Source organism: Butyrivibrio sp. AE3009 (assembly GCF_000420845.1).
Taxonomy (GTDB): Bacteria; Bacillota; Clostridia; order Lachnospirales; family Lachnospiraceae; genus Butyrivibrio.
Map to the genome: position 1 here is coordinate 1 of NZ_ATVS01000008.1, position 57,671 is coordinate 57,671.

Genomic DNA, 57,671 nt, shown 5'->3' on the forward strand with positions numbered 1-57,671 from the left:
CCTATGATATTCATACTGATACTCCAGATAATGCTGTTTTAGTATGCGTATATAACACATTTCAGCCTTTACCAGCTAGATTTTGTTCCTGAAAGGCATATTAAGATGCGACTTCACAGGTGTTTCATATGATTATCAAAATATTGATACCATAAAAGAGCCGGAAAACACGCAGATTATACGTGAACAGCATCAGACGTGTATGAATTAGCTTAATATGCAGGAGAAGTGCACTTGCAGAGGGAAAATTATGATCTATGAGTGTCAGGTTGTCACAATTTCGTCAACTTTAAGCCTCTGGGAGCACGCAGGGAAAAGGACTGTTTGATCCTGCGTGTTAGCTTCTGATTTTCTAAGCACGCCAGTTTCAATTGAGGGCAATATTGCGTGTTTTCGCTATGTTTGACCTGCCAGATTGTTCCAAGATTCTGAGCCCAAGGTAAGAAAACAGCCACCGCGTAAGCGGCTTGCCCTTGATAGCGCAAAGAATAATTGCTACAATGCTGTCCTTGACGGAGAAAAAATAGATTGTTCCTGAGTTCCTCGCCGTCGGTGGGGACGACGCAGCAATTATTCTTTGTGCTGTCAAGGGTGTGCGTCCGGCTGCAGAAGTCTAAACTATTTCCGTGTTATACTGTGACAACTACATATTTTTCATATCCACTAAAAAAACTGCCGCGACATAAAGCACGGCAGCCTCTTTTTATTTGTTCATAAATGTCTTTACATTGATTCCATTAACCTCAATATGGTCATCCACGGCAATTACCAGACACTGTCTGCCGTCGATGATCTTGGACTCAACCAGGTCAGCACGGTCGGGCTTAACCTTGATCACAACATCGGGAGTTTCGATATCGAACTTCTTGGTGTTGGCTATGTTGGTGGCAAGAAGGTGAATGTCCTCCTCTCCCACAGTCCTCTCATAATTCTGTTCAAAATAATCGAGTCTCTCTGAAGGAACTCCGCTGTCCTGAAGAAGCTGCTTAACATCCTTCTTGGTAAGCTCCAAAGGCTCCGGATCTCCCTCGTGATCCTCTATCATGTCATTGAGATTATCATGAATATTTCTCATGATGTCATAGTCTGCATCCTCACCGATGCTGTCCTGAACCAGGGCATCGAAGATATTCTTCTGTTCGGGAGCAGGCATGGGAGCTACTCCGCCGAACATTGCCTCTACGAACTCAGGCTGGAGATCATCGGGCTTCTTGGTGAAATAGAGCATGTTGTGGATATCCATGTCTCTCTCAATGAAGGCCGGGAAAAGGAATCCCTTGGTGGGTCCCTCAACTATCCAATCCCTGAATCTCTCCTCAATGTCGTTTTTGCTCTCATTGTAACCAAGTCCTGCCTTGGAAAGCTTAACAGGGCAGATGCTGCAGAGAATGTAATCATAGATCTTCTCGGAAGCATCCTCCATTGTCATTCCGTCGGTGGATACGCCGGGGATGTCATAAATGGCATGAACAAGCAGGATAAGATAGTTCTCGCCGTTTAAATAGTTGGCTATTATCTTATCGTAGAACTCGTCAATTATCTCATCCTCTTCCAAGTGGGAATCCCTTAATGTCAAAAGAAAGTCCTGAGTACCTCCCGGCTGTTCCTGGTCAAGAGGAAACTCAAGACTAATAAGGTTCTTGCCAAATGTTCCTGCAAGGGTGTGCTGGAAAATATCCAAATACTTGTACATCTGCTCGTCCGGCAGTGATCTGAAGGCCTTCTTGAAAACCAGCCTTTTGTTCTTCTCATGATCCACAAGGCATGCGCAAATGTGGTCAATGGTGCATCTGTCAGGTGTAAACTGTTTCTTGATTTCTAGTGTTTCTGCCTTATTCATTTGTTATCATCATTTTCCTTTATTCATAAATTTTTGGCACATGTCCTCTGCGAACTGCGTCGGATATAATTGTACCATAACGGAATCGATAAGGTCAGCTATCGTCATCCTAAATGCTATTTTAACAAATTTATCGTAAGTAGTATCAAACATTTTTTCAAAAACTTTTATGCTATCCACATCAATCTGGTTAACAATAGGAGTACTGATGTCGGTGGCAACGCCAAGCATGGAAGAAAGAGATGTGGCACTGGTTCCCATCATCTGATTCATAGCTTCCGAAGCAGCGGACAGATGAAGTTCGGTGATCTCTCCGGCAGTATTTGTGCCATCGCCGCCCATCATAAGATCGGTCATGACCTTCACATCATGTTCCTTAAGAACAAGCACATTGTTGCCCTGAAGTCCCTTAACATAATGGATCTGCACGAAAATACAGGTCTTTTCATAATCATCAAGAGCTTCGCTTCTTTTTATTACTTTAACATTAGGAGTCGTGATATCAACCTTTTTATTGACCATCATACTTAGAGTGGTGGCCGAGTTTCCCATACTGATATTGGCGATTTCGCCCAAAATATCTATTTTTTCGTTGCTCAGGATAAAATCTTCCACGATAAGCCTCCTTAACGGTTTTGTTTATATGGCAGCAAAAATTTACAGGCTCTTTGCCTATATTAAATATTTTAGTTTAATTTACGCAATTACGCCATAGTTTTATTCTTTTTTAAGAATATTTCAGTTTTTGTATGAAATTCGTTGGTTTTGACTGATTACAGTGCTAATATACTGTAATGAACACAATTTTGAAGGAGTCAAAATGATCTATACAGTCACTTTCAATCCCGCCATTGATTATGTTGTCCGCATGAAGGAGGAACTCCTTCCCGGAATGACCAACCGAAGCCAATCCGAGGAGGTTTATTTCGGAGGAAAAGGAATCAATGTGTCAACGGTTCTGAGAAACCTTGGAATAGACAGCACCGCTCTCGGATTTGTCGCAGGCTTCACAGGCGCAGCCATTAAGGACAGCGTAAGAAGTAAGGGCATCTCAGAGGACTTCATCACTCTACCGCAGGGCCTTACGCGAATCAACGTCAAGATAAAAGGCCTTGAAGAAACCGAGATCAACGGCCAGGGGCCGATGATCCCTGAGGGCTGCCTAAATGAACTCTTCACCAAAATTAAGGCCCTTCGCGGCGGCGACACTCTCATCCTGGCAGGCAGCATCCCATCATCTCTTCCAAATGATATATATGAAAAAATGATTGCCCTCACCGAAGGCAAAGACATAAACGTCGTGGTGGATGCCACCGGAGATCTTCTTAAGAACGTTCTTCCATATCATCCTTTTTTGATAAAGCCCAACAATTATGAGCTCGGAGAGATGTTCGACAAAAAGCTCGATACCTTCGAAGAGCTTGAAGCACACGCCAAAAAGCTCCGTGCTATGGGTGCTGAAAATGTCCTTGTATCCATGGGAGCGGACGGCGCATTCCTTGTAACCGAAGACGGCAGAACCCTTAGGGCCGCGGCTCCAAAAGGTCAGCTTAGGAACTCCGTAGGCGCCGGAGACTCCATGGTAGCAGGTTTCATTGCAGGTTACAGTAAGAACGGAGATTACGAAGAAGCGCTAAAAATGGGCTCAGCCGCAGGATCCGCCACAGCTTTTTCCGACGATCTGGCAAGTGGTGAAGAGATCATGAAATTATATAAAACGCTTTGATCTATAAAAGATTATTTTAGAATATTGGGGAAGGAAAATACAATGTCATCAAATAAGCTTAAAGGCATCGGCGCCTCAGACGGAATAGGAATAGGAAACATTCTTGTCATCAAAGAAGCCGACCTTAACTATGACAAGTCACCGGCAGAAGATATCGACGCCGAAAAAAAGAGATTCAACAAAGCCCTCAAAAGCTTTGTAAAAAGAACAGAATCTGAAGCAAAAAAGCTAAGAAACAGCGCCGGAGATAAGGAGGCTGAGATTCTTGAAGGACATCTCCTTCTTGCGACCGACGAGTCCATGACAGGACAGATCCTTGAAATGATCGAGGGTGGATCAAGGGCTGAAGCAGCAGTTGACGGAGCCTGCAATGCATTCATCGACATGTTCTCAGGTATGGAGGATGACCTGATGCGCCAGCGTGCTGCGGACATCAAGGACGTAAGGGACGAACTTCTTAAACTCCTACTTGGCATCAAGGACACAGACCTGGGAAGCCTCCCACCAAACACCATACTTGTAGCCAGAGATATCGCCCCTTCCATGACTTCCAAATTCAAAAAGAAAAATATTGCAGGCATCATAACAGAAGTCGGAACCGCCACCTCGCACCTTGCAATCATCGCCAAAGCCATGGAGATCCCTCTTATATCATCTGTTCCCGAAGCCCTCTCCATTGTAAAGGATGGGGAACCTGCCGTAATGAACGGAAAAACAGGCATAGCAGAGCTTAGCCCTGATGAAACTACTCTGGCAGAATATCAGGAATCTCTCAGAAAGGAACTGGAACACAAAGCGGAACTTAAATCTTTTCGCCGCAAAAAGACCAAGACCCTTGGCGGCGAGAGGATACAACTTCTCTGCAACATAGGAACTCCCGCAGAGGTAGCCTCTGTCATTAAAGAAACCGGCGAAGGAATAGGACTGTTCAGAACAGAATTCCTCTTCATGAACAGACAATGTGAGCCCTGCGAAGATGAGCAGTTTGAAGCTTATAAGGAAGTAGCGGTTGCCATGAAGGGCAAGCCTGTAATCATCCGAACTCTTGATATTGGCGGAGACAAAGAGATTCCTTATCTTGATCTGGAAAAGGAAGCCAATCCCTTCCTGGGCCTTCGCGCCATAAGATACTGTCTTAAAAATGACGGCCTCTATAACAGACAGCTAAGAGCAATAATAAGAGCAAGTGCCTATGGAAATATCAAATTGATGATTCCTCTTGTAACCTGCGTTGAGGAGGTTCGAAGCGTCAAAGAGATGGTTCATGCCATACAAAAAGAATATGATGAAATCGGAGTTGCCTATAACAAAGAGCTTCCGATAGGCTGCATGATAGAAACACCCGCTGCTGCTCTAATTGCGGATATCCTTGCCAAGGAATCGGACTTTTTCTCAATAGGCACCAACGACCTGACCCAGTACATCATGTGTGCTGACAGAGGAAATAACTCCGTATCCAATCTGGGCTCCTATTTCCAACCTGCCGTTCTTCGCAGCATAAGACAAATTGCAAGATGTGGTAAAGCTGCAGGTATTCCGGTGGGAATATGCGGAGAGGCAGCCTGGAATCCCAATTTGATACCTCTTTTATTGTCCTTCGGAATTGATGAGTTTAGCGTAAGCCCCTCGAAGGTACTTCCTACCCGCGCCATGATCAGTAAGTGGGGTATTCACGCATCCCACTACGTAGAAGACGATACAATGAATCTGGAGACAGCGGAGGAAATATTAATAAAGCTCTTCGGTGAACAACTCCGTAATGACCTGGTACATGAGAAAATCAAATCTGAGCAGAAAGAATTAGACGAAACTGAATAAATGAAAACAAAAGAAACCCTTGCGAACACAATCCGCAAGGGTTTCTCATATTAACATATACATAAAATCAAACAAAATAATTCGATCAGTGTAAGCTTCTAAGCATCTCAATTGCTGTCATCGGACGAGCCTCAGGCTCTGTAGTATTGTTCTCATACTTATTAAGCAATCTGGCTCTCATCTCTTCCGGATGATTGTAAAGCTGATCCATTATTCTGTCAAAAGCCTGCTTCCACTCTCCCATATTTTCTCTCCTTATCTAGCCTTAACACTGTAGCGCCTTAATCATATATGTTCGGAGCAGATTAATCAATAACAAAACCGCCAAAAAAATGTGAAAACTCTGTGTCTTCTTGTTTTATGTTTACCAAACACCTCATTATTATGCACTTTTTAACCTGTAGCCTTTAGCCGGCACTGTAAAAACGGTCTTCTTCGGGTATCTCGATGATGACATCCATCTTCTTGATCTTCCTCTTATTGACCATAAATATAATGTCAATACCGATAAATACCATGCTGACCAAAAAGTAATATATGAAGATCTCATAAAAATCCTTGGTAAGATTATATCTTCGAAGCACTCCTTCAAGACCGGTAAAAATGTCTGCGAAGCTGACCTTCTCTCCCATTTCCGCGAAATCACTGACAAAAGCCAATGAATAGCCGATTCTGCAGGAAAGGTATGTCAAAACGGCCGCTGCAGCGCTGCAATAGATAAGTCCGAATTTGGACATCTTGCCGCTCCCCTGTTCATAACCGCAGATCAGAAGGAAGCCAACCATCGCACCGGTATACGGAGAAACCACTCCATATTTCATAAGTAATACAATTAAGGCTGCCGCAAAAATACCATATAGCAAGCTTAATCCTATTCCCTTGGCAAAATTCTCCCTGATTGAGTCATCAAGGCATCTGCGGGCTTCCACATAGGAATTGCAGGACTCATGGCAGTTATCGCACAGGTCAAACACTCTTCCGTTGATATCATAGGACTCAATGCCCTCCACCGGTTCTCCGCAGATCTCACAGACATTGATATAACCGCTTTGTCTGAAAATCGCTGCCAATGAATGCATAGTACTTATAATGTCATCCACCAGCTTCTTAGCCACAAATCGTTTCTTTAACTTAAAAGTAATTCTGTTATTCTGAAATGCCGCAGTCTTAATAGTTGAAATACTGCCAACAATATTTTCCAAAAATCTGTCCTCAGGAAGAAGTCCCCCACTTCTGACTGAAGTACTGATCAAATAATCAAAGCCTTCCATTGATATCGTGAACCGATATCCGTCCATAAAGCCGATAGTTGATATCGAATCACTGTCTGTTCTGAATCCGATGCTGTTAAACTTTTGCAAAAAGACAAGTTTAGACGAATCCAATGCGCTGACATATCCCATACTTTTTTCCTCCCATAAGCACCAAAACATTATCAATGGCGCGTTTATTCATCATATTGGATTCACACCACAATGTCAACAAATCTCACAATATTGTATGAACTGTAAGCACACATAAGGCCATAAAAAAACTGCCGCAGCATAAAAGCCGCGGCAGCAATGATCATATACTGTAAGTATTAAACAATACCCTGAGCCTTCATAGCATCTGCAACCTTAAGGAAGCCTGCAATGTTGGCACCTGCTACGTAGTTGCCTTCCATGCCGTACTTCTTGGCAGCATCGTCAATGTTGTGGTAGATGTTAACCATGATCTGCTTAAGCTTAGCATCAACCTCTTCGAAGGTCCATGACAGTCTCTCGGAGTTCTGGCTCATCTCAAGAGCTGATGTAGCAACACCGCCTGCGTTAGAAGCCTTACCGCAAACAAAGAGTACACCGTTCTTCTGAAGGTACTCTGTAGCCTCGATTGTTGTAGGCATGTTAGCACCCTCGCAAACTGCGATACATCCGTTAGCAACAAGCTGCTTAGCATCATCGATGAGGAGCTCGTTCTGAGTAGCGCAAGGAAGAGCAACATCACACTTGATTGACCATACGCCTCTGCCCTCATGATACTCTGCTGACTTTCTTGCAGCAGCGTAATCTGTAAGACGTGCTCTCTTAACTTCCTTAACTTCCTTAAGAAGTTCTACATCGATTCCTTCGGGATCATAGATCCAGCCTGTTGAATCTGAACATGTAACAACCTTAGCACCGAGCTGCTGAGCCTTCTCGATAGCATAGATAGCAACGTTACCTGCACCTGATACAACTACAGTCTTGCCGCTGATGTCGTGGCCGTTGCACTTAAGCAGCTCCTCTGTAAGGTAAAGAAGACCATAACCTGTAGCCTGTGTACGTGCAAGAGATCCGCCATAGGTAAGACCCTTACCTGTAAGAACTCCCTCGTATACGTCTCTGATTCTCTTGTACTGACCATACATGAATCCGATCTCACGTCCGCCAACACCGATATCACCGGCAGGAACGTCTGTGTCAGCTCCGATATGTCTGTAGAGCTCTGTCATGAAGCTCTGGCAGAATGCCATAACCTCTCTGTCAGACTTGCCCTTAGGATCGAAGTCTGAACCACCCTTACCACCGCCGATAGGAAGGCTTGTAAGTGAGTTCTTGAAGATCTGCTCGAAACCAAGGAACTTGATGATACCAAGGTTTACTGAAGGATGGAAACGAAGTCCTCCCTTGTAAGGTCCGATTGCTGAATTGAACTGTACACGGAAACCGTTGTTAACCTGAACCTGTCCCTTATCATCAACCCAAGGTACTCTGAAAAGGATCTGTCTCTCGGGAGTTACAAGTCTCTCAAGAAGAGCATCCTTGCGGTATTCTTCCTCATTAGCCTCGATTACAACACGAAGTGACTCAAGCACTTCCTTAACTGCCTGATGGAATTCAGGCTGAGCAGGGTTTTTCTCCACAACATAGTTGTAGATCTCATCAACGTAAGACATTTTTTCTTTCTCCTTCCTGTGCATGGCACATAAAAACTTTTTTACAGACCGATTGTCTTATTTTTAAGTATAAAAAAAGGGCGTAAGAAACTATCGGTCTCTACGCCCCGTTGCGCAGACATCACTGTCTGAATGGTATTATACACTTTGATGTTTTAAAGCGCAAGAGACTTTATTACATTAAATCAAAAAATTATTCTCCGCCCTCATCGCCACCTTCAGATGGCTGTTCATCATCATTTTCCTCGGAATCCCCGCCTTCATCACCGCTATCTTCGGACTGTTCCTGGCCTTCGCCCTCTGATTCCTGCGCAGGCTCTTCCGGCTCCTGGGGCTGTTCCTGCTGCTCTTCTCCATCGTAAACGGCAGGCTCCGGCTCAGGAAGCGTAGACCATTTGTAGAAGAATGCATGGTTACCGATCATGGTATATTCACTGATCCTGTAATAATCAGCATAATACTTGGTCATAAAGAACAAATAATCTCCCACTCTGGCTCCGTCCAGAACCTCCTGCGCAGCCCTAAGGCAGGTGGAATTAGGTCCTACGGACATGATAAGCTCAACCTTACCTGACCTGTAGGAAGCAAACTGCATATTCTGAGTGATGACGGAAACAACATCTCCGGGAAAAGCAGAACTCTTAACTCTGTTCATGATAACAGATCCAACTGCCAATTTGCCGGTATAGGACTCGCCGTCGGCCTCCGCCTGTATCGTGGCCGCCAGCCATACAAGCTCTGATTCTGATGCTGAGTAAGCTCCGGATGTATCTTCCTTCATAAGAGCAAGGCGCTCAGCGATCTGCTTAGCCAGCTCTGCCTGGGCGGCAGCGGTCTTGGCCTGAAGTGATTTCATTTTCTTATCAAGCTCAGCCAGCTTGTTATCATAGTCAGCCAGCTTGTTCTTCTCTGAGGAAAGTGTATTCTGGGTACTTGAGAGCTTGCCCTTAACCTCAGCTGTAAGTCCCGAGAGTTCCTCATGCTTCTCATCGAGCTGAGTCTGATACTGATCAAGTTCCTCTTCCTTCTCGTGAACGACTGCGGACTTGGCCTCAATATCTGCCTGAAGAGCCTTGTACTCGGCAATCTTTTTCTTATCGTATTCTATTATCGCAGTGAGATATTCATATTTGGTCAGAAATTCCTGCATTGACCCGGACTCTAAAAGAAGGCGTGCAAGCCCTGTGTTGCCACCGCTCTCATAGGTAGATTGAATTCTTTTTTTAAGTAGCTCATAGCGCTTATGTTCTTCGTCTCTTGCCTGCTGAAGCTGTTTGTCCAGCTCAACGATCTCGGAAGACACCTCCGCCATTGCGTTCTCCGCCTCTGTTATCTCTGCACTTAAGGAATCAAGCTTGGCTGAATAGCCGTTGATGGTGGATTGCAGCTGTGAACTCTGGTTCTGAAGATTACTTACGTTGCTCTGGGTCTTCTCTTTCTCACCCTGAAGAGCACTTATTGCATCCTTGGTCTCCTTGGTCTGTTTCTCAAGGTCCGAGATTGCATTCTGGGTCTCCTGCTCCTGCTGCCTCATACCATCGATGGTCTGAGAGATATCTGTATTGCCCTCATCCTCTTCGGCGCGGCAGCAAAGAGCTGTTTCCCCCATTATTAAGCTAAAAAGAAGTAACCAGATAACAATCCTCTTTTTCATATACTCCCCATGTATACGCTGTTACTCAAGAAATTCGGACTTCATGTATCCTGTCTGTCCGTTATACTCAACTTTGGACCAGCCGTTGGCATACTGCTGCTTAACATTGACCTCTGTTCCGGCATAAAGTGTTGCAAGGATGTCGGAATCGGTGCTCTCACTCTTACGAAGTCTTACGGATTCCGTAACCTTCATCTTGCCGGTCTTGGCTGTAGCAGCGGGCTTGGACTCAGTCTCTGTCTTATTCTCTGTTTTGTTCTCTGTCTTATTATCGTTATTATTGGCTGTTTCGGTATTAGTCTCAGCAGCGTCGCCATTATCACCTGCAACCTCAACTGTCTCTTCACCCACAACCTCAAAGAACTCTGTCTTAACAAAGGCATAGCCGTTGTTGTATTCAATCTTACTCCAGCCGTTGGCAAGAGCCTCAACCTGTGTAAACTCCTGACCCTTGCTGGTCTTGGCAATAACATCTGCTGTCTCGGAATCAGAGCTTCTGATATTGATGACATCTGTGGCTCTGATGGTATGAGTGGTAACAACCTGAACATCGGATGCAGATTCCTCAGAAGCATCCTCTTTAGCAGAAGAACCTTCTGCCGCAGCTGCCTCATTGTTGCTGGCTTCGGAGCTGGCGAGCGCTTCTCCTACGGAAACCTGAAGACCTGATCTCATCTGTGTAAGGAGCTCTGCAAGTACCTCATCGGAGCTTACCATCTCATTATATTTAACAGCGACCTTGTTATTAAGGTCTATAACGTCGGTCTGAACATTGATCTGTCTCAGATACTCAATTTCATTACCCTCTACAATATCTCCGTTAATATAGAGATTGCCGGTGTCATCGGTACAAATATAGAGAGTCTCAAGTCCCGGAACGGCCTTATCATAATTATAGAGCTTGACCTCATTGTAAACATAGGCAACATAGCTGCCAACAAGAGGACCGGGCTTGGTATATACAGTGATATTCTCATAGGCTTCGATATAATCCGCTGCTGCCACAGCCTTAAGAAGCTCGGTATCTTCGAGTCCCTTGTAGATCTGTGAGATAGTCTCGGAATCTCCCTCTGCGCAGGCCTGATAGTACTTGTCTATAAGGGCATTGACCTCGGGATGAGCATTCTCTTCCATCTCTACCTCGGGCACCTCATAGGTTGCCGCAAGCTCAGCACCGGAAGGCTCCTGGGATTCTTCCTGTGCTCTGTGGTTGGCACTGAGAGCAATTCCCACTGTAGCTACCACTGCAAGTACAAAGAAAATAGGCATCAAAAACTTCTTGTTATCGCCTAAAATAGCATTAATAGATCTTCTATTATTCCTCCAGGAAGTGGATGTATTCTTCTTATTTCTCATTTAAAACAAACCTCTAAATCCCAAACATATTCAAGTGAAATGCACCCGACAGGACTCGAACCTGCATTAAAGGCGTCGGAGGCCTACGTTCTATCCATTAGACTACGGGTGCATCACATACCCGAATATAATACCATATAGCCCCTATAATGTCTATGTTAATGAGTCCTTGAGGAAAGTCAATTCCCGCAGTCACAGATTTTAAGCTCACCTTCAGGATATGAATAGCTATAAAGACTGTGGCTAAGCACCTCTTCATCTCTTACCACCGACGAATTCACTTCACCAATCATACTCCTTAAATATCTGGGAGGAATACTGCAGCTCCCCGCAGGAACCACAAGCATCTCATGAACAGATGCAGGTATGATATACAGATCGCTGTCATTTATACAGGCAAGTTCATCCAGAACTCCCGGATAAAGAACAGCTCCCGCTCCCTGATATCCGGACTGCGTAGTCACAACATAAATATTCTTAAGAAGCTCGGGACTATCAAACATGTCCGGTTCCAAGTATTCGTTGATGCTCTTAACACTGGCAGGAAACGTCTTAACTGTATTCCTCATAACGCTGTCCCATAGCTCTTCCTTGGAAATCCCCCACATATCAAGGTGCTCTGTGGTGATCATGATACTGCCCTGCTCCTTGTCCTTGATGTTAAGGATACAAATGGGGATCATCACCAGATCCGCAAATGCTCTGACAGGGACACTGCGAAGCCTGTCCATGTTAGGGCCCGCCATTGCCAGCTTGTAGCTAAGATGCCCCTTAACTTCGTCAAAGTTCCTGAAAAAATCCATATCCAGGCCAAGCCCGACAGAGCTCTCCCTGTAGAGGCTTACCACCATATCGGTGATACTGTCAAAGGATTCTCCTGCCTTGTACATGTTAAAGAAATCATCAATATAAATAGAAGGAGAAATATTGCTGCCTTCTTCCCTTATGACCAAAGCATGATAAACAACTCCGTTATTCTTGACAATCTCCTGAAACTTAACACAGGCGCCGTCTCCGAGATTGTTCTCCACATTCTGTAATAATATATTCCCAAAATTAATTATATCCATATCTTCCTCCGAAAAATAGTTTTAGTGACAAAAAAAGACAATAAAGAAGCCTTGTCTGGTTTCTTTATTGTCTTACAGTTTCTTATAAATACTTCTAAAACAGTTTCTATAAAAATTTATGAAAACTTGTGTCAGATATGGTAAATGAAATGTTACAAATTATACTCTTGAGAGATACTCGCCTGTTCTGGTATCAATCTTGATAACGTCACCCTCGTTAACAAAAAGAGGAACTGCTACGTTAGCACCTGTCTCAACAGTTGCGGGCTTGGTAGCACCTGTAGCTGTATCACCCTTGAAGCCGGGCTCTGTCTCTGTGATTGTAAGTTCTACGAACATAGGAGGCTCAACTGCGAATACGTTGCCGTTGTAAGACATGATCTTACATGTCTCGTTCTCCTTAACAAACTTAAGAGAATCACCGATCTGATCTGATGTAAGACCGATCTGCTCATAAGTCTCAGTATCCATAAAGTTATAAATATCGCCATCCTGATAGAGATACTGCATATCCTTCTTGTCGATTCTTGCTGCAGGGAACTTCTCTGTAGGACGGAAGGTTGTCTCCTTAACACCGCCGTTGATGATATCCTTGAGCTTGGTTCTTACGAAAGCAGCGCCTTTACCGGGCTTAACATGCTGGAATTCAATAATCTGACATACATTGCCATCGATCTCGATGGTAACACCATTTCTGAAATCACTTGCAGAAATCATAAAAAAAATCCTCCTAATTACTTCACATCAAACAACTATCACATTTTAAACTATCATAGATGATTTTTCAACTATTTTTTTGTCATGTTATATTAAAGCCTTGTATCACAACAAATAATCGCCGAAAACCGACTCCGTCGGAGTGCTCTTATAGGCCTGTAAAAGTGACTGATAGTACGAATAATCCGATGTTCCGAGGGTTGCATTAAGAAGAGAATTCTCATTTAATTTCTCAAGGGTCTGACCTTCTATCGAGTTGGTGGTAGTGCTGCCGGTCACATCCTCATCCTCATCCGAGGTCTTAAAAAGAGAACTCTGAACCATATTTGTATAAAAATATGACGAATCCGACAGGTCTCTGAGTGCCTTATCGCTAAGGATTCCCTTATACACATCGGCATTATCCGTGTTCTGACTGTTAGCCTTCATGATAGTCTCAAGGGCATCTGCAATGCCCAGATTGCCGCCAAGTCTTGAGGCCGTTATAAGACTTGCCAGATTGGTGGCATTATTCGCAGTCGTATTACTTGCAGCCGCATTACTTGCCGAGCCCGAAACCTCACCTGCCCCGGAACCTGCAGTCTTAGCAGTTTCCTTCGTAGCCTCCGCTGCTGTCTTTGGTGCAAAATTATGGCTGTCGATATTGTTTTTAATCTCATCTCTGATATTGGGAGCCTCGACCTTAGTATCATTGACGGCCTTGCTGAAATATTTCTGGAATATTCCCTTAAGGTCCTCACCGATACTGCTGCCCCGACTATTTACACTTGAAATGGAATTGAGATATGAATTGACCGCACTTGTCAGCTCGCTAATACGAAATGCCATTTTGATACCCCCCGTAACCTACAAACAGCAACTACAAGTTATCAGATCCAGGTAACCTTAAGATTCCTGTACTCCGCCACCATGGGAGAGAGCTGGCGAAAACCTATGTTTCCTCCCGTCAGCAGATCTCCGAAGGTCATACCGTCATCATAAAAATCAAATATCTGAAGATCATTTATATAAAAAGAAACTTTAGAACCTCTTTTGACCACTCTCATGTTGTACCAGTCGGCGTTCTCCGAAGCATCCGGGATAGGATCCGCACCCTGACTGACCAGAAAGCCGCCGTAGCTCTTTATGAGATTGCAGGTATGAAAGCCTCTCTCAGAAGGCTCTTTTCTCCTGAAATAGGAAAGATGATAGGTGTTAAGATCCCCGCTGTGATACTGCTCGTACTCTCCGGTTCTCCTTAAAAGAGCTCCGTCGAAGATGCTTCCGGGACCGTTCTTTGGCTTGGCTGCAAAAAACAGCATGGCAAGACCGGGCTCTCTGATCGGCCGAAACTCCCACTCGATCATGATATCCGCAGGAAAAACCTTGGGACACCACAGAACGAAATTCGCCTTCTGCCCCTCTGAGGAAGGCCTCTTACTTGCAAGTCTCATAGCGCCGCCGGAAAAGCTGATGTCAGCCTCTCCCTCCAGCACAAAATCTTTTATATCATCTTCACAGGAAAGTGGATTGTTACAGATTATTTTTGGCATTACCTGATACCCCCAATGCACCAAGTATTAAATCCCCTCATTTCATTTTATAGGAATATGCGGCGCTATGCAATTATCTAACGCCATGATATACTGATAAGACACAGGAAACTATCCTGTTTTTCGTAACCGCAATATGCCCTTACGTAAAAGGAGTAATTTTATGGAAAAAGATATACTTGAGCAGGAACAGGCTCATCTCACCAAGACCTACAACAAACTTCTTATTATAGAAAAAGACTTGAAATCACAGATATCCTCCCTGAATGAGAAGGCAGTGGAGGACAAAAACGATATCCGCGACAATATCCGTTTCGACTACGCAGATATCGAGACCACCATGGAAACTCTGGCCGAGATTGAGGTATGGAACCGTTATATCGACACCTACAATGTAGAGAGCTCTTCTCTTGGCAAGCGCCTTGATACCGTAGAGAAGCTCCTTCAGTCTCCCTATTTTGCCAAAATATCTCTTCAGTTCGAGGGCGAGGACCAGACTGAGGACTATTATATAGGAAGAGCCGCAATTTCTGAGAACGGATACGATCAGCTGGTTGTTGACTGGCGCTCTCCCGTGGCGGAGGTGTACTACAATCAGGATAACGGCCGCACCAGCTACACCGTAGAAGACAGGGAGATCCCCGTGGACCTTAAGCTTCGAAGACAGTTCGAGATAGAAAAGAACAAGCTTATCTCCTTCTTTGACACCACCATCGCCATAGAGGATCCGCTGCTTCTTCAGTCTCTGTCCCAGACCCGCTCCGATAAGATGACAGCAATTACCGCAACCATCCAGAAGGAGCAGAACGCTGTTATTCGTTACCCCGATGTGCCGGTGCTTCTGGTTAACGGCATCGCAGGAAGTGGCAAGACTTCGGTACTTCTCCAGCGTATAGCTTACCTTTTTTATCAGAAGAGAAAGTCCCTTCGCCCGGATCAGGTGTGCCTCATAACCCCCAATCCGATCTTCAGGGACTATATCGATAACGTCCTTCCGGATCTTGGCGAGACCAATCCCGTGACTCTTACCTGGAAGGAATTCCTGGACCACGTAAATGTTCCTGTGGCCTACAGCGAATATGACTACACAGAGGATGAGGGCCTTGTAAGGATTCACGAGACTCTCTCAGCACTGTCACCGGAAATCGACGACTTTACAGACATCTTCCAGAAGGACAGACTGATTCTCTCCAAAAAAGAGGTGTTCCAAGTCATCAAACGTTTTGCCAAATTCCCGATGGGCGTAAGACTTGTGCAGACTGTAATGGATGAGCTTGAAGCCATGGCCAAGAATAAGCTTCACAACATGGATAGTGACAATGACGAGGAATCGGAAGGCTCCGCCAAATCCGGCTCTGCAGAAGATAACAGAATTGAAAATGACTTTGGCGGCGCCCTGAGCCAGATAAGACACTGCGGCTTCGTCAACGTCCTTCACGTGGCACAAAGGCTCCTTGATACTAAAAAGATCACAGCCGCCGAGTGGCTCTACACCAAGATGGAGCTCACGGGAATCTGTGACCGAAATATGCGTTATGTCATGATAGATGAAGTTCAGGATTATACAATGGCTCAGCTCATAGTACTTAGGAAATACTTCCCGGGTGCCCGCTTCATGCTGCTGGGAGATGAATACCAGGCAATCCGTGAGGGTACCGCAACCTTCTCCGGAATAAGGGAGCTGTTTAGTGAAGGCGGCAAGACCTATGCAGAGCTTCCCCTTCTTACCAGCTACAGAAGCTCACCGGAAGTAACCGAGATGTTCGCATCCATCCTTCCTGAGGAAAAAAAGCTCATGGTATCCTCTGTGAAACGCCCCGGTGAAAAGACTATAGTTAAGGCCTGCGAGTCAGACGAAGAACTCACCAATGAGCTTATTAGTCTCATGGACGAATACAGCAAAAAGAGCGGTCTCACCGCCATTATCTGCAGAAATGAAGGAAGCCTTGAGAGAATCAGCGAAAGATTAGGTGACAGATCTCCCGCGATCATCTCTGAGAACTGCTCTCTTCCAAAGAGCGGAGCATTCCTTATTGAGCTGCGATATGCCAAGGGTCTTGAATTTGACCACGTCATTCTACCCGATGCGGGAAATGACGCTTACCCCGCAGACGAGCTGGGAAGACACTGCCTGTATACGGCTATGTCCCGTGCAACACAGCACCTGGCTGTTCTGTCCAAGGGTAAACTTGCCGATATTATCAGCTGACCTTCTTTTTGTTTTTCCTATAGCTCTCATGGAGCTGTTTTCTAACGTCTCTGACATGGAGGCTGTCTTGTTCGGTTAGGGCAGCCTCTTTATTTTTGCCGTATTCTATTTTATAATACAGTCCGAAGATCTCACTTACAGATTCTCTGAATTCCTGCGGTGCTCTGTCTGCATAATCCGACAAAAAACCCCTGTCAAAGAACTCATCGGAATGTTTCCTGATATCCTTCTTAATAAGTTCAACATCTGTGCGAAGTTTCCCTCCATAGGAGGATTTCCTGTACACAGCATCTTTTACCAGCGCTGTACCCACAAGAACCAGAACATACAAAAGCAGGACGCTGAGCACCACAATCACCGCTATCCTTACAAGCGCGAATATCTCCTTGTTGTCGTCTTCCTCAGCAACTTCCTCTGCAAGATCCGGCACCAGTTCTACAATATCCGGCACAGACAGGCTGTCATAATCTTCTTCATAGGTCATTCCCTTATCGCCCTGTGGCTGTTTCATCTCCATATTCCAGGCTCTGTCCTGATAGGAGGTATATGCGCTAGTGGGTTCAAAAGGGATCCAGCCCGCATCCTTAATAAATGCCTCGGGCCAGGTATGAGCCCTTGTCCCTGACACCTCAAACTCCTCCTGTTCCTCAAAGGGATACAGGTAGTTGTAGCCCGCATCACACCTTGCCGGGATTCCAGAGAGCCTTAGCAGCATCACCATCGATGAGGCATAGTGCACGCAGTAGCCCTTACCGGCATGGAACAAGAAGTCCTCAGCCAGGGTGCTCATTCCTTCTGCTGTATTCATATCCTGAGGCTCGGAATCCGTCAGCTGAGTGCTGTAGGGGTACTGTCTCAGATACTCCTCTATCACCCTGCACTTGTCATAATCGTTATCAAGACCTTCTGTCAGAGTCTTAGCCAACTCCCGGAGCCTGTCGCTGCAACCGGTGGTATCCAGATACTCCTCGCAGTTAGCGCCATAGACTTGGTCAGAATCAGCCAGTTTCTCATACTCTTCTTTTGTCACCACCGCAGCCAGATTGAAGCTGTACATTCTTCTTGCATAGTCGCAGAGGTCCTCATATGAAATATTACTCTTTGGCGCAGAGTCTGCATTTTTAACCAGCGCGATGAAATAGGGACTTGCATAGTCCACGTCAAGATAAACCGAATTGATGGTATATCCCTTTTTGTGATCAGTATCGCTCCTGCCGGATTTAAGATTTTTTCCGTTGGTCGTAAGGTCTATGGCAAAAACAGGTGTGATCTCATCCTTAGTCCTTACATAGGCGTATTCTATGTCAAGGCCCGCCTTCTGGGAAAAGGTCTTGGCCATCTCATCGGTGACTTCCGCCCTGTACAGTAGCGTAAGAAACTCAACCGCTCTTTCCTTATCAATACCTTTTCCGCCGGTGAGGTATACCGCTTTCCTTCTCTTCATAAGCTGAAGAGTCTCCTTATCCTTGTACAGGACATAGGTCTGGCTCTTAGGCCTTAGGATAAGCTCGGTCTTGGACCTGCCTGCGATACTTCCGCCGGACTCCTTAAGACTGCTGTAGCCTGCGACATATTTATTTTTGCCAAAAACGCCGGAGGTCAAATAGTATACATTGCTGCAGGCAACCTCCACGCCGTTTGCGATCCTCTCTCCCACCTCCAGCACGGGTTTCCAGTTGATCGGAGCCTCTCTGGCAGGAATCAGGATTATGATAATAGCCATCACAGCAAAAAATGAAAAGGGAAAGGGTTCGCCGGATCTCTCCGGGATAAGATACTGAAGCCCCGACAGCATCAGCTCAAACAGACATACAAACAACGCCGTTTCAACTCTTGAATCCTCATAAAAAGGTCCGAACCCAAAACGAAGCGCCACCGCTGCCACCGTCAGAAGTAAAGTCCCTACCAGCACCACTTTTTCCCTGAAGGGAACAAAAGTCATTAATAGCCTCAAAACTGCCGCCGTGATTACCGCCATCTGCAGATAAGGCATGCTATCGATATCTCTCACAAGAAAAAACAGCACGAAGGCCGGAAGAACCGCCACCAAAGATGCGGAGACTCTTCCCGCAAAGACTTCAAAGAGACGTGACAGCCCTGTATAGAACAAAAAGAAAATGAGCACTGCAAATAAAAAGGAACTGCCACAGAACTCCCCCAGATCACTCCTAATAAGGGACATCCCTCTAAGGCACACCCCTGTCAGAGAAAATATGAACATGCAGATCTTAAGCTCATCAGAAACTAACGCAGTAATCTTCTCCCGGCTCCATGTCCTCTCTGATGAGAAGCCAGATATCCATGTCATCCCTCTTGTTACCCCCGTTCTTTACAAACTCCTGCATCTTCTCATACTCCTCATCGGCGCCGTAGAAGATCCCATCGGCAACGATATTATAGAATTCCAAAAATGAGTCATGGGAATCCACCACGGACTCCTTAATAACTCCCGCAGGATATATAAGTCTTACCGGTATCCCCTGCTGCCCGAAATGCCAGGCTGCTGACACAACAAACTCCAGGAAATAATCTCTTTTCCTCAGGTACTCGGTGTCCTGATCTCTCTCGGGAACGTTGACCGCTCCAAGAACCAGCGTCACTGTCCTCTTCTCCATTTTGTCCGGAACTCTTACCATCAGCTCAGAAAGTCTGGCTGACACCTTCCAGTTAATTGATGAAAGGCTGTCTCCGTTTCTGTAGGCTCTCATGTCGCTGCCCGGAGTCTCTTCGTATAGTCTTTTGCTCTTAAGGCCGCTGCTGTTGATGAGATTCTCAAGGTCAAGGGAGCTGTCGGCAATATCCGTTATTCTGGGACTTACGATGGCTCTGAAGGAATACTTTACCGGATACTTTACCTTCATTATCTTGAAGGGATCCTGAAAAAAAACATGCTCGACGCCTACGTTATAGGCCCCTGCGTATTTGCAGCTGATTCCGGAAGTGATCTCTTTTTTACCAAAGATACCAATAGACACCCGGTCTTCTTCGCTAAGATTCCCCATATCGCATCGGTCCTTGTACAGGCCAAACGACATCTTGTGAACCGGAAGAAATCCTGTGTTCTCCAGCATTATCCTGTAGTCATGGGTATCGCCCTTGGAGAGCTTGTGAACCTCAATCTCCTGGTACAGGGACAGACGAACGATGTTGATAAAAATGTACGCAAGGGACAGCGGAAGTATCAGCAGAAGGCCGTACAACATCACAAAGGACACCGGTCCGCCGTAAAAAGAGGCAAGCACCAGGCTCCCCGCCAGAAATACCAGATAATACAGTACTCCTTTTTTGCTGAAAGTGATCCTCATGAGACTTTTGTCCTCTCTATGATCAGTGTCACAAGATGATCTCTGGTAACGCGGTTCATCTTGGCCTCTGTTGTAAGTACCAGCCTGTGAGGGAGTGACAGGGATGCTGCCTTAGCAATGTCCTCCGGCACGCAATAATCTCTGTCGTCCATGTAGGCGATGGCCTGACTGCAGCGAAGCATTGCAAGAAGTGCTCTGGGTGAGGCGCCGCAGGCAATATCCGCACTCTTTCTGGTGGCTTCCACAATGTTAACAGCGTAGAGTCTCAATGTGTCGTTGACAGTGACTTTCTCAGACTCTTTTCTCATGCCTAGGATATCAGCGGCTGTAAGAACAGGCTCAATTTTACCATGGAGCTGCCCCTCCAGGAAACGCCCTGCCATATCCACGCTGGCCTGGGTGTCGGGATAGCCCACAGAGAGCTTCATCATGAATCTGTCCATCTGGGACTCCGGTATCGGATAGGTTCCAGCCATTTCGGATGGGTTCTGGGTTGCTATTACCATAAAGGGCTCCGGAACGGGAATCTGATTGCCGTCAATAGTAACCCTGTGCTCCTCCATTACCTCCAAAAGGGCAGACTGGGTCTTGGGCGATGTTCTGTTGAGCTCATCCGCAAGAACTATATTGTTAACTATGGGACCCGGAAGGACCTTGAAGGAAGAAGTCCCCTGATCATATACGGAAAAGCCCGTTATGTCGGAGGGGGTTGTATCCGGTGTACACTGAATTCTGGAAAAAGACAGGGACAGCGAATCTGAAAGTGCCTTGGCCAGGGACGTCTTACCAACGCCCGGCACATCTTCCAGGAGAACATGCCCGCCGGCTAGCAGTGAAACGATGAGCCTGTCTATCACCTGCTCCTTTCCTACTATTCTCTGCTGCATGCTTCCCCTTAGCTTAGCTACTTTCTCATTCATACGCTGCCCCCAAATCTGGTCAGGCCAAAACTATTGGCCGAATATTTAATCTAAATTGTCTGATAAATCCGACAATTATTATTAAATTATACTACCATTAGGCAAACTGTGCCATGTAAAGGTCATAATATGCACCTTTTTTCTGAATAAGCTGGTCATGATTACCGCTCTCCAAGATGCCTCCGTTATTAATCACGAAGATCCTGTCGGCATTCTTGATGGTTGATAAACGGTGAGCGATAACAAAGCTGGTCCTTCCTGACAAAAGAGCCTGAATGCCCTTCTGCACCAGCATCTCAGTGTGAGTGTCAATGCTGCTGGTGGCTTCGTCCAGGATAAGGATCTTGGGCATGGATATCATGGTCCTTGCAAAGGCAATAAGCTGCCTCTGTCCGATGGAAAGACCTGCGCCTCTCTCCTTAAGCTCGGTATCATAGCCCTTTTCAAGCTTGGTGATAAAATCATGTGCATTTACAGCCTTGGCTGCGGCAATCATCTCCTCCTCAGTGGCATCGGGCCTTCCGTAGAGGATGTTCTCCCTTACGGTTCCGCTGAAGATGAAGTTATCCTGGGTCATGACACCCATCTGACGACGAAGGCTCTCTATTGTCACATCAGTAAGGTCATGACCGTCAATAAGGATGCGGCCCTTCTGAATGTCATAGAACCTGCTGATAAGGTTAACAATGGTAGTCTTACCTGCGCCTGTGGGGCCAACAAGAGCGATGGTCTCACCGGGCCTTGCAGTAAAGCTGACATTCTCAAGGACCTTGGTCTCCTCTTTGGTCCCCTCATCATAGGTAAAGCCAACGTTCTCGAAGGAAACCTCACCCTTTATCTCAGGAAGCTCCGTAGCGCCTTCCTTATCCACGATCTCAGCCTCAGTGTCGAGAAGATCAAATACTCTCTCTGCCGCAGACATATTTGTCACCAGCTGGTTATAATATCCGGAAAGACCCATGATTGGTCTCCAGAACATATTTGCATAGGTCGCAAAGGCAACGATCATGCCTACACTTGCCTCTGTATATCCAAGAAATACCACTGCCACCAGATACATCACCATGCTGCTGACAGCCCAGCTCATATCGATCGCAGGTCCGAAGAGATCAGAATACATGCAGGCCTTGATATAAGCATCCCTGTGCTCATTGGCCAGGTCTCTGAAGGTACTCTTGGTCTCATTTTCCGCACTAAAGCTCTGAACCACTGAGATTCCGGCGATATCCTCATGGATATAGGCACTTAAGTTGGAGGATTTCTTTCTCACATCCTGCCAGCCCTTGTGGTTTTTTCCTCTGATCCAGAAGATAGCGGCCATCATTAATGGCATGGAGCACAGAGTACCAAGGGCCAGCTTCCAGTCCTTGACCATCATTATCACAACTACGCCAAAGACCGTCACAAAGTTGGGGATCAGATTGGTGATGGTATTGTTCATGACCTCCTTCAGGGAGTTAACATCACCGATGATCCTGGACAGGATCTTACCTGTTGGTCTTGAGTCAAAAAATGTCAGTGACAAAGTCTGGACATGTTCATAGAGCTCCTGTCTGATGTCCAATAATATTTTGTTTCCGATTCTGCTCATGAAGTAAATACGAAGCTTAACAAAGCCTGCATATACAAGACCCAGAAGGACGATGGCTCCCGCTGTTAAGAGTAGCCCCGTCACATTTCTGTTCGCCACATGAACATCTATTGCATATTCCATAAAAAGCGGGCTCACCAGATTGATAAGCACACAAACCACAAGTGATATCAATACCGGTATTATCTCTGCTATATGCGCCTTAAGATAGCCCATCATTCTGACGAAGACCTTCTTCATGTCCGTGTTCTTAATGGTCTCGTCTTCGCGAAATGAATTAGCTGCCATTACGCACTCACCTTCCTTTCTTCAAGTTGTCCGTACTGTGCCACGTAGGTGTCGTAATACAAGCCTCTTCTTGCCATCAGCTGGTCATGGGTTCCTCTCTCTGCGATCTGTCCATCCTTAAGGAAAAGAATCTCATCCGCATTTCTGACTGCTGATATTCTGTGGGCTACGATCACGCGGGTGACTCCTGTGATGGTATCAAGAGTTTTCTGTATCTCTGCCTCAGTCTCCATATCAAGGGCTGAGGTTGAATCGTCAAGAACCAGTATGGGAGCCTTTTTGGAAATAGCTCTGGCAATACTGATACGCTGCTTTTGTCCACCTGAAAGGCCCACTCCTCTTTCTCCTATTACTGTTTCGTAGGAGTTCTCCAGCTTCTCGATAAAGTCGCTGGCCTGAGCCATTTTAGCGGCACTTTCTATTTCTGTTTCTGTCATCTCATCTCTTCTTCCCATCTTGATGTTCTCAACAATGGAATCCGAGAAGAGGAATGAATCCTGCATAACTACTGCCGAGGCACTTCTTACCTGGCCAAGGTCCATGTCCTTAATCTTCACTCCGTCGATCCTGATATCACCCTCGGTGGGATCGTAGAATCTCTGAAGAAGATTGATTATCGTGGACTTGCCTGAGCCGGTCTCGCCCATGATTCCCAGGGTCTTGCCGCAGGGAAGGCTAAAGCTCACGTCCTTAAGAACCTCTTTATCTCCAAAGGATAAGGAAACATGATCAAATTCAACGCTTCCATCGATTGCGGGAAGTGTTACAGGCGCATCGCTATTAGCCAGTGTGGAGTGCTTCTCATAGATCTTTTTAATTTTCTTAAGAGAAGCAAAAGAGCTGGTGAAGCCGTTTACTATCCAGCCAATCTCCTCCATGGGCCAGGTACAGCTGCGGCTGTAGATGATGTAAGCGGTGAGGCTTCCCAGTGTCATCTTGCCGTTAACAACTGCGATTCCGCCAAGAACCGCACAGATAACGGGAAGAAGCATAGCCGAAAGCTGAAATATGGGATAATACTTGGCATCAGCCCTGGCCTCCTTCATGTTGAGGTCGTAGTAGTTCCTGTTGTGCTTCATGAACTTCTCTATTTCCATCTTTTCCCTGGAAAAGGCCTTAACAGTTCTTACCCCTGCCAGGTTCTCCTCTGCGATGGTGGTGAGGGTTGCGTTCTCCTCACTGATCTCGTCGTATACCTTGTCCAATTCCTTTTCCATCACAATAGCTATTGTTCCGCAGATAGTCATTGCAACCACAGGAACGATGGTCAGAAGCGGATCGATCTTAACCATGAAATACAGCACAAGAACCACGTTCAGCAGAACTTCCATTCCCATCATGGCTTCCATTCCAACCATCTGGAATACCTTGTCTATATCGTCCTTGACACGGGCCATAAGTTCGCCTGTGTTGGTGTCGTCAAAATAGTCAAGAGACAGCCCCTGAATATGATTAAACAGGTCCTTCCTCATCTCCGTGCCTATGGTTATACAGTTTTTGTCAAAAGTAAATTCCTTGAAATAGCCAAAGATGCTTCGTCCGATTCCGATAAGAATGATAAGGAAAAGCAACAGGCCAAATCTGTGAAAATCCCTGCTCACTATGGTTTCATTAACAATAATCTCAGTTATTTTCGGATATAGCATGTCCAGTGCAATGGCAAAGAGCATGAATATCACGGCCATGGTGTAGGTTGCCCAGTGCTTACGCACATAACTTGTAAGTGTCTTCATTGTTCCTCCTAATTAACTGCTTGTCGCATACCTTACTTCAGGTATACAGGTGTTTCCCCGGGATGTGTGAAAGCACAAAAAAACCCCGGTTATGTCTATTCTCAGACTTAACCGGGGTATAACTATCACAACAAAATATTCAGATATGGAATCCCATTCTCATGTTCATTCCATTCCAAATACAGTTTCCCGAGGTAAAGTCCTAGAAATATTATGGTTGTCATATTTTCTTGCCACATTCATCATAATTCCTTACCTCGCTTTCTTAGTATTTATCGGCTCGTAGCAAAACCGACAGGTTTATTATGCTCTATCCATGCATCATTGTCAACACAGTTTCCAAAAATTTATATTTACAATTAATAATTATCATGATATAGAATCCATTTTTTCCATCAGTTTCTCGAATTCTTCCACCGGCATCGGCTTATGGAAAAGATATCCCTGCATAGCATGGCAGCCAAGCTCATGAAGAAAATCAGCCTGTTCTTTTTCTTCTACACCCTCGGCGATTATGCCGGTATTAAGATCCCTCGCCATCATGATCACATGCTTTAGGATCGTCTGTCCCATCCTGCGGTTACCGGATCCTGTGAGGAAGCGAAGATCCAGCTTGATCCTGTCGACAGGAACCTCCTTAAGCATATTAAGAGAAGAATAACCGCTTCCGAAATCATCCATTTCAACCTGAAAACCGTATTCCCTGAGCTTGGAGGTGGTATTGATCAAAAGCTCCGCATCCTCCACATAGGCGGTTTCCGTGATCTCTATGTGAAGCTGGTCCGGAGTCAGATCATATTCCTGCACAAGATCACAGAAATACTCCGGAAGCTCTCTGTTCTTCTGAATATCAAGTCTTGATACATTAACGGATATGCATCTGTGTTTTCCCTCTTTGTTCCACCCGGCCAGATCATGGCATACCATCTTCCAGATATAACAATCAAGGTCATAGATAATTCCCGCATCCTCCAGCGCCGGAATGAACTCTGAGGGAGGAATAAAGCCAAGGTCAGGGTTGTTCCATCTGCACAACGCTTCCGCTCCGATGATCTTGCCGCTGTCGTAGGCAATCTGGGGCTGATACCAGACCCTTAGCTCCTTGGATTTCAGAGCCAGCGGAAAACGCCCAACGATATGAACAACACGCATTCCCTTCTCCCACTGTTTGGGATTATAGAATTCATAGCCGTCCTTTTTGTTCTCATGAAGCTTTCTCTCAGCGCTTCTTGCCAGGTCGATCATTCTGTCCACATCGATATTTTCATAGTCTTCCGGCATAAGCACATAGATTCCGCTGACAATTCGAACTTTCAGGTCCTTACCTCTGTTTACGAAAAAGTCCCGAACCGGTTCAAAGACCTGCTGTTCCTCTTTTTGCATCTTATCAAAGCCGCCTATTCTAAGAAGCAGGGCCAGATGGTCTCCCTCAAGTCTTCCTATGGCCTCCACATCTGACATAACCTCAAGGGATTTGTCCACCCAGAACTTAAGAAGTTCATTGGCGGCGTTTCTTCCCTGGCTGTCATTTATGTACTTGAAATCCATGATGTTGTTAAAAGACATCATATAAGGGATATCGGGATGTTCCCTAATAAGTTCTTCCACACGATTAACAAACCCCTTGTAGTTGTATACTCCGGTAAGATTGTCGTGGTACTGCATCTTACGGAATTTTGCTATCTGACTGAGGTGGTATTTATGCTGCCTTACGATGATCACAACAAGAAGTACAATTATTATGAACAAGCCAATATGCAGAATTCTATCATTCCTGATAAAATCCGTTGCCCCAAAGGATTCTGTCCTCAATATGCAGTTTATACATGCCATTGTCTTCAAGTGAACTATCATCCTCTCGCTATAGGTGCCAATTTACCTGCACCCCCGTACAATATCTCATTATAAATTGTAACATTTTAGTATAAAATACAGATAAACAATTGATTATTTATAGATAAAGTCCCTTTCAAATCAATTGCCATCCTGTATATTTGTAATATGGGAAATTATTCGAAAGAGGTCTTTAGAAAAATACTGCACAGCGTTGCGATAGCGCTTTTCATCGTCTGGTTGTATATGTACGACGACTGGAAAACGTCGGTATCGTATTTTGTAATTGCAGCTGTCATTGTATGCCCATTACTATTTCTGGCATCAAAAATCCCCGGAATGACAAGCTTTTTTAATGCCAGAAAACAGGGAGAGTTTAGTCTGAGCTATCTGGTGTTTGTGATAATGTACACAGTGGTAGCAACGATCTGCTGGGGCCTTATCGGAGAAAGGATGCTGGTTTTGGCCTGCGTATTAGCCTGGGGTCCCGGAGATGCCGCAGCTGCGCTTATCGGTAAAAAATACGGTAAGCACAAGATTGGTAGAAAGAAAACGAAATCCCTTGAAGGCACTATGGCAATGTTCATTTTTTCTTTACTCGGTGTTCTGATTGCTCTGTGTTTCTATGGTAAATACCCGCTACCCTGGGTGTTATTCATATCCCTGTTAACTGCAATTGTAACTGCCATCACCGAGCTTAAGGTCCTTAGCGGCTTCGACACTTTCTTCTGCCCTGTGGCTGCCATGGCAGTATTAGTCCCTTTTGAACTTATGTTCAGATATCTAAATATGTGATGCTTATGGAAAAAGATTTGGAACGTTCAAGAAAAAAAGAAAGTGGATATCGAACCCTTTTGACATCGGTGCTACTAAGTTCACCGGGGCCATTGATCCTGGGACTGGGCCTTACCGTTGGCAGGAGCTCAACGCAGATCTCCGATTTTGTCAGAAGAACTGCGGAACTGCTGGCTATAATTTCATCCTTCGTCGTGTTCTGTATCATCGATAAGCATAAGGATTATGATGACAAAAAGAAGGCAAGCCTTGCCCGCGGCAGCAATACTTTTGTGGGTGTGATCATGTGCATCAGTGGACTCAGCATGCTGATACTGGCCCTCACCACCGGCAGTGAAGACAAAGGAAATGTCGTTCCTGCCATGGTGATTGCTTTATCAGGAGTTATAGCCAATTCCATTTTCTGGTGGAGATACACAACTCTCTATAAGAGAAACGGAAATACTATCCTCGGCGTTCAGGGAAGGCTCTATGGCGCCAAGTCGGTGGTTGATATCTGCGTCACTCTCAGCCTTTTGGTCGTAGCTGCGCTACCGGGGTCTGCCGTTTCCAAGTATTTCGACATCTTCGGATCGGTTCTTGTTTCCCTATATATGCTGTGGAGCGGGGTAAAAACGGTGAGGCAGCAACTAAAAATGTAAGTAATCCATAGCCTCCAGATATCCGTTAAGGCCGTGACCGTAGATCTGCTTGTCGCAGGCCGGGGCTGTTACAGAAACCTTGCGGAAGTCCTCCCTGGACTGGATGTCGGATATATGGATCTCCACCTTGGTGATATCCTCAAGGCACTTAAGCGCATCATGGATAGCATAGCTGTAGTGGGTGTAGGCACCGGGATTGATGACAATCCCCTCTGTGCCGTCGCTGTAGGCAGCCTGAAGCCTGTCGATGATGGCGCCCTCATGATTGGACTGGTAGAGCTCAACTTCATCGCCGTCCTTCTCTGCCTTTTCTTTGATCATATTGCAAAGGTAATCATAGTCCTGATTGCCATATACAGCCTTCTCTCTAATGCCAAGAAAGTTTAAGTTAGGACCGTTTATCACTAAAATCTTCATGAATTCTTCCTCAAATTCTTGCGATGTCTACAAGCTGCAGTGTCTCCTCAGTACTCTCATTCTCAAGGCTGGTTACCAGTGCTCTTGCTGTATCAAGGGCTGTGATAACATTAACCCCGGTCTCAATGGCTGTACGGCGGATAAGGAAACCGTCACGGCTCTTGTCACGACCCTGAGTAGGAGTGTCGATAACAAGGTCTATCTTATGTCCCAGGATAAGGTCGATGACCGTAGGTGATTCCTGGCTGATACGGTTGATCTTACGAGCCTTGACACCGTTGTCTGTAAGAGTGTCACAGGTAGATCTTGTGGCATAGATGATGTATCCCAGCTTCTCGAATCTGCGGGCGATGTCGATGATCTCGCCCTTGTCGGAATCTTTTACGGTAATGATCATCTGCTTGTACTTGGGAAGGTTGATACCTGCGCCAAGAAAAGCCTTGTAGAGAGCCTCATTGAAGCTCTTGCTGATTCCAAGACACTCACCGGTACTCTTCATCTCAGGTCCGAGGCTGATCTCAGCGCCTCTGATCTTCTCGAAGGAGAATACAGGCATCTTGATAGCAACATACCCTGCCTCAGGCTGAAGTCCGGGTGTGTAGCCAAGGTCCTTAAGTTTCTTGCCCATCATAACCTCTGCTGCCAGATCAACGATAGGAATACCGGTTACCTTGCTGATATAAGGAACGGTTCTTGAGGATCTGGGATTGGCCTCGATGATATATACCTCATCGCCCACTGCGATGAACTGTACGTTGATAAGTCCGATTACATGAAGAGCCTTGGCTAGTCTCTTTGTATACTCGGCGATGGTCTCCTTTACCTTGTCGGAAAGGGACTGGGCAGGATATACGGAGATGGAGTCGCCGGAGTGGATTCCTGATCTCTCGATATGCTCCATGATACCTGGAATTACGATGTCCTCGCCGTCACAAACCGCATCAACCTCAGTCTCGATTCCCTGAAGATACTTATCTACAAGGATAGGGTGATCCTGAGCAATTCTGTTGATGATATTCATGAACTCTTCTATCTCTTCGTCAGAAAGGGCAATCTGCATACCCTGTCCTCCAAGAACATAGGAAGGTCTTACAAGTACGGGATAGCCCAGGCGATTAGCAACTTCCTTGGCTTCCTCTGCAGTATAAACCGTAGCACCCTGAGCACGCTTTATCTGAGTCTGTTCGAGGATCTGGTCAAAGATCTCTCTGTCCTCAGCTGCGTCTACATCCTTGGCATCGGTTCCGTAGATCTTAACGCCCATCTTCATGAGATCCTGAGTGAGCTTGATGGCTGTCTGACCACCGAACTGAACAACAGCTCCGTCGGGCTTCTCAAGTCTTACGATGTTCTCAACATCCTCGGGAGTAAGAGGCTCAAAATAGAGCTTGTCCGCAATGTCAAAGTCTGTACTTACAGTCTCGGGGTTGTTATTGATGATAATGGTCTCAAAACCGGCTTTCTTAAATGCCCAGGTTGCGTGAACTGAGCAATAGTCGAATTCGATACCCTGTCCGATGCGGATGGGGCCGGATCCAAGAACCAGGATTTTCTTCTTATCACTGCCTGCCTTAAGTCCTGCTTCATCCTCCTCATTCTCATCTCCGTATACGGAATAGTAGTAAGGAGTTTCGGCTTCAAACTCTGCAGCGCAGGTATCAACCAGCTTGTAAGCTGCCTTTATTCCATAGAAATCTCTGAGTGCCTTGATGGTCTCCACAGAAAATCTGGTAAGTCTGCTGATTACCTTGTCGGGATACTCAAGCTTCTTGGCAGCAAGAAGTGTTTCGAAACTGATGATCTTCTTGGCTTCATCGTACTCTGATACGTTCTCCTCAGATACCTTATGACGGGCGATGGTGCTCTTTTCGCCAAGTCTTAAGAGTTTGAGTTCCATCTTAACCAGTGAGTGGATCTTGTCGATGAACCAGAGATCTATCATGGTGATGTCATGGATCTCCTCATGGCTCATGCCTCTTCTCAGGGCCTCAGCAATTACCCAGATTCTCTGATCGTCAACTACCTTAAGTCTTGCTGACAGCTCTTCATCATCAAGTTCTGAGAAATCATAGCTTGTAAGGCAGTCCACATGCTGCTCCAGTGAGCGAATAGCCTTCATCATCGCACCTTCGAAATTGGTGCAGATACTCATTACTTCGCCGGTGGCCTTCATCTGTGTTGTAAGGGTTCTCTTAGCGGTAATGAATTTATCAAAGGGAAGACGAGGGAACTTAACTACGCAGTAGTCCAATGTAGGTTCAAAGCTTGCGTAGGTCTTGCCTGTAATTGCATTCTTGATCTCGTCCAGTGTATATCCAAGAGCAATCTTGGCTGCAACCTTGGCAATGGGATATCCCGTAGCCTTGGAAGCAAGGGCCGATGAACGGCTAACTCTTGGGTTAACCTCGATAACGCAGTACTCAAAGCTTGTGGGATGCAGGGCAAACTGTACGTTACAGCCGCCGGTGATCTGCAGCTCATCGATGATGTTAAGGGCTGCGCTACGAAGCATCTGATATTCTTTGTCAGAAAGAGTCTGTGAAGGAGCCACAACGATGGAGTCACCTGTATGAACACCAACAGGGTCGATATTCTCCATGTTGCAGACTGTGATGCAGTTACCTGCAGAGTCTCTCATTACCTCATACTCGATTTCCTTCCAGCCTGCGATGCAGCGCTCAACAAGAACCTCGTTGGCACGGGAAAGTCTGAGTCCATTCTCAAGAATCTCCTCACACTCAGCCTGATTGTGCGCGATACCGCCGCCGGAGCCTCCCAGTGTAAAGGCGGGACGAAGTACCACAGGGTAGCCGATCTTCTGAGCAAAAGCAACACCGTCCTGAACGTTATGCACTACCAGTGATGCTGCGCAGGGCTCACCGATCTTCTCCATGGTGTCCTTGAATTCCTGTCTATCCTCAGCCTTTCTGATGGTCTCAGCTGTGGTTCCAAGGAGCCTTACATTATGGCTCTTCAAAAAGCCTGATTCATCCAGCTCCATACCAAGGTTAAGTCCGGCCTGACCTCCCAGGGTTGGAAGGATTGAGTCGGGCTTTTCTTTTTCAATTATCTGCTCAAGGACCTTGACTGTAAGAGGCTCGATATAAACCTCATCAGCGATGTCCTTATCTGTCATGATGGTAGCGGGGTTGGAGTTAACAAGAACTACCTCTATCCCCTCTTCCTTAAGTGAACGGCAGGCCTGGGTTCCCGCATAGTCAAACTCTGCAGCCTGTCCGATTACGATAGGTCCGGAACCGATAACCAGAACCTTTTTTACATCCTTATTCTTTGGCATCAGTTCTTACCTCCCTTTTTAATCATATCTATGAATCTGTCAAATAAGTAGCTGGAATCCTGAGGTCCGGGGCATGCCTCGGGATGGAACTGAACGGTGAAAATGTTCTTTCCCACATAAGAAAGTCCCTCGTTGGTTCCGTCGTTGACATTTATAAATGCAGGCTCAGCTATTGTTTTGTCCAGCTTCTCCATATTTACCACATAGCCGTGGTTCTGTGAGGAGATATATACTCTGCCGGTCTGAAGATCCTTAACCGGGTGGTTTCCTCCCCTGTGGCCATACTTCATCTTGTAGGTGTCAGCTCCTGTAGCCAGGGCCATCAGCTGATGTCCAAGGCAGATTGCAAAAATGGTGGTGTCGCTGTCGTAGAGCTTCTTGATCTCCCTGATAACACCGGGGCAGTCCTTGGGGTCGCCGGGGCCATTGGAAAGCATGATTCCGTCGGGAGCATCCGCAAGGATCTCCTCTGCTGTAGTATTCGCAGGGTATATAGTCACATCGCAGCCTCTTGCGGCAAGAGAATCAGCAATGTTCTTCTTGGCTCCAAGATCAAGAAGAGCTACCTTAAGTCCTTTGCCGTTAAGGCTCTTAACGATGGAAGGTCTCTTCTCTCTCTTAGTCTTATCGCCTGCAAGGCATGCTTCATAATCCTCTTTGTTAAAAGAGGCGCTGCCTGATAAAGGTCCGTTCTCCTCAAGATCCTGCGTCCCTTTAAGGAACTTCTTTTCCTTGCAGGTAACCTTGCTGACAACATCACCTGTCGTGTAGGCATGGAGCTTGTCCTTAACATCCTCGAACTTAAGGTTCTCATTGGTGGTGATCATGCCGTTCATGGTGCCCTTTTCACGAAGAAGTCTTACAAGTTTTCTTGTATCGATTCCTGCAATTCCCGGAACCTCGTACTTCTCAAGGAATTCCTGAAGTGTCATATCGCAGCGGAAATTGGATGCAACATGTGACAGCTCCCTGACAATAATGCCATCAACCCAGGGTCTCTCTGATTCCATGTCATCTAAACAAACACCGTAATTTCCTATAAGAGGATATGTCATACATACCGCCTGTCCCGCATAGGACGGGTCTGTAAACACTTCTGTGTATCCGGCCATGGAGGTATTAAAAACGATCTCGCTGACAATATCCTTGTCAGCACCGATATGCTTACCCTCGAAGATCGTTCCATCCTCCAATATCAAAAATGCTTTCATAAATCTCCTCCGTTACGTAATCTTAATTACTTGAAGTACTTAACACCTGACTCGAAGATCTTAAGGTCCTGTTCTCCGAAGATGTTAACTGCTACGCCGTCGCCGCGACGCTCTGAGTGTGCCATTTTACCAAGGCATCTTCCGTCAGGAGAAAGGATACCCTCAACTGCCATGTAGGAGCCGTTGATATTCCACTCATCATCCATTGTTACATTGCCCTCAAGGTCGCAGTACTGGGTTGCGATCTGGCCATTTGCAAAGAGCTTCTTAAGAACATCTTCCGGGGCAACGAATCTTCCCTCACCGTGGGATGCGGGATTGGTGTATACTCCGCCAAGCTGTGCACCTGCAAGCCAGGGTGAATTGTTGGATACAACCTTGATGTATGCCATCTTAGAGATATGTCTTCCGATGGTGTTATAGGTAAGGGTAGGTGAATTCTCATCCTGACCCGTAATCTGTCCGTTAGGTACAAGGCCCAGCTTGATCATAGCCTGGAAGCCGTTGCAGATACCCAGGGCAAGACCATCTCTGTTATGAAGAAGGTCTTCGACGGCACCTTTGATCTCCTCGTTCTGGAAGGCGGTTGCGAAGAACTTGGCACTTCCGTCAGGCTCATCACCTGCGGAGAATCCGCCGGGGAACATGATGATCTGGGCATCATTTATAGCCTTCTTAAACTCAGCTACAGACTCTGTAATATCCTGAGCATTTCTGTTTCTGAAGATCTTGATATTTACGTTGGCTCCTGCCCTCTGGAAGGCCTGTGCACTGTCGTACTCACAGTTAGATCCCGGGAATACCGGGATAAATACTGTAGGCTTGGCAACCTTGTTCTTACATACATAGATGCTGTCTGCCTTGTAGAGACCGCTCTCGACAGGAGTCTTCTCTGCATTAACCGTTGAATGGAATACCTTCTCAAGCTTGCCCTTCCAGCTTGCAAGAGCTTCTTCCATGGTAAGTGTCATGCCTGCTGCCTCGAATGCAGCCTTATCTGTAACCTCACCGATTTCTCTGCTGCCGGTGGTCTTAAGAACCTCTGCCAGCTTATCTGCAGGAACCTCAGCGATGATGTCTGCCATATCGTTGGTAAAGAGTTCCTCAGCCTTGATAGAATCAGCGATCTTAACTCCAAGGCCGTTACCGAAGGCCATCTTGCTGACTGCAGCAGCGATTCCGTAGGCATCCTCAGCATAAGCTGATACGATAACTCCCTTTGCCATAAGCTCGTGGATCTCTCCGTAGAGTTTCATGATCTTCTCATAATCGGGAAGGTCGAACTCGTCCTTGGCAATCTTGAACTGAACCAGCTTGTTACCTGCCTTCTTAAGCTCAGGTGTAACAACATCCTTGAGGCTTGCCACATCTACAGCAAAAGATACAAGTGTAGGAGGAACATTTATCTCATTGAAGGACCCGGACATTGAATCCTTACCGCCGATGGATGCGATACCGAACTTCATCTGAGCATCGAAAGCACCGAGAAGTGCGGTGAAAGGCTGACTCCAACGTGTGGGATCCTCAGTCATTCTCTTAAAGTACTCCTGGAAGGTGAAGTGAAGCTTCCTGTAATCTCCGCCTGCCGCAACGATTCTTGCTACAGACTCTGTTACTGCGAAGGCTGCACCATGGTATGGGCTCCAGCTTGAAAGATAAGGATCAAAGCCGTAGCTCATCATTGTAACTGTATCTGTCTTACCTGATAAAACAGGGAGCTTGGCGATCATTGTCTGGGTCTCTGTAAGCTGGTACTTACCACCGTAAGGCATAACTACTGTGCCTGCACCGATGGAGGAGTCGAACATCTCAACAAGGCCCTTCTGTGAGCATACGTTAAGGTCCTCAAGTTCACCCAGCCATGCAGCCTTGGCATCACCGTCAGCCAGTGCCTTGGCAGCGCTCTCTGATGCGATCTTGTCAAAATAGTTGTCTTTCCTATCAGGGATCTCAACCTTGACCTGAGTCTCCTGATGAGCTCCGTTGGTATCAAGGAAAGCTCTCTTAATATCTACGATTTTCTTGCCTCTCCAGTTAAGGACAAGTCTTGGCTCCTCGGTAACAACCGCTACCTTAACAGCCTCCAGGTTCTCCTCTGCAGCATATGCAAGGAACTGCTCAGCATCCTTGGGTGCAACTACTACTGCCATTCTCTCCTGTGACTCGGAGATTGCAAGCTCTGTTCCGTCAAGACCTGCATACTTCTTGGGCACAAGGTCAAGGTTAATATCAAGACCGGGAGCCAGCTCACCGATTGCTACGGATACACCGCCGGCACCAAAGTCGTTACATTTCTTGATAAGTTCTGAAACCTCAGGTCTTCTGAAGAGCCTCTGAAGCTTTCTCTCTGTGGGTGCGTTACCCTTCTGAACCTCAGCTCCGCAGCTTGTAAGAGACTTGGAATCATGAGCCTTGGAGGAACCTGTTGCTCCGCCGCAGCCATCGCGTCCTGTTCTTCCTCCCAGGAGGATAATGATATCACCGGGATCTGCACTCTCTCTGATAACGTGTTCCTGAGGAGCTGCGCCCATGACAGCACCAATCTCCATTCTCTTGGCAACGTAACCGGGATGGTATACTTCCTTGACATAACCTGTAGCAAGACCGATCTGGTTACCGTAGGAGGAATAACCTGCAGCAGCGCCTCTAACCAGCTTTTTCTGTGAGAGCTTGCCCTTCATGGTCTCAGATACGGGAACTGTAGGATCGGCTGCGCCAGTTACACGCATTGCCTGATATACATAGCCTCTTCCTGACAGCGGATCTCTGATAGCTCCGCCAAGGCAGGTGGCAGCGCCACCGAAAGGCTCAATCTCTGTGGGATGGTTGTGGGTCTCATTCTTGAAGAACACAAGCCAGTTCTCAGTCTCAGGTCCCTTGCCGTAGTCAACTTCAACAGGTACAACAACTGTGCAGGCATTGTTCTCCTCAGATACTTCCATATCCGTGAGCTTGCCGTCGGCCTTGAGTTTCTTCATGCCCATGAGGGCGATATCCATAAGGGAGATGAATTTCTCCTGCTTCTTCTCCTCAGTCTTGTAGAGATCATCTCTTGCAGCAAGATAATCCTCATAGGACTTCTCAATGGGAGTTTTGTAGAAGCCGTCTTCAAATTCAATATTCTTAAGCTCTGTTCCGAAGGTGGTGTGGCGGCAGTGATCTGACCAGTAAGTATCAAGAACCCTGATCTCTGTCATAGTGGGATCTCTGTGCTCCTCACCTGCAAAGTACTGCTGAATCCACTTGAAATCATTGAAGGTCATGGCAAGGCCCAGTGACTCATAGAGGTCCTTAAGGCTCTTCTCATCCATATCCTTGAAGCCGTCGAAGACCTTGACATCCTCGGGCTCATCGTAGTGTTCAACAAGAGTTTCGGGCTTACTGTCTGACGCAATTCTGCTGTCAACCGGGTTCATGGTGTATTCCTGAATCTTCTTAAGCTCTTCATCAGATACATCGCCGATCAGCATATAGGTAACGGCTGTTCTGATGACAGGCTCCTCATCGCCCTTAATAAAGCGCACGCACTGCTCTGCGGAATCCGCTCTCTGGTCAAACTGTCCGGGAAGCGCCTCGATGCTGAATACCTTAGCTCCCTCCGGAATCTCAATATTCTCTCTGTAAAGCACATCTACAGGGGGCTCTGAGAATACTGTTCTGCAAGCCTTCTCAAAAACCTCATCGGAAACATTCTCCACGTCATAGCGGATGAACTGTCTTACTTCCTTGACGCTCTTAATCCCCAGATAACCGGAAATCTCGTGGCGCAGTTCCCTTGCCTTTCCTGCAAATGGGGCCTTTTTTTCAACATAGATTCTTCTTACAGTGCTCATAAAATCTCCTCATTCCTTTATATTTCTTGGTGCATTTTATTAAAGAAAAAGTGCTTATCCAGAATAATAAGCACTTTAATTAATAACTAACTATTTATATCATCGGGCACTAAGCCTTCCAATACGTACATTAATTCTCTGTCGATTGCTTCCTCGGAAACGCCGATGGTCTTGGATGAGATCTTGAGACCTTCCACCACGTACATAAGATTGCGAGCACAGCCAACAGGGTTCTCGCAATAGAATTCGCCGGTCTCCACGCCGTTTTCGATAAGTTTCTCAACGATGCGTACAGCTGTATCAAACTGATTTTTCAATGGATTATCTTTTGTCGACACTTTATGAACGGAAAAATATTCATAAGTCGCGACAGTGAGATTGTTCTTTTTTCTGAGGATTGCTTTCTTCTGTTCCTTAAGGAAGATAGCAAGCATATCGCCTGCGGAGGCATCTCCGGAAAGAGCTGCCACAACTGCCTCTTCGTCATCCTCATCAACTTCATCTGCAAGAACTGCCAGAAATAATTCCTGTGTACTGGAAAAATAGAGATAAAGACCCCCGCGGCTGATGTCGCAGGCGTCAACAATGTCCTTCATTGTAACATTCTTATAACCTTTTTCGGAGAAAACAACCCTTGCCTTATCAAGGATGTATTTCCTCTTCTGTGCGGATTTCTCTCCCATCTCTCCTCCACAACAAAGTTTTATGCTTGGTGAATATTACGCAAGAGGCTTGGAATCCTCATGTCCCCAAAACCTTACAAGCTCATCCATCTTCTCAACAACCTTGTACAGAACGCCGTTGCGAACCCCTTCGCTCCATACGCTGCCCTTGGTCATTCCGGATAAAATATACTTGGAAAGAATGCCTGCCAGATCATCGATGTCCGTAATCTGGGCATCCTGAATGAACATAAGCTCGTCCTTAGGACTGTTTAAATGATTTCTGCTGTAGACGTAGACATAATTGCGATCCAAAAGTTCAGTGGTCTGGCACGCCTTGACAAAAGCAAGCAGATTCGCGTCATATACCGGAAAAGGTATAGACTTAAGATCGTTGCTGCTGTAACTGTGAGATACATCAACATTGGAAGCGTTGTCCTTCAGCCATCTGAGGTATGGAAGAATCTTCTCAAGCTGAGGGCGATATCTTGAAACGATATCCTCGACACTGTTTTCATTGACATTGTTGTCATTTTCCATGCTCATTAGAAACCGCTCCTTATCTGGCTTACAGCCAATTCACGAACAATCAGGGCAACAAAAAACACAAGTCATAGTCCGAAAACATTATAACAAGGGGTCGCCTAATTGTACAGATAAAAATGTCACTATTATAAAGAAAAAACCTGCCACAAAAGTGTGCAGGTTTTTAATCTGAATTACATGAGTTTCTGTTTCTCGGAATCGGATACAAACATCAGAATTCCGGGGATAATACCAACAAAGAGAAGTGTGCATACCTTTAAGCCGGTATCAAACAGCTCACCCTTGTCGATCTTCTTGAAAGTAATAACCGTCATGGGAATCATCCATGCCAAAGGAATAAAGCAGGCACAGGCACCAACCACGCAGGAAAGGATCATGAACACCTTGATGACTGTATCAAGAGTATCATCCTTGTGATAGGACTGGCCATACTGATTGTACTGTGTATACTGGTTGTACTGGCTGTAGGTGCCGTTCTGATAACCCTGCTGTCCCTGATATGGCTGAGGTGCCGCAGGAGTCGGCGAGGGCTGCTGTGAAAAAGCACCGTCAGGGTCAAAGCCCTTAATCTGAGGCTCCTGGTAGGGAGCGCTCTGTGTATTGGAAAACTGACCGTTCATCTGTGGCTGAGCATTCTGTGATGAAATGGATGCACCGCAATTTGAACAGAACACACTGTTATCAGGTATCTCAGCCCCGCAATTTGGACAAAACATTTTTTCTTCCTCCGTAAATAAAAATCCACACTAAAAACTACTTAACTATCTTAATATCTGACTCCCAGATTGTGCAAGTCTTTTACAACCTGCTCGTATGATTCGTATACGATACCGTTCCAGCCAAGAGACCTGGCTGCATCGATATTGACCTTGGTATCGTCAATAAATACTGTCTTCTCCGGTACAAGATCGTAGCGGCTTGCAAGGAGATTGTAGATTGCCGGATCAGGCTTAACCACGTGCTCTCTGTAGCTTAAGATTCCGCCGTCGCACTCGGAAATAAATGCCATGGGCTCCTCATTCCCTTCAAGAGCTTCCTTGGAAAAATTGGAAAGGTAGTACACGCGATAACCTGCTGCCTTAAGGGATCTGATCCAAGGCACGGTCTCTTCTCTTTTCTCAATAATGTCATTAAGATCAGTGAAGATACCAAGAAGGTCACCGGCTATCTCAGGGTCATTCTCCGCAAACTTCTCTGCAATCTGTCTTGTAGTAAGATTGCCCTTATCGAACTCCACCCAGTCTTCACTAAGTACGGAAGCCTTGGCGATGCGATCTGTCATCTGCTCATCATAGCCCTTGTTTTTGATAAATTCTCGCCATACAAAGGTGCCAAGTACATTGCCTATATCAAAGACAACAGTATCAATCTTGCCCTCCGGGATAACATTGCCGTACTTGTCATGCTGCTTGTTGCTGGTCATGGCATCCAGGGATGCAATGGTATGTCTTCCGGTCATAGCTCCTATTACCCAGATGAGTAACCACAGCATAATGGGAATTGCCACAGTAGCGGCCACGCATCCGACAAACAGATTGAAGGTGGCGGGAGACCCTACAAGAGCCAGCACGAACAGTGCCACATACATTCCTACAAGAAGTACTATTCCGGCAAGTGCCAGTACTCTTTTATAGGTAGGAGTCTTTTCCTTATTGTTATCAGTCATTTTTTAAATTGCTCTTTCTGTAAATAATATCTGTTCTGGCAGGTCCGTTACTAACCATAGTGATGGGATAGCCGATCTCCTTCTCGATGAACTCGATGTAATTACGGCAGTTCTCCGGAAGCTCCTCATAGTTCTTGATGCCTCTGATGTCACACTTCCAACCGGGAAGAGTCTTGAATACGGGCTTAGCCTTGTCAAGAAGGTGTGTTACAGGGAACTCTGTAGTAACCTCTCCGTCAATGTCATAGCCTACACATACAGGGATCTCATCAAGATATCCCAGAACATCAAGTACAGTGAAGGCTACATCGGTTGTGCCCTGAAGTCTGCAGCCGTACTTACTTGCAACGCAGTCATACCAGCCAACTCTTCTGGGTCTTCCTGTGGTAGCGCCGTACTCACCGCCGTCGCCTCCGCGTCTTCTGAGTTCCTCTGCCTCATCGCCAAAGAGCTCGGACACAAATGCACCTGCTCCTACAGCTGAAGAATATGCCTTGGATACTGTAACGATCTGCTTGATCTCATAAGGAGGGATTCCTGCACCGATTGCGCCATAAGCTGCAAGAGGTGAGGAAGATGTAACCATGGGATAGATTCCGTGGTCGGGATCCTTCATGGTTCCGAGCTGTCCTTCAAGGAGGATTGTCTTACCTTCCTTGATAGCCTTGTCAAGGTAAAGGGATACGTTTCCAACATAATCTCTTACCTGCTCTCTCCAATCAACGATCTGGTTAAAGAGTGCTTCCTGATCAATAGGATCTGAATGATAGAGGTTAACGAGAAGAACGTCCTTGATCTCAGCGATTCTTGCGATCTTTTCCTTAATTACATCATCATCCTGGAAAAACTCATTGATCTGCCAGCCGATCTTGGCATATTTATCTGAATAAAAAGGTGCAATACCTGACTTGGTTGAACCAAAGCTCTTACCTGCAAGTCTTGCCTCCTCCAATGTATCGAAAAGTACATGATAGGGCATCATTACCTGTACCCTGTCAGAGATCATGATCTGAGGTGCCGGAACCCCCTTGGAGGTTACCTCTTTAAGCTCATTCATGAACTTGGTGATATCAAAGGCAACGCCGTTACCTATGATATTCATTATATTCTGATGAAATACTCCCGAAGGCATTGTGTGCAGTGCGAACTTACCATACTGATTGACAATGGTATGTCCTGCATTTGCTCCGCCCTGGAAACGGATTACCACATCCGCCTGGTCTGCGAGAGTATCTGTGATCTTACCTTTTCCTTCATCACCCCAATTGGCACCAACTACTGCTTTTACCATCTACATATCCTCCTATCGGTTCTAAGACAAACGGTCCAAAACCCCTTTTTTGTCCATTAATCGCCTACACTATAGTACACTCATTATCCTAATAAGTAAAAGCAAAATTTTAATTTTTCAATTTTTTATATTATTTTATACATTTTTATTACAATAATCCGTCAAAACGTATAGAATATTAGATATAAAATGTCGCAATTGCAACCATATTCCGATGATTAAAATGATGATAAGGAGGCTCTATCATGGCTGAAAACGACAAACGTGGTAATGATTCCAAACAGGACATTTTTAAAAACTTAAAAATTTCCGATAAATTCAAAAAAGTTTTTAACCGTTTAACAAATAATCTTATCATTATTTTTATTGTGGTCATTCTTATTGACGTACTTTCTCTTTTCAATCTGCATAGCATCTATGCGGTTTATTATGAGCAGAACAGTCAGCAGGGTGAGATCAGAATAACCATTCAGGCTCTGGCCAAATACTATCTGTGGTCCATGAGCGCCATAGAGGCTGACGACCGCGAGGAACAACTGGCAGGAGTTCAGGAGAAGCTCCAGGAGCTTAATGATGGTCTGGACAGTCTTTCCAAGTATTATAAGGGTGATCTTACTGCAGCCTACCAGCATGTAAAGGATATCGATAACTGCGATGATGAACTGACAAATATGACCGCCTCCGGCTCTTCCAAGGAGGAAATCTACAATTATTATGTAGGTACTGTAAACGAAGCCATCAAGGTTGTCGTTAAGGATTTTAAAGAAATAGGAATCTCCGCCAAGGAGCAGGCCAAGTCTGCTTACACAATGGCTATTACCTCTGTCATTATTATGACTGCGATATCTCTTTTGGTTGTAATATATGCGATCATTTCTTCGAACAAGGCAAGAATTGCCATCACAAACAGTATCCTTGGTCCCATCGAAGCAATCTCCAATGCAGCGGATGACATGGCAAAAGGTAAACTGGAGGTCAAGGTCAATACAGATTCGCAGGACGAACTTGGCAAACTTGCCGATGATATTACAGCATCCACCAATGTTATAGAAAACATTATAAAAGATATTAATGAAACCCTTAAGAGAATGTCAGCAGGTGATTTCTCCTCCGGTTCCAGGAACGAAAAGCTCTACATCGGAGATTATCAGGCCATCAGAGCTGCACTTACAGACATTTCAGACAACCTGTCCAGCACACTCTCAGAGGTTATGAATTCTTCCTCACAGGTATCACAGGGTGCCACAAATATGTCACAGGGTGCCAGCGATCTTGCTGAAGGTGCCACAGACCAGGCCGCTGCTGTTGAAGAACTTACCGCTTCTGTAAATTCAGTAACAGAGCAGACCAAGCAGCTCGCAGAAGTTGCCGAAAGAAGTAAAAACATGGCAGCCTCTGTAAGAGATAACGCCGAGACCAGTGCCCGCAAGATGCATCTTGTTACAGATGCCATGACGAGAATCACCGAAGCTTCCGCGGAGATCGAGCAGGTTACCAATTCAATCGAAGCAATCGCCAAGCAGACTTCACTCCTTGCCCTTAACGCTTCCATAGAAGCCGCAAGAGCAGGCGAGACAGGAAAAGGCTTCGCAGTAGTAGCAGATCAGATCGGCAAGCTGGCAGACCAGTCCAGTGAAGCCGCCAAGAATACCCATCAGCTCATCGCCGATACAATGGATGAGATCAGTAACGGTAATGCCGTAGTTGCAGAAACCACCGAGGCTCTGGACGCAATGCAGCACAGTGTGGAAGAGATCACAGAGATGATCGTTCAAACCGGAGATCTGGCAGAGCAACAGGCCCAGAGCATGGACGAAATAGACAAGGGAATTGAGATGATCTCCAACGTCGTTCAGAACAACTCCGCCACTGCAGAAGAATCCAGCGCGGTTTCCCAGGAGCTGTCGGAGCAGTCGGAAAGCCTTAACAGACTCATCGGACAATTCACGATCAACGAGTAACATTGTTAATAAAGCCTTTTGCGTATGGCTTGTTCCTGCGTGGGGGGCTTTTATTTTGTTGCAAAACAGGCTGTTCTTTACTATAATTTTCAGTGAAATATTTTATATTCTTTTAAACTATAAGATAAATTCAAAATATACAGAGAGGTAACACGCTATGTTACACATCAAATCCCTCGATGAGGGCCTTGACCTCTTTAAGGCTCTCGGCTCAGATATCAGAGTTGAGATCATCAAGATCCTTTTAAACGAAACAGGCATGAATATGAACGAGCTGGCAAGTCGCCTCAAGATAACCAACGGTGCACTCACCAGCCATATTAGAAAGCTCGAGGAATGCGGCATTGTTACGGTTTCCTCGGAAGGCACCGGCCACGGCAATGAGAAGGTATGCTCGGTTCGTCTGGACAAGATCCTGATCGAACTTCAGAACGCTCCTCGTAACACCAACGTATATACCTCCGATATCAAGGTTGGACATTTTACCAATTATGAAGTGTATCCCACCTGCGGCCTGGCTTCCTCCAAGAGACTTATCGGTGAGGTTGACGACACCAGATATTTTGCCCATCCTGACCGCTATGAGGCTGATATTCTCTGGTTTACCAAGGGATATGTGGACTATGCTATTCCCAATTTCATTCCTGCGGGGCAGAAAATTGATGAGATCTGCATCTGCGCGGAACTGAGCTCTGAGGCCCCGGGCGTCAACAACGTCTGGCCCTCCGATATCTATTTTTACCTTAACGACACTCTTCTTGGCACCTGGGTGTCCCCCGGCGACTTCGGAGATGTCAAGGGAATCTTCACCCCCGACTGGTGGTTCTCAAGCTGGAATCAGTACGGCATGCTCAAAACACTGGTGGTTAACCACAAGGGTTCCTTCATCGATGGAATCAAGATTTCCGATGTTACGATAGACAGCTTCACATTGAACTCCAGAAGCGCTCTCAAGCTTCGTCTTGAGGTTCCCGAGAATGCCGAACACGTAGGCGGACTTACTATTTTCGGGCACGGCTTTGGCAATTACAATCAGGATATTAATGTTACGATTGCCTACAGCCCCCTTGAGAACATATAATAGCTTTTATGAATACTAAAAAGATAACACTTGGCATCCTGGCACACGTGGATGCCGGCAAAACCACATTGTCCGAAGGGATGCTCTATCTCTCCGGCACCATAAGAAAACTCGGAAGGGTCGATCACAAGGACGCCTTCCTTGACACCTATGAACTAGAAAGAGCCCGCGGGATTACTATCTTCTCCAAGCAGGCTCTTTTCGACTGGAAAAACAATAGCTTTACTCTTCTTGACACCCCCGGCCACTCGGACTTTTCTCCCGAAATGGAGCGGACTCTTCAGGTTCTGGACGGTGCGGTTCTAATCATCAGCGCCGCAGACGGTGTCACAAGTCAGGTGCGTCTTCTCTGGAAGCTCCTGTCTCACTATCAGGTTCCCACCTTCATTTTCGTCAACAAAATGGATCAGGCAGGCTCAGACAAGGCTGCTATTTTGGAGCACCTGAAAAAGGAGCTGGGAAGCAATGTTATCGATTTCTCCGATGGGACAGCCTCACCCGATACTCAGGAAGAACTGGCGGTATGTGATGACAGCCTTTTATCTGCATTTCTTGAGGGAAAAGAGGTCTCTGATTCCGATATAACCGGTCTTATCTGCAACAGAAAGAGCTTCCCTGTAATCTTCGGAAGCGCCCTTAAGATGCAGGGCGTAGAGGAGCTTCTTAATCTTATCACAACTCACCTGTCCCCCTCCGCAGAGGATGGATCAGGCGCTTTTGGTGCAAGAGTATACAAGATAAGCCGCGACAACCAGGGCAACAGACTGACTCACCTCAAGGTCACCGGCGGGGTTATTAAGGTAAGGGACCTTATCGGTGAAGAAAAGATAGACCAGATCAGGATCTACAACGGTGAGAAATTCGAAGCCGTCAAGGAAGCAGGCCCCGGCACAATCTGCGCCGTGACAGGTCTGTCCTCAACAAAGGCCGGAGAAGGGCTTGGCTGCGAGAAAAAAGCCTCTGAGGCAGAACTGATCCAGCCCATCATCTCCTGCTCTCTCATACTTCCCGAAGAGACTGACACCTTATCTTTTTACAAAAAGCTCATGATACTGCAGGAAGAGGAACCCATGCTTCGTATCTCCCTAAAGGACCTTCCCGGAACCTCAGAAAAGCAGATTGAAGCTCAGGTAATGGGCGAAGTCCAAAAAGAGATCCTGCATCACCTTATCAAAGAGCGTTTCGATACGGATATTTCCTTCGGACCGGGCCACATCGTTTACAAGGAGACAATAGCATCTGCTGTGGAAGGCGTAGGACACTTTGAGCCCCTAAGGCACTACGCAGAGGTTCACCTTCTTATGGAACCGGCAGAGCCTGGAAGCGGCATCATACTTGATAACATCTGCAGCACCGACGTCCTTGCCCTTAACTGGCAAAGGCTCATCCTCACCCATCTGCAGGAGAAGGCCCACAAGGGTGTCCTTACAGGCTCAGAGATAACGGATATCAAGATCACTCTTTTGACCGGCAGAGCCCATGAGAAGCATACCGAGGGAGGAGACTTCAGACAGGCCACCTACAGGGCTGTGCGCCAGGGACTTATGGAGAGCGATTCAGTCCTTTTGGAACCCATGTTTAATTATAGGATGGTTCTGCCTCAGGAATCGGTTGGCAGAGCCCTTAACGACATACAGAGAATGAACGGCACTGTGGGTCTTCCTGACATGGAAGGCGGCAAATCCGTGCTGACAGGCACCATTCCGGCAGCCTGCCTTGGGGACTACGCATCGGAGCTTACCTCCTACACCCACGGCGAGGGCTATATAACCACCACCTTAAGCGGCTATGCTCCCTGTCACAACCCGGAGGAGGTCATTGCATCCTTTGCTTACGACCCGGAGGCTGATCAGGACAATCCTTCCTCTTCTGTCTTTTGCTCCCACGGCGCAGGAACACTTATTCCCTGGAATGAGGTACGTAGTTACATGCACCTTGATACCGGCTGGAATCCCGAAACCGGCTTTGAGAAAAAGACTGACCTCACTGACAGTATCGACATGGAGGCCCTTAAAAAGCTCCAGGCCCATAAAAGGAAGGATACTGAAGATAACCGCTCTTTTGCGGAAATAGACAGAGAGATAAGAGCCACCAACAATGAGCTGATGGCCATATTCGAGAGAACCTACGGCCAGATCAAGCCACGGTATGTTGAGAACTATGAGGAGCGACGCCGCACCAAGGACACTCCCCTTGCAAGCGAGGGCCCCGCTCCCGAGGTATCTCTTAGTAAGAAAAAAGCTGCGGGCCTCGAGGCCAAGAGCGCTCTCATCGAACGCCCCAAAGAATATCTTTTGGTTGACGGTTACAATGTGATCTATGCGTCACCGGAGCTGTCAAGCCTTGCTCAGACAGACCTTAAGGCTGCCAGAGACGCTCTCATTGACCTGCTGGTAAATTTCGCAGGTTTTCGCAGGGAAATAGTCATCCTTGTCTTTGATGCCTACAAGGTTCCTGGAGGTACCGAGCACATAGTAAAGCACCACGATCTCACCGTCATCTACACCAAGGAGGCCGAGACCGCTGACCAGTACATAGAAAAAGCAGCCCACGAAATTGGCAAAAAATACAAAGTAACCGTAGCCACCTCCGATAACATTGAACAGGTTATTGTTATGAGCAGCGGTGCCCTGAGACTTTCTGCCAGAGATTTTTTACTTGAGATAAAACATACAGAGGAACAGATCAAAGAAAAAATGAGCAAATTTTGACCTTTTTTCCTGAAAAAAGTGTCATTCGTCCGATTTCAAGTGTCATTCGTCAGATTTTTTACAAAAATGTTACGCAATATGTTATTATTTTGGACGTGAGGGAGAAAGGAAAGACGTTATGAAGAAAAGGATAATAGTGCTTATTACTTATATGTTTTTGCTAGTTGCTACTATCATCCCAGCGGTACTGATGCTCAAGCACTTTGCCTGGTTTTACCACTACGGAGATAACAGCATGTTAGGTCAGAGTGCTCCGCTTCACTGTGGTTTAAGGGGAATCATTATGAGTATTGACAACACCATAGTCTGGGGCGGAATCAGTATCATCCTTTGGACATTTCTCATGATTATTACCGTAACGGTAACAATTTATATGTATGTCCGAATCGCCAGTAACGAACCTTCAAAGGTAACCGGTTACGGCAACTGATTGCGGTTTTCTTACTAAGCGAAGATGGGTCTTCATAATGAAGGCCCATCTTTTCTTGTTCCGATTTTTTCATTCGGATCATATTATTCTTCGTGTTCTGCATTCTTGTCATATTCCAGAATATCTCCGGGCTGGCAGTCAAGTGCTTCACAGATTGCTTCCAGTGTTGAAAATCTTACGGCGCTTATCTTGCCGGTCTTGATCTTCGACAGATTCACGTTGCTGACTCCCACTTTCTCCGAGAGTTCATTGAGACTCATCTTGCGGTCAGCCATAACACGGTCCAGTCTAAGTATGATTTTTCCCATAGTCCGTCCCTCCTTATAATGTCTCATCAGACTCAGTCTGAAGCATTGCGCCGTACTGGAATATATGTGCAAGTCCAAATAAAAGCACAATTACAAGTACTGTTGCCAGATTAAAGTCAAAACCCGAGTTCATTCTTGAAGAAAAAACTGAGGTTACGGCACTTCTTAAAAATCCGCCGACGATTGCCCAGGGAATAAGTGCCCATGCACATCTCTTTATTCCGAAAATAATTGACTCTTCAAAGGGTGATGCAGTTGTCTCCAATGCCTTGCACAGCTTTTTAACAAAGGTTAAAAGAACCAGGCATACTGCTATGTAAACAATCGCGGTGATCAAAACAAATATAATTCTGCTTGAAGTAACTCTTGCAGGCTCCTTAACATATGAAAAAGATATGGTATCACCGGAAACTGTAGTATCTGAAGGTACATAGTTATCACCATTGATAGTCCAGGAGCCTTCGGATGCAAATCCATTCTCTTCAAAATCCTTCGCAGAGATCTGGGAAATATCTTCATTTCTGACTTCTATTACTGCTGTTCCGTCAAGGTTTATTGTGAACAGATCCTTGGGGATGATGAGAAGTGCTATTATTCCGAGGATAGCACATACAAGTCCTATCCATGTGCAAACAATGCATATTATGCTGAGTACTCTTCCTGTCTTACCAATCTGATTGATCTTGCTGATAGCGTTTTCTTTGTTCATGATAACCTCCTAGTGTTGTAATTGAATAATGAGTCGTTGTCTGTTAAATTATTGATTGAACCGGGTTTTATATGCCCCACGCGCGTTTAACTTAAAACATTTAAGTTTTAATGTTTATCGATAAATCAATATTATAATGTCTTTTATCTTTTGTCAACTACTTTTTAATGTTTTTCATTAAATATTTTATCTAAAGGAGATATTATTTAATTTTAATTATGAGCACATCCAAAACAAATGTAAGTCTCAAACAGCTGAAAAGCTCATTATTACTGCTTCTGGCGGCAATTGTATGGGGCGCAGCCTTCGTGGCTCAGTCCGTTGCCGGAGAGAGCATAGGTACCTTTACCTTCAACGGTATTCGTTTCATTATCGGAGGAATATGTCTCCTTCCCTTTATACACAAACAGGGAACAAAGATCACCTCCATATCCCGTGAAAAGCTCCTGGGAGGAGTACTGTGCGGCACTGCCCTTTTCCTGGCTTCAACAGCCCAGCAGGCAGGAATCGCCATGGGTGCAGAAGCCGGAGAAGCAGGGTTTCTTACAGCCTGCTATATAGTACTTGTGCCTGTTATCGGAATATTCCTTGGAAGAAAATGCTCCGGTATCGTATGGATCGCAGTAGGTATCACTCTGGCAGGGCTATATCTTCTTTGTTTTCGGTCTTTTCCAAGAAACGGTCTGCTATCCATGTCGGGAGCCAATTTAATGCTTCTTCTTTGCGCATTTCTCTTTTCGGTGCAGATTCTTGGTATCGACCATTACGCTCCCACCATGAGTCCGGTGTCCCTGGCCTGCGTGCAGTTCTTCGTAAGCGGCGTACTGTCCTGCTTAATGGCTGTTTTTACAGAAGTTATTCCGGATCCTTCAGGCTGGGCAGCCTCCTTGTCAGTTCCGAGTGCATGGATACCGATACTGTACACCGGAATCTTCTCAAGTGCAGTTGGTTACACACTTCAGGCTGTGGGACAGAGGGACTTAAATCCCACCTTGGCATCGCTTATTATGAGTATGGAATCTGTTTTTTCCACGTTGTTTGGCTGGCTTATCCTGGGACAGACCATGACTGCAAGAGAACTTTTGGGCTGCGTCCTCATTTTTACCGCAATAATCCTGGCCCAGGTTCCCCTTCCGCAAAATGATAAGAAGAAAAAGAAAGGAGATTACTTATGAAAAATATAACGCTCGGAAGTACCGGTATCACCGCCCCTCAGAACGGTTTTGGTGCTCTTCCCATCCAAAGGGATGACATGGACACTTCAGTCAGAATCCTGCGAAAGGCCTATGAAGGCGGAATCACTTATTTCGATACCGCAAGGGCCTATTCAGACAGCGAGGAAAAGCTTGGCAACGCTTTTTCCGGCGGCATCAGGGAGAAAATCTATATTGCAACCAAGACCCACGCCAAGACTCCCAAGGATTTCTGGAAGGATCTTGAGACCTCACTTAAGCTTCTTAAGACCGACTATATCGACCTGTACCAGTTCCACATGGTACCGCAGTGCTTTAAGCCAGGCGATTCCACAGGCCTCTACGAATGTATGCTACAAGCCAAGGAAAAAGGCATGATCAGACATATCGGTGCCACAGCCCACAAGGTCATGGTAGCCATGGAGTGCGTAGAGAGCGGTCTGTATGAGACCATGCAGTTCCCCTTCAGCTATCTCTCCTCCCAAAAAGAGATTGAGCTTGTTAATCTGTGCAAAGAAAAAAATGTCGGTTTCATCGCCATGAAGGGACTTGCCGGAGGACTTATCAACCGCTCCGATGCAGCAATGGCCTATATGACTCAGTATGACAATGTAATGCCTATCTGGGGAATACAAAGAGAATCCGAGCTGGATGAATGGCTCTCATATATGGACAAGACTCCTGAGCTCACAGGTGAGATCAAGGAGTTCATTAAAAAGGAGCAGGCAGAGCTTGCCGGCGACTTCTGCCGTGGCTGCGGTTATTGTATGCCCTGCCCCGCCGGAATCCAGATCAACAACTGTGCCCGCATGTCCTTGATGCTAAGGCGCGCTCCTTCAGAGAACTGGCTTACCGACGCCTGGCAGGCAGAGATGAAAAAGATCGAAGGCTGCCTTAATTGCAGAGCCTGCACCACCAAATGCCCTTACGAGCTAAACACTCCTGAGCTTCTTAAGAAGAATTATGAAGATTACAAAAAAGTTCTTGCAGGAGAAGTTAGTGTGCGCTAAAATGATTTAGCACAATCTTTTTCGAGGTGTAAAAGATGAATTTAAAAGATTTATTCTTTGGAAATGATACAGAAAGTGAGGAGAATACAATGTCAGAAGTTAAAGATCTTATTACTCCCGATATGCTTATGGGAGATATCATTACCAAGCATCCTCTTGCAGCACAGTTCCTTATGGAGTGCGGAATGGGATGCATCCACTGCCCCGCTTCCCAGATGGAATCACTGGCTGAAGCCTGCGTGGTACACGGCATCGACAGCGAAGAGATCACAGATGCACTTAACGAGTATCTGAGCGAGCACAATGCATAATAAGTATTAATGATTAAAGGAGCTGCATGGCAGCTCCTTTTATTGTTCATATCCTGTTCTCTTAACTTATCCTGAAACCGCAGATTCCGCAGAAAGAATTACCATCCTTAATTGTTGCGCCGCACTTCGGACATACAGAGACCGGTGCTGCAGCGGTAGGTTCATTACTCTGGTTCATCTGTGTTTCCACCTGCTGACTTATAGGCTGTTCCACCTGCTGATTCATCATCTGCTGGTTCATCACTGGCTGATTCATCATCTGTTGGTTCATCATTTGTTGGTTCATCACCTGCTGGTTCATCTGCTGCTGATTCATCACCGGCTGGTTCATCTGCTGCTGATTCATCTGCTGATTCATCACCTGCTGGTTCATCATCTGCTGACTCATAGGCTGACTCATAGGTTGACTCATCTGCTGACTCATAGGTTGATTCATCTGCTGACTCATAGGCTGTCCCATCGGTTGATTCATCGGCTGTCTCATCTGCTGATTCATCTGCTGCCCGTAAGCTCCCATGGGCTGACCATAGGGCATACTTTTATTTTTCTTGGAATTATTTATAAGATAAAAAATAACGCCGCCAACCACCAAAAGAATAGCAAAAAGGTAGCCTGCCATCTGATACAGATCCTTAACTTCAAAGCCCCCTATAGATCCCGAACCCGATTCCGCATCACCAAGGTCATACTCAACGTGAATTGCCTGACCGCCGGAGAGCTCCATAAGATCCCAGGTAAGCGTCCTTTCGTCATCGGATATATCAGTTGCATTGCACTCAGTCACTGCAACAGGAAGCTCTATTACTGCTGTAATATAACCATCATATGCATCCATGTAATCCTTGTAAACAACAAGCTGTTCATAATAATCTTCGTCAAAAAGAGTCCAGTCTATTGTATATTTACTGCCGCTTCTTTTGACCTTCATCTGCAGTGCATCCTGCCTGGAATCCATCTTCTCCAGGTCAACATCTTCCTGCGTCGCAATATATCCGGTATAACCATCGTCGTAATATTCGCTTATGGTCCAGCCTTCCTTTTCAAGCCCCTTCATATCTTCGCTGAGCGTTGAATCATACTGATCCCCCGAGTCACCGGTAAATTCGTCGCTGAAGGCCATAACGATGGAAATATCCGCCTTACCGCTTTTATCTATCTTAACAGTGGTGGCGCATCGCATACATCCGGTCATAAATGTAGCGCATATAAGTATCATAAACATTGAAAATACTTTTTTCATCCCGGTTCTCCCCGTTATCATTTTTGTCTATAGAAAATCAAATGTAAGCTGTCCATCGATCCAGCTCTCCTGCACAGCCTGATGGATCTCATCCTCCGGCCTTATATTACCTATCAAAAGTGGCGACTTCGGATCATGATTCTTCCTGTTATTGCGCACAGTCTGCTCATCATAATTGGCATAACAGTATCTGCACATATGAAGACAGGTGTTATACATTCCAATATCGTTTCCAAGGAAACAATCGCAGATAGCCCTGGTATTTTTGTTCTTCGGAAAAGCCATTGTGTTATGTACTGCTTTTTCAAAGATCTCCTGAGTCATGCAGCCGCTGCAATCAGCTCCGAATTGCTCCAGCTCATTTCCCTCGCCGCAGGGTCTTAGCGTCATGCCGTGCTCTGCTGCAATCTTAACCATGTTCTCTCCAAGGTAGAGGCGATCTTTCTTCTCTATCGTCTTGGCCTCGGGAAAATTCTTTTTAACCTTCTGATACAGATCTATAAAGCTGATCACCGCAGTTTCGGTATATCCTTCAAGGGCCTTCGCAATCTCCGCAAACTTTTCAAGATGATATCCTACCGTGTACTTCTCATCAAGAAAAATAGGGTCATACCGCCATCCCATGGAATCCACCCCTGCAAATTCCGAGAGCTTCTTAAAGGTCTCTATAACCTGCGCCGTATCCGGCACATTGGGCTCAATATCCCTTCCAAAGCCCGTTATCGTCACGTACCAATATGTGCCGTAAGGTCTTAGCAGATCAAGATATTTCAGCATCGGCTCCGGATTCTTGGAACAGAAACTAAACAGATCCACCACAAATGGATGGAGCACATACTTCGTAACATAGGTCATATTGTAAGGGTTTCGCACATAAACGAACCCTTCTCTCAACCTATTCGCAAACCAGTCTGCATAAAATGCCGGTATATCCGTCCTCGACCCGGTCTGAATAATCATTTACTTAAGCTCCTATTACAGTAATTCCATATTTATCGACTTCTCCGTAAAACCATAATGGCTGTACATCTCGTACGCCGCCTTATTCCTGGCATTCACCTGTAGCTCGATTCCATCCGCATGCTTCTCTTCCTTAAGCTCTCTGACTTTTTCAAAAAAGAGATGCCCTATTCCCTGCCCTCTGAAGCCTTCATCCACAGCCATACTGTCTATGAACACAACATCTCTCGTCACATGCGCCGGAGTCTCAATATGCCTGTGATCAATGCCCATCGCTCCGACAACTGCTCCATCCATATCCGCAACAAAGAATTTCCCACCACTGCACATCTCATCAAATATCACTTTGGTAAAAAAATCCTCATTTCGCCTATAAATATCAGGTCTCCATTCCACATGCATTTCCTGCACCTGGCCCATGATTCTTCTTACGTCTTCAAAATCAGACTCTTTTGCACTTCTTATCACAGTCCCCATCAATTACCATTCCCCTAACGCGCATATTTACAAGAATCTTAGCATTGAAGAACATTCTATTCAAGCGCCTTTTCGGTATTCTTGCAATGATTTTAATCTATAATAATTGCTCTTCTTGCGGCTTCACATATACACCGGCTCTTCTCAGGCCGCGACGGCTGTGATCAAGACAAAATCTGTCGATTTCGGGGTTGCGGAGTCGAGACCCATGAATCAGGAGCGCCTTATGCACGAGTGATTCATGTCCGGGGCTTGGCGAAGCGTTTAGCACCGTGAGACAGATTTTGTCATGATCACAGCCGTCGCGGCCCGAGAAGAGCCGGGTCCGGGAAACCACTATGATTCAATTATTCGCTTACGCTTCCTCGAATACGTAGAGGCGCACATCCTCGGTGCGCATTATGCGGGTGTCTTGGTTGTAGCCGGTACCACTGAAGGAGGGATTCAGCGCTACTCCATGATTATTGAATGCCGCTCCTGTCGCCGTAACCTTCTGCTCCTCGCTGCTGACATTCACCACTCTGTCAATTATTGTATGCAGCAGCCCATCCTGCTTCACATGAACCGGAACCATCGTATTAACAAGACTTCCGAACTCCTTGACACTAAGAGGAACCACTCTGTTTCTCATATTGTAGACCTTGTCCTCAGCAAGTCCGACAGTCTTTAAGCATCTGTAATCATTGTTGGGCTTGGAATTTCTCTCCACAACAAAGGAAACAGCCTTCTTCTTATCCCTGCTGACAATGATATATCCATAGTCGGGAAGTCTGTAATAATCTCCGAACTGGAATACCTCTCTCCAATTCTTGTAGAACTCAACCTGCTCTGCAATAACCTTTTTATCAGACTCTGACAGATCGCAGAGATTGAGCTCATAGCCAAAACAGCCCGCACAGGCAATCTCATACCTGGTCTCAAGGGGCGAATTGTTAAGTGTCTGATGATTAGGGCACGCAGAAACATGTGCTCCCACAGTGCTGGCGGGATATCCGTAGCTGTAGCCTCTCTGGATATCAAGTCTGCACATGGCATCCGTATCATCGGATCCCCAGATCTGAGGGAAATAGCACAGTATTCCAAGATCAAATCTGTTACCACCTGCAGAGCAGCCCTCGAACAGAATATCCGGGAAGCTCTGGGTCAGCTCCTTCATAATGCGATACAGTCCCAGATAATATCTGTGCATGAACTCGCCCTGTCTTCTCTCACCAAGGCTTGCTGAAAATCTGTCGGAAAAGATCCTGTTCATATCCCACTTAACGTAGGAAACCTTACCTGCAGAAAATACCCTCTTCATGGACTCTATAACATAGTCCTGAACCTCTGTCCTTGTAAGGTCAAGGTTCATCTGGTTTCTTCCCTTGGAATGGGGCTTACCCGGAATCTGTACAGCCCAGTCCGGATGCGCTCTGTAAAGGTCAGAATCCTCATTTACCATCTCAGGCTCTACCCAGATACCGAACATCATTCCAAGATTCGTTATCTTATCTGCAAGCTCCTGAATTCCTCCGGGGAGCTTCTTCTTATTCTCGTACCAGTCGCCAAGTGATCTCTTATCATCGTTTCTTACGCCGAACCAGCCATCGTCCATGACAAAAAGCTCGATTCCGCACTTCTTAGCCTCTTTTGCAAGAGCCACAAGTGACCCCTGGGTAAAGTTAAAATACGCGGCCTCCCAGCTGTTAATAAGAATCGGTCTCTCCTTGTCGCGCCAGGTTCCTCTTACCACATGCTTTCTTACGAACTCATGCATGTTGATGCTCATGGCATTCATGCCCCTGCCGGAAAAGGTCATCACCGCCTCCGGAGTCTCGAAGCTATCCCCGGGGCCAAGAAGCCAGGAGAAGCTGTTAGGCTGAATACCGCATACAAACCTGCTCATATTTACGCCGTTGGAAGAAAGAGCTTCGTAGTGATCTCCGCTGTAGATAAGGTTAAATCCATAGCACTCACCGTGCTCATCATCCGCATCGATATCACTTACAATAACAAAAGGATTGGATCTTGATCCTGACTCTCCGGCATTAAGCTCCTCGCATACAACCTTGCCGCCTGTGCAGACAGATTCGTGCTTGCCCATCTCATTGGCCCATCTTCCATGGAAGGAAGTCATTTTATAAGCGGGACGGTTAAAGTCGATCTGGGTGCTGAGGAGTCTGTCGATCACCACCGCTTTGTCGCTGTCGTTATATACGATCGCACTTCTGGTGATCACATCGATGCTCTCAAACACCGAATAGATCAGCATCAGCCGCACATTGTACTGTTTATCCTTAATTACGATAAAAAGCTGCTCATCCGCCTCATAGGAAGAAGGAAGAGTCTCCAGCATTGCCTTACCTTTTTTTACCTCGAAATTCTCAAAGGTAAAGTCCACAGTCTTGGAGCCGTCTGCATAGGTAAGCTCAACGAAAGGCTCTCTGATATCGCCTTTACCAAAGGAAGACATCTCGAGATTAAGCTGCTCCAGGAATACACCACTGAACTCATCAGAGTACACATTCATGTTTCCGCCGCCAAAGAAGTGCTTGGGGGCAACAGCATCAGCTACTTTCTCGATGCCCTCCTTGCCAAGCTCTGTTACTTCCTCACACTTGCCGCTCTCCATGGCTTTTTTTACTCTCTCCTTGGAAAAAAGAGATCCACCGTAATGGATATGCTCCAAGTGCCCCGAATCCAGCTTTCTGAACATATATGAAGTGCCGGCTGTCTGAAGTAAAAATAAATGTCCGTCTGCGTAGATCATTGACTACCCTCCCTGTTACTTAACTCTAAGTCCGTTGATAACGATATCGATCATCTCATTAAGAGCCTCTTCATAGCTAAGATTCGTGTCTGAAAGATCCTCAGAACTAAGGAATCTCTCGATGGCTCCCTCAATCATCAGCTTCACAATTCCAAGAGGTACCTTTCTGATAAGGCCCTGCTCCATTGCCTTGACCAGGAGCTTATCCGTCTCCTCCCAGTCTGTCTCAATCCTGTGTGCTACCTTCTGGTAAACAAGAGGATACTTCTCCTTGAGCTGATATACTCTTCTGAAATCGATATTCTTATAATTATCGGGAAGGCAGACAATCAGTTTGGAGATTTTCTCCACAAGATCAAGACTGTCGTCCGCAAGAACCTCTGCTTCCTTTCTCTTGATAGCAGAGAATCCGTAATCTACTGTGGCAAAAAAGAGTTCATTCTTATCCTCAAACTCTTTATAGATGGTCTTCTTGCTGATATGAAGCTCCTTGGAAATATCGTCCATTGTAAACTTCATACCCTTTTTGTTGAACTGGTTTATAACGGAATCCATTATCATCTGTCTGATTTCATTCACTACTTGTAACCCTCCTATAGATGTACGGGGACACGCCAAGGCATGTCCCGCGAATTAAATACCCCAATTAGGCAAGAACTGCCTTTAAATACTCCCATACATTCTTTGTTGAAGCCACAGAAAGCTTCTCCTTGGCTGAGTGGATATCCTGCATGTCAGGTCCGATGGAGATGCAGTCAAGGTCATCAATCTTCTCACTTAAAAGACCGCACTCAAGACCTGCGTGGATTGCCATAACCTGAGGTTTTTTGCCGTACATTTTCTCGTAAACGGATACCATATGGTCTCTAAGCTCTGACTCCTGTCTGAACTTCCATCCGGGATACTCTCCGCTGATCTCGTAGCTTCCGCCAAATACTGTGGTGATGGAAGTAACCTTCCTCATAAGTGCCTTCTTGGAAGAACCTACGCTGCTTCTTACTGACTGATCGATTGTAACCTTCTCCTCATCACACTTGATGATTCCAAGGTTAAGTGATGTCTCCACAAGTCCCTCGACAGAAGAACTCATAGCCTGTACTCCGTCAGGCATTGCACAGATTGCGGTAAGAACCTTTTTGGTGTCCTGGGGAGTAACTGCGCTCTGCTCCGCTGACTCAGCGACTTCGGATACTGCGATATCAAGGCCGGGATCCTTCACCTCAAGCTCACCCTGCACGTCCTTAAGGGTAACTCCTACGCTCTTAACAAAAGCATCAACGTCTTCTGCATTCACAAGAACAAGAGCTGTAGCTGTGGAAGGAATAGCATTATCGGCAACACCGCCTTCGATAGTAACAAGCCTTACGTCTACATCATCCAGCGCCTCCAAAAGAGTTCTTGCAAGAATAATATTCGCATTACCTCTTCCGCACTTGATCATCTCTCCTGAGTGTCCGCCCTGAAGTCCGGAAATATCTACCTTGAGAAGATTACCAACAAAGCTCTCTCTCTTAAGAGGGAACTGGGAATAGATCCTTGCGCCGCCTGCGCAGCTAACGATAAATGCTCCCTCTTCCTCGTTGTCGATGTTGATGAGCTGCTTGCCCTTAAGATCTGAAAGGTCAATTGCTGCTGCTCCGAACATACCTGTCTCTTCATTGG

General features: G+C 46.0%; 46 protein-coding genes and 1 tRNA gene (1 of these 47 running past the window's edge). 12 read left to right on the plus strand and 35 right to left on the minus strand.

Features of this window, described 5'->3' with window-relative positions:
* Positions 1–703 precede the first annotated feature (703 nt).
* A complete protein-coding gene (locus G588_RS0105830) occupies positions 704–1,840 on the minus strand; it encodes a DUF4317 domain-containing protein (RefSeq protein ID WP_022777820.1) in 1,137 nt (378 codons plus the stop codon).
* 9 nt (positions 1,841–1,849) lie between these two features.
* Positions 1,850–2,455: a flagellar motor switch phosphatase FliY gene (gene fliY / locus G588_RS0105835; protein ID WP_022777821.1), complete on the minus strand. Its 606-nt coding sequence runs from the start codon at positions 2,453–2,455 to the stop codon at positions 1,850–1,852.
* A gap of 205 nt (positions 2,456–2,660) precedes the next feature.
* Between fliY and pfkB the strand changes: the two genes are divergently transcribed.
* On the plus strand, positions 2,661–3,566 hold the full coding sequence (pfkB, locus tag G588_RS0105840; RefSeq protein ID WP_022777822.1) for a 1-phosphofructokinase: 906 nt from the start codon (positions 2,661–2,663) through the stop codon (positions 3,564–3,566).
* A gap of 42 nt (positions 3,567–3,608) precedes the next feature.
* Positions 3,609–5,384, plus strand: coding sequence for a phosphoenolpyruvate--protein phosphotransferase (gene ptsP, locus G588_RS19365; RefSeq protein ID WP_022777823.1), 1,776 nt, complete (start codon positions 3,609–3,611; stop codon positions 5,382–5,384).
* An 85-nt stretch (positions 5,385–5,469) separates the two neighbouring features.
* Here the strand turns inward: ptsP and G588_RS22415 are convergent, their stop codons facing one another.
* The 10 genes from G588_RS22415 to G588_RS0105895 all read right to left on the minus strand — a co-directional run bounded on the left by G588_RS22415 (position 5,470) and on the right by G588_RS0105895 (position 14,630).
* Entirely contained in the window at positions 5,470–5,628 is a 159-nt protein-coding gene (locus tag G588_RS22415; RefSeq protein ID WP_022777824.1) for a hypothetical protein, read from the minus strand.
* A 163-nt stretch (positions 5,629–5,791) separates the two neighbouring features.
* On the minus strand, positions 5,792–6,787 hold the full coding sequence (locus tag G588_RS0105855) for a hypothetical protein (protein WP_022777825.1): 996 nt from the start codon (positions 6,785–6,787) through the stop codon (positions 5,792–5,794).
* Positions 6,788–6,966: 179 nt separating this feature from the next.
* Complete coding sequence (gene gdhA, locus G588_RS0105860) at positions 6,967–8,301, minus strand: NADP-specific glutamate dehydrogenase (RefSeq protein WP_022777826.1); 1,335 nt, start codon at positions 8,299–8,301, stop codon at positions 6,967–6,969.
* 193 nt (positions 8,302–8,494) lie between these two features.
* Positions 8,495–9,955 carry a cell wall hydrolase gene (locus G588_RS21325; protein WP_022777827.1) on the minus strand — a complete coding sequence of 487 codons (1,461 nt, stop codon included), beginning with the start codon at positions 9,953–9,955 and terminating at the stop codon, positions 8,495–8,497.
* A 21-nt stretch (positions 9,956–9,976) separates the two neighbouring features.
* Positions 9,977–11,311 carry an SH3 domain-containing protein gene (locus G588_RS21330; RefSeq protein WP_022777828.1) on the minus strand — a complete coding sequence of 445 codons (1,335 nt, stop codon included), beginning with the start codon at positions 11,309–11,311 and terminating at the stop codon, positions 9,977–9,979.
* Positions 11,312–11,351: 40 nt separating this feature from the next.
* Positions 11,352–11,423, minus strand: a tRNA-Arg gene (locus G588_RS0105875).
* 67 nt (positions 11,424–11,490) lie between these two features.
* On the minus strand, positions 11,491–12,381 hold the full coding sequence (locus tag G588_RS0105880) for a DUF5688 family protein (RefSeq protein ID WP_022777829.1): 891 nt from the start codon (positions 12,379–12,381) through the stop codon (positions 11,491–11,493).
* A gap of 159 nt (positions 12,382–12,540) precedes the next feature.
* Entirely contained in the window at positions 12,541–13,098 is a 558-nt protein-coding gene (gene efp, locus G588_RS0105885; protein ID WP_022777830.1) for an elongation factor P, read from the minus strand.
* A 105-nt stretch (positions 13,099–13,203) separates the two neighbouring features.
* Entirely contained in the window at positions 13,204–13,926 is a 723-nt protein-coding gene (locus G588_RS0105890) for a hypothetical protein (RefSeq protein WP_022777831.1), read from the minus strand.
* Positions 13,927–13,967: 41 nt separating this feature from the next.
* Entirely contained in the window at positions 13,968–14,630 is a 663-nt protein-coding gene (locus G588_RS0105895) for a DUF1961 family protein (RefSeq protein WP_022777832.1), read from the minus strand.
* A 163-nt stretch (positions 14,631–14,793) separates the two neighbouring features.
* Between G588_RS0105895 and G588_RS0105900 the strand changes: the two genes are divergently transcribed.
* Positions 14,794–16,839 (plus strand): HelD family protein, encoded by a 2,046-nt coding sequence (locus G588_RS0105900; protein ID WP_022777833.1) that lies wholly within the window; start codon positions 14,794–14,796, stop codon positions 16,837–16,839.
* On the opposite strand, the gene G588_RS0105905 is transcribed toward G588_RS0105900, so the two are convergent.
* From G588_RS0105905 to G588_RS19380, 6 genes are all read right to left on the minus strand, one after another.
* Positions 16,832–19,147, minus strand: a complete 2,316-nt coding sequence (locus tag G588_RS0105905) for a transglutaminase domain-containing protein (protein WP_081644276.1) — start codon at positions 19,145–19,147, stop codon at positions 16,832–16,834. The two genes, G588_RS0105900 and G588_RS0105905, sit on opposite strands and share 8 nt — an antisense overlap.
* Positions 19,077–20,144: a DUF58 domain-containing protein gene (locus G588_RS0105910; protein WP_022777835.1), complete on the minus strand. Its 1,068-nt coding sequence runs from the start codon at positions 20,142–20,144 to the stop codon at positions 19,077–19,079. Before G588_RS0105910 ends, G588_RS0105905 begins: the two co-directional genes overlap by 71 nt.
* Positions 20,141–21,064 carry an AAA family ATPase gene (locus tag G588_RS0105915; RefSeq protein WP_022777836.1) on the minus strand — a complete coding sequence of 308 codons (924 nt, stop codon included), beginning with the start codon at positions 21,062–21,064 and terminating at the stop codon, positions 20,141–20,143. Before G588_RS0105915 ends, G588_RS0105910 begins: the two co-directional genes overlap by 4 nt.
* 97 nt (positions 21,065–21,161) lie before the next feature.
* Positions 21,162–22,943 carry an ABC transporter ATP-binding protein gene (locus G588_RS0105920; RefSeq protein WP_022777837.1) on the minus strand — a complete coding sequence of 594 codons (1,782 nt, stop codon included), beginning with the start codon at positions 22,941–22,943 and terminating at the stop codon, positions 21,162–21,164.
* On the minus strand, positions 22,943–24,676 hold the full coding sequence (locus G588_RS0105925; protein WP_022777838.1) for an ABC transporter ATP-binding protein: 1,734 nt from the start codon (positions 24,674–24,676) through the stop codon (positions 22,943–22,945). Before G588_RS0105925 ends, G588_RS0105920 begins: the two co-directional genes overlap by 1 nt.
* 369 nt (positions 24,677–25,045) lie before the next feature.
* Positions 25,046–26,509 (minus strand): putative bifunctional diguanylate cyclase/phosphodiesterase, encoded by a 1,464-nt coding sequence (locus tag G588_RS19380; RefSeq protein WP_196804950.1) that lies wholly within the window; start codon positions 26,507–26,509, stop codon positions 25,046–25,048.
* A gap of 168 nt (positions 26,510–26,677) precedes the next feature.
* On the opposite strand from G588_RS19380, the gene G588_RS22420 reads away from it, so the two are divergent.
* Together G588_RS22420 and G588_RS0105940 are read left to right on the plus strand one after the other, a co-directional pair.
* Complete coding sequence (locus G588_RS22420) at positions 26,678–27,304, plus strand: diacylglycerol/polyprenol kinase family protein (protein WP_022777840.1); 627 nt, start codon at positions 26,678–26,680, stop codon at positions 27,302–27,304.
* A 5-nt stretch (positions 27,305–27,309) separates the two neighbouring features.
* Positions 27,310–27,945, plus strand: coding sequence for a cation transporter (locus G588_RS0105940; RefSeq protein ID WP_022777841.1), 636 nt, complete (start codon positions 27,310–27,312; stop codon positions 27,943–27,945).
* On the opposite strand, the gene G588_RS0105945 is transcribed toward G588_RS0105940, so the two are convergent.
* The 9 genes from G588_RS0105945 to G588_RS0105985 all read right to left on the minus strand — a co-directional run bounded on the left by G588_RS0105945 (position 27,934) and on the right by G588_RS0105985 (position 40,869).
* The gene (locus G588_RS0105945; RefSeq protein WP_022777842.1) at positions 27,934–28,362 is read right to left on the minus strand and encodes a type II 3-dehydroquinate dehydratase; all 429 of its coding nucleotides are present in this window, start codon (positions 28,360–28,362) and stop codon (positions 27,934–27,936) included. The genes G588_RS0105940 and G588_RS0105945 overlap by 12 nt on opposite strands.
* Positions 28,363–28,372: 10 nt before the next feature.
* On the minus strand, positions 28,373–31,660 hold the full coding sequence (carB, locus tag G588_RS0105950; protein WP_022777843.1) for a carbamoyl-phosphate synthase large subunit: 3,288 nt from the start codon (positions 31,658–31,660) through the stop codon (positions 28,373–28,375).
* Positions 31,660–32,871, minus strand: a complete 1,212-nt coding sequence (locus tag G588_RS0105955) for a carbamoyl phosphate synthase small subunit (RefSeq protein ID WP_022777844.1) — start codon at positions 32,869–32,871, stop codon at positions 31,660–31,662. Before G588_RS0105955 ends, carB begins: the two co-directional genes overlap by 1 nt.
* 26 nt (positions 32,872–32,897) lie before the next feature.
* Positions 32,898–36,704: a phosphoribosylformylglycinamidine synthase gene (locus G588_RS0105960; protein ID WP_022777845.1), complete on the minus strand. Its 3,807-nt coding sequence runs from the start codon at positions 36,702–36,704 to the stop codon at positions 32,898–32,900.
* Between the two features lie 86 nt (positions 36,705–36,790).
* Positions 36,791–37,387 carry a TetR/AcrR family transcriptional regulator gene (locus tag G588_RS0105965; RefSeq protein ID WP_022777846.1) on the minus strand — a complete coding sequence of 199 codons (597 nt, stop codon included), beginning with the start codon at positions 37,385–37,387 and terminating at the stop codon, positions 36,791–36,793.
* A gap of 36 nt (positions 37,388–37,423) precedes the next feature.
* On the minus strand, positions 37,424–37,912 hold the full coding sequence (locus tag G588_RS0105970) for a hypothetical protein (RefSeq protein WP_022777847.1): 489 nt from the start codon (positions 37,910–37,912) through the stop codon (positions 37,424–37,426).
* Between the two features lie 173 nt (positions 37,913–38,085).
* Entirely contained in the window at positions 38,086–38,628 is a 543-nt protein-coding gene (locus G588_RS19390) for a zinc ribbon domain-containing protein (protein WP_022777848.1), read from the minus strand.
* 50 nt (positions 38,629–38,678) lie between these two features.
* Positions 38,679–39,578, minus strand: a complete 900-nt coding sequence (locus G588_RS0105980) for an HAD family hydrolase (protein WP_022777849.1) — start codon at positions 39,576–39,578, stop codon at positions 38,679–38,681.
* Complete coding sequence (locus G588_RS0105985) at positions 39,571–40,869, minus strand: adenylosuccinate synthase (RefSeq protein WP_022777850.1); 1,299 nt, start codon at positions 40,867–40,869, stop codon at positions 39,571–39,573. Before G588_RS0105985 ends, G588_RS0105980 begins: the two co-directional genes overlap by 8 nt.
* A gap of 245 nt (positions 40,870–41,114) precedes the next feature.
* Here G588_RS0105985 and G588_RS19395 point away from each other — a divergent pair, with 245 nt between their 5' ends.
* The 4 genes from G588_RS19395 to G588_RS0106005 all read left to right on the plus strand — a co-directional run bounded on the left by G588_RS19395 (position 41,115) and on the right by G588_RS0106005 (position 47,052).
* Positions 41,115–42,830, plus strand: a complete 1,716-nt coding sequence (locus G588_RS19395) for a methyl-accepting chemotaxis protein (RefSeq protein ID WP_022777851.1) — start codon at positions 41,115–41,117, stop codon at positions 42,828–42,830.
* Between the two features lie 157 nt (positions 42,831–42,987).
* On the plus strand, positions 42,988–43,911 hold the full coding sequence (locus tag G588_RS0105995) for an ArsR/SmtB family transcription factor (protein WP_022777852.1): 924 nt from the start codon (positions 42,988–42,990) through the stop codon (positions 43,909–43,911).
* Between the two features lie 8 nt (positions 43,912–43,919).
* Positions 43,920–46,622, plus strand: a complete 2,703-nt coding sequence (locus tag G588_RS19400) for a translation factor GTPase family protein (protein WP_022777853.1) — start codon at positions 43,920–43,922, stop codon at positions 46,620–46,622.
* 118 nt (positions 46,623–46,740) lie between these two features.
* Positions 46,741–47,052: a hypothetical protein gene (locus tag G588_RS0106005; protein ID WP_022777854.1), complete on the plus strand. Its 312-nt coding sequence runs from the start codon at positions 46,741–46,743 to the stop codon at positions 47,050–47,052.
* Between the two features lie 83 nt (positions 47,053–47,135).
* On the opposite strand, the gene G588_RS0106010 is transcribed toward G588_RS0106005, so the two are convergent.
* Both G588_RS0106010 and G588_RS0106015 read right to left on the minus strand, forming a co-directional pair.
* Positions 47,136–47,360, minus strand: a complete 225-nt coding sequence (locus G588_RS0106010) for a helix-turn-helix domain-containing protein (protein ID WP_022777855.1) — start codon at positions 47,358–47,360, stop codon at positions 47,136–47,138.
* A gap of 13 nt (positions 47,361–47,373) precedes the next feature.
* Entirely contained in the window at positions 47,374–48,069 is a 696-nt protein-coding gene (locus G588_RS0106015; RefSeq protein ID WP_022777856.1) for a DUF2975 domain-containing protein, read from the minus strand.
* A gap of 218 nt (positions 48,070–48,287) precedes the next feature.
* On the opposite strand from G588_RS0106015, the gene G588_RS0106020 reads away from it, so the two are divergent.
* The 3 genes from G588_RS0106020 to G588_RS0106030 all read left to right on the plus strand — a co-directional run bounded on the left by G588_RS0106020 (position 48,288) and on the right by G588_RS0106030 (position 50,583).
* On the plus strand, positions 48,288–49,244 hold the full coding sequence (locus G588_RS0106020) for a DMT family transporter (RefSeq protein ID WP_022777857.1): 957 nt from the start codon (positions 48,288–48,290) through the stop codon (positions 49,242–49,244).
* A complete protein-coding gene (locus G588_RS0106025) occupies positions 49,241–50,272 on the plus strand; it encodes an aldo/keto reductase (RefSeq protein WP_022777858.1) in 1,032 nt (343 codons plus the stop codon). Before G588_RS0106020 ends, G588_RS0106025 begins: the two co-directional genes overlap by 4 nt.
* Positions 50,273–50,361: 89 nt before the next feature.
* Positions 50,362–50,583, plus strand: coding sequence for a DUF1858 domain-containing protein (locus tag G588_RS0106030; RefSeq protein ID WP_035787974.1), 222 nt, complete (start codon positions 50,362–50,364; stop codon positions 50,581–50,583).
* Positions 50,584–50,644: 61 nt separating this feature from the next.
* Here the strand turns inward: G588_RS0106030 and G588_RS0106035 are convergent, their stop codons facing one another.
* From G588_RS0106035 to G588_RS0106060, 6 genes are all read right to left on the minus strand, one after another.
* Positions 50,645–51,823 carry an LppM family (lipo)protein gene (locus G588_RS0106035; protein WP_022777860.1) on the minus strand — a complete coding sequence of 393 codons (1,179 nt, stop codon included), beginning with the start codon at positions 51,821–51,823 and terminating at the stop codon, positions 50,645–50,647.
* Between the two features lie 27 nt (positions 51,824–51,850).
* Entirely contained in the window at positions 51,851–52,783 is a 933-nt protein-coding gene (locus G588_RS0106040; RefSeq protein WP_022777861.1) for a DUF1848 domain-containing protein, read from the minus strand.
* Between the two features lie 15 nt (positions 52,784–52,798).
* Positions 52,799–53,260, minus strand: coding sequence for a GNAT family N-acetyltransferase (locus tag G588_RS0106045; RefSeq protein ID WP_022777862.1), 462 nt, complete (start codon positions 53,258–53,260; stop codon positions 52,799–52,801).
* A 355-nt stretch (positions 53,261–53,615) separates the two neighbouring features.
* The gene (locus G588_RS0106050; protein WP_022777863.1) at positions 53,616–56,009 is read right to left on the minus strand and encodes an alpha-galactosidase; all 2,394 of its coding nucleotides are present in this window, start codon (positions 56,007–56,009) and stop codon (positions 53,616–53,618) included.
* A 15-nt stretch (positions 56,010–56,024) separates the two neighbouring features.
* Entirely contained in the window at positions 56,025–56,588 is a 564-nt protein-coding gene (locus tag G588_RS0106055) for a TetR/AcrR family transcriptional regulator (protein WP_022777864.1), read from the minus strand.
* 67 nt (positions 56,589–56,655) lie between these two features.
* On the minus strand, positions 56,656–57,671 hold the 3' portion of the coding sequence (locus G588_RS0106060) for an aminoacyl-histidine dipeptidase (protein WP_022777865.1). The gene runs 424 nt beyond the window's last position; 1,016 of the gene's 1,440 nt are visible here — the last part of the coding sequence; its start codon lies beyond the right edge, outside the window; it ends in the stop codon at positions 56,656–56,658.

Coding starts and splice junctions, on each gene's coding strand:
- G588_RS0105915 (WP_022777836.1), bottom strand. CDS start 21,064: ATGAATGAGAAAGTAGCTAAGCTAAGGGGAAGCATGCAGCAGAGAATA.
- G588_RS19380 (WP_196804950.1), bottom strand. CDS start 26,509: ATGGCATGTATAAACTGCATATTGAGGACAGAATCCTTTGGGGCAACG.
- G588_RS0105970 (WP_022777847.1), bottom strand. CDS start 37,912: ATGAGCATGGAAAATGACAACAATGTCAATGAAAACAGTGTCGAGGAT.
- G588_RS0106040 (WP_022777861.1), bottom strand. CDS start 52,783: ATGATTATTCAGACCGGGTCGAGGACGGATATACCGGCATTTTATGCA.
- G588_RS0105960 (WP_022777845.1), bottom strand. CDS start 36,704: ATGAGCACTGTAAGAAGAATCTATGTTGAAAAAAAGGCCCCATTTGCA.
- G588_RS21325 (WP_022777827.1), bottom strand. CDS start 9,955: ATGAAAAAGAGGATTGTTATCTGGTTACTTCTTTTTAGCTTAATAATG.
- G588_RS0106035 (WP_022777860.1), bottom strand. CDS start 51,823: ATGAAAAAAGTATTTTCAATGTTTATGATACTTATATGCGCTACATTT.
- G588_RS0106015 (WP_022777856.1), bottom strand. CDS start 48,069: ATGAACAAAGAAAACGCTATCAGCAAGATCAATCAGATTGGTAAGACA.
- efp (WP_022777830.1), bottom strand. CDS start 13,098: ATGATTTCTGCAAGTGATTTCAGAAATGGTGTTACCATCGAGATCGAT.
- G588_RS0105920 (WP_022777837.1), bottom strand. CDS start 22,943: ATGGCAGCTAATTCATTTCGCGAAGACGAGACCATTAAGAACACGGAC.
- G588_RS19390 (WP_022777848.1), bottom strand. CDS start 38,628: ATGTTTTGTCCAAATTGCGGGGCTGAGATACCTGATAACAGTGTGTTC.
- G588_RS0105900 (WP_022777833.1), top strand. CDS start 14,794: ATGGAAAAAGATATACTTGAGCAGGAACAGGCTCATCTCACCAAGACC.
- gdhA (WP_022777826.1), bottom strand. CDS start 8,301: ATGTCTTACGTTGATGAGATCTACAACTATGTTGTGGAGAAAAACCCT.
- ptsP (WP_022777823.1), top strand. CDS start 3,609: ATGTCATCAAATAAGCTTAAAGGCATCGGCGCCTCAGACGGAATAGGA.
- G588_RS0106025 (WP_022777858.1), top strand. CDS start 49,241: ATGAAAAATATAACGCTCGGAAGTACCGGTATCACCGCCCCTCAGAAC.
- G588_RS0105895 (WP_022777832.1), bottom strand. CDS start 14,630: ATGCCAAAAATAATCTGTAACAATCCACTTTCCTGTGAAGATGATATA.
- G588_RS21330 (WP_022777828.1), bottom strand. CDS start 11,311: ATGAGAAATAAGAAGAATACATCCACTTCCTGGAGGAATAATAGAAGA.
- G588_RS0105830 (WP_022777820.1), bottom strand. CDS start 1,840: ATGAATAAGGCAGAAACACTAGAAATCAAGAAACAGTTTACACCTGAC.
- G588_RS19395 (WP_022777851.1), top strand. CDS start 41,115: ATGGCTGAAAACGACAAACGTGGTAATGATTCCAAACAGGACATTTTT.
- carB (WP_022777843.1), bottom strand. CDS start 31,660: ATGCCAAAGAATAAGGATGTAAAAAAGGTTCTGGTTATCGGTTCCGGA.
- G588_RS22420 (WP_022777840.1), top strand. CDS start 26,678: ATGGGAAATTATTCGAAAGAGGTCTTTAGAAAAATACTGCACAGCGTT.
- G588_RS0105910 (WP_022777835.1), bottom strand. CDS start 20,144: ATGAGGATCACTTTCAGCAAAAAAGGAGTACTGTATTATCTGGTATTT.
- G588_RS0105945 (WP_022777842.1), bottom strand. CDS start 28,362: ATGAAGATTTTAGTGATAAACGGTCCTAACTTAAACTTTCTTGGCATT.
- pfkB (WP_022777822.1), top strand. CDS start 2,661: ATGATCTATACAGTCACTTTCAATCCCGCCATTGATTATGTTGTCCGC.
- G588_RS0106020 (WP_022777857.1), top strand. CDS start 48,288: ATGAGCACATCCAAAACAAATGTAAGTCTCAAACAGCTGAAAAGCTCA.
- G588_RS0106030 (WP_035787974.1), top strand. CDS start 50,362: ATGTCAGAAGTTAAAGATCTTATTACTCCCGATATGCTTATGGGAGAT.
- G588_RS0105955 (WP_022777844.1), bottom strand. CDS start 32,871: ATGAAAGCATTTTTGATATTGGAGGATGGAACGATCTTCGAGGGTAAG.
- G588_RS0105855 (WP_022777825.1), bottom strand. CDS start 6,787: ATGGGATATGTCAGCGCATTGGATTCGTCTAAACTTGTCTTTTTGCAA.
- G588_RS0105890 (WP_022777831.1), bottom strand. CDS start 13,926: ATGGCATTTCGTATTAGCGAGCTGACAAGTGCGGTCAATTCATATCTC.
- G588_RS0106045 (WP_022777862.1), bottom strand. CDS start 53,260: ATGGGGACTGTGATAAGAAGTGCAAAAGAGTCTGATTTTGAAGACGTA.
- G588_RS0105985 (WP_022777850.1), bottom strand. CDS start 40,869: ATGGTAAAAGCAGTAGTTGGTGCCAATTGGGGTGATGAAGGAAAAGGT.
- G588_RS0106050 (WP_022777863.1), bottom strand. CDS start 56,009: ATGATCTACGCAGACGGACATTTATTTTTACTTCAGACAGCCGGCACT.
- G588_RS0105995 (WP_022777852.1), top strand. CDS start 42,988: ATGTTACACATCAAATCCCTCGATGAGGGCCTTGACCTCTTTAAGGCT.
- G588_RS22415 (WP_022777824.1), bottom strand. CDS start 5,628: ATGGGAGAGTGGAAGCAGGCTTTTGACAGAATAATGGATCAGCTTTAC.
- G588_RS0105980 (WP_022777849.1), bottom strand. CDS start 39,578: ATGACTGATAACAATAAGGAAAAGACTCCTACCTATAAAAGAGTACTG.
- G588_RS0105940 (WP_022777841.1), top strand. CDS start 27,310: ATGGAAAAAGATTTGGAACGTTCAAGAAAAAAAGAAAGTGGATATCGA.
- G588_RS0106010 (WP_022777855.1), bottom strand. CDS start 47,360: ATGGGAAAAATCATACTTAGACTGGACCGTGTTATGGCTGACCGCAAG.
- G588_RS0106005 (WP_022777854.1), top strand. CDS start 46,741: ATGAAGAAAAGGATAATAGTGCTTATTACTTATATGTTTTTGCTAGTT.
- G588_RS0105880 (WP_022777829.1), bottom strand. CDS start 12,381: ATGGATATAATTAATTTTGGGAATATATTATTACAGAATGTGGAGAAC.
- G588_RS19400 (WP_022777853.1), top strand. CDS start 43,920: ATGAATACTAAAAAGATAACACTTGGCATCCTGGCACACGTGGATGCC.
- G588_RS0105925 (WP_022777838.1), bottom strand. CDS start 24,676: ATGAAGACACTTACAAGTTATGTGCGTAAGCACTGGGCAACCTACACC.
- G588_RS0105905 (WP_081644276.1), bottom strand. CDS start 19,147: ATGACATGGATATCTGGCTTCTCATCAGAGAGGACATGGAGCCGGGAG.
- G588_RS0105965 (WP_022777846.1), bottom strand. CDS start 37,387: ATGGGAGAGAAATCCGCACAGAAGAGGAAATACATCCTTGATAAGGCA.